This is a genomic window from Streptomyces sp. NPDC027189 (assembly GCF_055566975.1).
Map to the genome: position 1 here is coordinate 1 of NZ_JBVHRI010000030.1, position 56,315 is coordinate 56,315.

General features: G+C 68.5%; 50 protein-coding genes and 9 pseudogenes (1 of these 59 running past the window's edge). 36 read left to right on the plus strand and 23 right to left on the minus strand.

Annotated elements, in window-relative coordinates; all coding sequences use genetic code 11:
* Positions 1-160 precede the first annotated feature (160 nt).
* The 4 genes from ACZ4RZ_RS42150 to ACZ4RZ_RS42165 form a co-directional block, all read right to left on the minus strand.
* Positions 161-637: a nuclear transport factor 2 family protein gene (locus tag ACZ4RZ_RS42150; protein WP_467752860.1), complete on the minus strand. Its 477-nt coding sequence runs from the start codon at positions 635-637 to the stop codon at positions 161-163.
* 164 nt (positions 638-801) lie between these two features.
* Complete coding sequence (locus ACZ4RZ_RS42155; RefSeq protein WP_467752861.1) at positions 802-1,764, minus strand: GNAT family N-acetyltransferase; 963 nt, start codon at positions 1,762-1,764, stop codon at positions 802-804.
* Positions 1,765-1,798: 34 nt separating this feature from the next.
* Positions 1,799-3,883 carry a P-loop NTPase family protein gene (locus tag ACZ4RZ_RS42160; RefSeq protein ID WP_467752862.1) on the minus strand — a complete coding sequence of 695 codons (2,085 nt, stop codon included), beginning with the start codon at positions 3,881-3,883 and terminating at the stop codon, positions 1,799-1,801.
* A 374-nt stretch (positions 3,884-4,257) separates the two neighbouring features.
* Positions 4,258-4,758, minus strand: coding sequence for a cupin domain-containing protein (locus ACZ4RZ_RS42165; RefSeq protein ID WP_467752863.1), 501 nt, complete (start codon positions 4,756-4,758; stop codon positions 4,258-4,260).
* Between the two features lie 142 nt (positions 4,759-4,900).
* Here ACZ4RZ_RS42165 and ACZ4RZ_RS42170 point away from each other — a divergent pair, with 142 nt between their 5' ends.
* Positions 4,901-5,884, plus strand: coding sequence for a helix-turn-helix domain-containing protein (locus tag ACZ4RZ_RS42170; RefSeq protein WP_467752864.1), 984 nt, complete (start codon positions 4,901-4,903; stop codon positions 5,882-5,884).
* Between the two features lie 59 nt (positions 5,885-5,943).
* Here the strand turns inward: ACZ4RZ_RS42170 and ACZ4RZ_RS42175 are convergent, their stop codons facing one another.
* Positions 5,944-6,447, minus strand: coding sequence for a MarR family winged helix-turn-helix transcriptional regulator (locus ACZ4RZ_RS42175; protein ID WP_467752865.1), 504 nt, complete (start codon positions 6,445-6,447; stop codon positions 5,944-5,946).
* A gap of 161 nt (positions 6,448-6,608) precedes the next feature.
* On the opposite strand from ACZ4RZ_RS42175, the gene ACZ4RZ_RS42180 reads away from it, so the two are divergent.
* The 6 genes and pseudogenes from ACZ4RZ_RS42180 (at position 6,609) to ACZ4RZ_RS42205 (ending at position 11,303) form a co-directional block, all read left to right on the plus strand.
* Entirely contained in the window at positions 6,609-7,076 is a 468-nt protein-coding gene (locus ACZ4RZ_RS42180) for a cupin domain-containing protein (protein WP_467752866.1), read from the plus strand.
* 40 nt (positions 7,077-7,116) lie between these two features.
* Positions 7,117-7,692 carry an NAD(P)H-dependent oxidoreductase gene (locus ACZ4RZ_RS42185; protein ID WP_467752867.1) on the plus strand — a complete coding sequence of 192 codons (576 nt, stop codon included), beginning with the start codon at positions 7,117-7,119 and terminating at the stop codon, positions 7,690-7,692.
* Between the two features lie 97 nt (positions 7,693-7,789).
* Positions 7,790-8,734, plus strand: coding sequence for an NADP-dependent oxidoreductase (locus tag ACZ4RZ_RS42190; protein ID WP_467752868.1), 945 nt, complete (start codon positions 7,790-7,792; stop codon positions 8,732-8,734).
* 386 nt (positions 8,735-9,120) lie between these two features.
* Positions 9,121-9,440 (plus strand): annotated as a pseudogene (locus ACZ4RZ_RS42195) (IS110 family transposase); the annotation flags it as partial.
* A 196-nt stretch (positions 9,441-9,636) separates the two neighbouring features.
* Positions 9,637-10,809, plus strand: a complete 1,173-nt coding sequence (locus tag ACZ4RZ_RS42200; protein WP_467752869.1) for a transposase domain-containing protein — start codon at positions 9,637-9,639, stop codon at positions 10,807-10,809.
* Positions 10,806-11,303 (plus strand): hypothetical protein, encoded by a 498-nt coding sequence (locus ACZ4RZ_RS42205; protein ID WP_467752870.1) that lies wholly within the window; start codon positions 10,806-10,808, stop codon positions 11,301-11,303. Before ACZ4RZ_RS42200 ends, ACZ4RZ_RS42205 begins: the two co-directional genes overlap by 4 nt.
* Before the next feature lie 232 nt (positions 11,304-11,535).
* Here ACZ4RZ_RS42205 and ACZ4RZ_RS42210 read toward each other — a convergent pair whose 3' ends face one another.
* The 9 genes and pseudogenes from ACZ4RZ_RS42210 to ACZ4RZ_RS42250 all read right to left on the minus strand — a co-directional run bounded on the left by ACZ4RZ_RS42210 (position 11,536) and on the right by ACZ4RZ_RS42250 (position 19,492).
* Positions 11,536-12,210 (minus strand): response regulator, encoded by a 675-nt coding sequence (locus ACZ4RZ_RS42210; RefSeq protein WP_467752871.1) that lies wholly within the window; start codon positions 12,208-12,210, stop codon positions 11,536-11,538.
* Between the two features lie 59 nt (positions 12,211-12,269).
* Positions 12,270-13,637 (minus strand): sensor histidine kinase, encoded by a 1,368-nt coding sequence (locus ACZ4RZ_RS42215; RefSeq protein WP_467752872.1) that lies wholly within the window; start codon positions 13,635-13,637, stop codon positions 12,270-12,272.
* Between the two features lie 68 nt (positions 13,638-13,705).
* Entirely contained in the window at positions 13,706-14,926 is a 1,221-nt protein-coding gene (locus ACZ4RZ_RS42220) for an acyltransferase family protein (RefSeq protein WP_467752873.1), read from the minus strand.
* Positions 14,919-16,010, minus strand: a complete 1,092-nt coding sequence (locus tag ACZ4RZ_RS42225) for an alpha/beta hydrolase (RefSeq protein WP_467752874.1) — start codon at positions 16,008-16,010, stop codon at positions 14,919-14,921. Before ACZ4RZ_RS42225 ends, ACZ4RZ_RS42220 begins: the two co-directional genes overlap by 8 nt.
* Positions 16,011-16,190: 180 nt before the next feature.
* A pseudogene (locus ACZ4RZ_RS42230) lies at positions 16,191-16,649 on the minus strand (alpha/beta hydrolase family protein); the annotation flags it as partial.
* 348 nt (positions 16,650-16,997) lie between these two features.
* The gene (locus ACZ4RZ_RS42235) at positions 16,998-17,984 is read right to left on the minus strand and encodes a helix-turn-helix domain-containing protein (protein WP_467752875.1); all 987 of its coding nucleotides are present in this window, start codon (positions 17,982-17,984) and stop codon (positions 16,998-17,000) included.
* 173 nt (positions 17,985-18,157) lie between these two features.
* Complete coding sequence (locus tag ACZ4RZ_RS42240; RefSeq protein WP_467752876.1) at positions 18,158-18,697, minus strand: Rossmann-fold NAD(P)-binding domain-containing protein; 540 nt, start codon at positions 18,695-18,697, stop codon at positions 18,158-18,160.
* Between the two features lie 188 nt (positions 18,698-18,885).
* Positions 18,886-19,059, minus strand: a pseudogene (locus ACZ4RZ_RS42245) (NAD-binding protein); the annotation flags it as partial.
* Positions 19,060-19,087: 28 nt separating this feature from the next.
* A complete protein-coding gene (locus ACZ4RZ_RS42250) occupies positions 19,088-19,492 on the minus strand; it encodes a Dabb family protein (protein WP_467752877.1) in 405 nt (134 codons plus the stop codon).
* A 123-nt stretch (positions 19,493-19,615) separates the two neighbouring features.
* On the opposite strand from ACZ4RZ_RS42250, the gene ACZ4RZ_RS42255 reads away from it, so the two are divergent.
* The gene (locus ACZ4RZ_RS42255) at positions 19,616-20,233 is read left to right on the plus strand and encodes a TetR/AcrR family transcriptional regulator (RefSeq protein ID WP_467752878.1); all 618 of its coding nucleotides are present in this window, start codon (positions 19,616-19,618) and stop codon (positions 20,231-20,233) included.
* A 163-nt stretch (positions 20,234-20,396) separates the two neighbouring features.
* Here ACZ4RZ_RS42255 and ACZ4RZ_RS42260 read toward each other — a convergent pair whose 3' ends face one another.
* Entirely contained in the window at positions 20,397-21,260 is an 864-nt protein-coding gene (locus tag ACZ4RZ_RS42260; protein WP_467752879.1) for a LysR family transcriptional regulator, read from the minus strand.
* A 93-nt stretch (positions 21,261-21,353) separates the two neighbouring features.
* Here ACZ4RZ_RS42260 and ACZ4RZ_RS42265 point away from each other — a divergent pair, with 93 nt between their 5' ends.
* The 4 genes from ACZ4RZ_RS42265 to ACZ4RZ_RS42280 all read left to right on the plus strand — a co-directional run bounded on the left by ACZ4RZ_RS42265 (position 21,354) and on the right by ACZ4RZ_RS42280 (position 24,674).
* On the plus strand, positions 21,354-22,238 hold the full coding sequence (locus ACZ4RZ_RS42265) for an aldo/keto reductase family oxidoreductase (RefSeq protein ID WP_467752880.1): 885 nt from the start codon (positions 21,354-21,356) through the stop codon (positions 22,236-22,238).
* A 571-nt stretch (positions 22,239-22,809) separates the two neighbouring features.
* On the plus strand, positions 22,810-23,853 hold the full coding sequence (locus tag ACZ4RZ_RS42270; protein ID WP_467752881.1) for an alpha/beta hydrolase: 1,044 nt from the start codon (positions 22,810-22,812) through the stop codon (positions 23,851-23,853).
* Positions 23,854-24,193: 340 nt separating this feature from the next.
* The gene (locus tag ACZ4RZ_RS42275) at positions 24,194-24,409 is read left to right on the plus strand and encodes a helix-turn-helix domain-containing protein (RefSeq protein ID WP_467752938.1); all 216 of its coding nucleotides are present in this window, start codon (positions 24,194-24,196) and stop codon (positions 24,407-24,409) included.
* Positions 24,402-24,674 carry a hypothetical protein gene (locus ACZ4RZ_RS42280; protein WP_467752882.1) on the plus strand — a complete coding sequence of 91 codons (273 nt, stop codon included), beginning with the start codon at positions 24,402-24,404 and terminating at the stop codon, positions 24,672-24,674. The genes ACZ4RZ_RS42275 and ACZ4RZ_RS42280 overlap by 8 nt, the downstream gene beginning before the upstream one ends.
* Before the next feature lie 13 nt (positions 24,675-24,687).
* Here the strand turns inward: ACZ4RZ_RS42280 and ACZ4RZ_RS42285 are convergent.
* Positions 24,688-26,223: pseudogene (locus ACZ4RZ_RS42285) on the minus strand (ISL3 family transposase).
* Between the two features lie 84 nt (positions 26,224-26,307).
* Positions 26,308-26,520: pseudogene (locus ACZ4RZ_RS42290) on the minus strand (transposase); the annotation flags it as partial.
* Positions 26,521-27,043: 523 nt separating this feature from the next.
* Between ACZ4RZ_RS42290 and ACZ4RZ_RS42295 the strand changes: the two are divergent.
* Positions 27,044-27,868, plus strand: coding sequence for a helix-turn-helix domain-containing protein (locus tag ACZ4RZ_RS42295; protein ID WP_467752883.1), 825 nt, complete (start codon positions 27,044-27,046; stop codon positions 27,866-27,868).
* Positions 27,869-27,881: 13 nt separating this feature from the next.
* On the opposite strand, the pseudogene ACZ4RZ_RS42300 reads toward ACZ4RZ_RS42295, so the two are convergent.
* A pseudogene (locus ACZ4RZ_RS42300) lies at positions 27,882-28,058 on the minus strand (ISAzo13 family transposase); the annotation flags it as partial.
* A gap of 1 nt (position 28,059) precedes the next feature.
* On the opposite strand from ACZ4RZ_RS42300, the pseudogene ACZ4RZ_RS42305 reads away from it, so the two are divergent.
* From ACZ4RZ_RS42305 to ACZ4RZ_RS42315, 3 genes and pseudogenes are all read left to right on the plus strand, one after another.
* Positions 28,060-28,551 (plus strand): annotated as a pseudogene (locus ACZ4RZ_RS42305) (molybdopterin cofactor-binding domain-containing protein); the annotation flags it as partial.
* Positions 28,544-29,704 carry an XdhC family protein gene (locus ACZ4RZ_RS42310; protein WP_467752884.1) on the plus strand — a complete coding sequence of 387 codons (1,161 nt, stop codon included), beginning with the start codon at positions 28,544-28,546 and terminating at the stop codon, positions 29,702-29,704. The pseudogene ACZ4RZ_RS42305 and the gene ACZ4RZ_RS42310, both read left to right, overlap by 8 nt.
* A 267-nt stretch (positions 29,705-29,971) precedes the next feature.
* Entirely contained in the window at positions 29,972-31,708 is a 1,737-nt protein-coding gene (locus tag ACZ4RZ_RS42315; RefSeq protein WP_467752885.1) for an ABC transporter substrate-binding protein, read from the plus strand.
* A 602-nt stretch (positions 31,709-32,310) separates the two neighbouring features.
* Here ACZ4RZ_RS42315 and ACZ4RZ_RS42320 read toward each other — a convergent pair.
* Positions 32,311-32,439 (minus strand): hypothetical protein, encoded by a 129-nt coding sequence (locus ACZ4RZ_RS42320; RefSeq protein ID WP_467752886.1) that lies wholly within the window; start codon positions 32,437-32,439, stop codon positions 32,311-32,313.
* A gap of 44 nt (positions 32,440-32,483) precedes the next feature.
* Between ACZ4RZ_RS42320 and ACZ4RZ_RS42325 the strand changes: the two genes are divergently transcribed.
* The 3 genes from ACZ4RZ_RS42325 to ACZ4RZ_RS42335 are packed head-to-tail and all read left to right on the plus strand — an operon-like array spanning position 32,484 to position 35,500.
* Positions 32,484-33,425, plus strand: a complete 942-nt coding sequence (locus ACZ4RZ_RS42325; protein WP_467752887.1) for an alpha/beta hydrolase — start codon at positions 32,484-32,486, stop codon at positions 33,423-33,425.
* 42 nt (positions 33,426-33,467) lie between these two features.
* A complete protein-coding gene (locus tag ACZ4RZ_RS42330) occupies positions 33,468-34,532 on the plus strand; it encodes an alkene reductase (RefSeq protein WP_356950873.1) in 1,065 nt (354 codons plus the stop codon).
* 26 nt (positions 34,533-34,558) lie between these two features.
* Positions 34,559-35,500, plus strand: coding sequence for an NmrA/HSCARG family protein (locus ACZ4RZ_RS42335; protein ID WP_467752888.1), 942 nt, complete (start codon positions 34,559-34,561; stop codon positions 35,498-35,500).
* A 77-nt stretch (positions 35,501-35,577) separates the two neighbouring features.
* Here ACZ4RZ_RS42335 and ACZ4RZ_RS42340 read toward each other — a convergent pair whose 3' ends face one another.
* Complete coding sequence (locus ACZ4RZ_RS42340) at positions 35,578-35,784, minus strand: hypothetical protein (RefSeq protein ID WP_467752889.1); 207 nt, start codon at positions 35,782-35,784, stop codon at positions 35,578-35,580.
* 505 nt (positions 35,785-36,289) lie between these two features.
* On the opposite strand from ACZ4RZ_RS42340, the gene ACZ4RZ_RS42345 reads away from it, so the two are divergent.
* Positions 36,290-37,195: an alpha/beta fold hydrolase gene (locus ACZ4RZ_RS42345; RefSeq protein ID WP_467752890.1), complete on the plus strand. Its 906-nt coding sequence runs from the start codon at positions 36,290-36,292 to the stop codon at positions 37,193-37,195.
* A gap of 61 nt (positions 37,196-37,256) precedes the next feature.
* Here the strand turns inward: ACZ4RZ_RS42345 and ACZ4RZ_RS42350 are convergent.
* A pseudogene (locus ACZ4RZ_RS42350) lies at positions 37,257-37,513 on the minus strand (IS982 family transposase); the annotation flags it as partial.
* A gap of 59 nt (positions 37,514-37,572) precedes the next feature.
* Entirely contained in the window at positions 37,573-37,734 is a 162-nt protein-coding gene (locus tag ACZ4RZ_RS42355) for a hypothetical protein (RefSeq protein WP_467752891.1), read from the minus strand.
* A gap of 218 nt (positions 37,735-37,952) precedes the next feature.
* Between ACZ4RZ_RS42355 and ACZ4RZ_RS42360 the strand changes: the two genes are divergently transcribed.
* Positions 37,953-38,162, plus strand: coding sequence for a hypothetical protein (locus tag ACZ4RZ_RS42360; protein WP_467752892.1), 210 nt, complete (start codon positions 37,953-37,955; stop codon positions 38,160-38,162).
* A gap of 493 nt (positions 38,163-38,655) precedes the next feature.
* Here the strand turns inward: ACZ4RZ_RS42360 and ACZ4RZ_RS42365 are convergent.
* Positions 38,656-39,120: pseudogene (locus ACZ4RZ_RS42365) on the minus strand (NADP-dependent oxidoreductase); the annotation flags it as partial.
* 472 nt (positions 39,121-39,592) lie between these two features.
* On the opposite strand from ACZ4RZ_RS42365, the gene ACZ4RZ_RS42370 reads away from it, so the two are divergent.
* From ACZ4RZ_RS42370 to ACZ4RZ_RS42440, 15 genes are all read left to right on the plus strand, one after another.
* Positions 39,593-39,967, plus strand: a complete 375-nt coding sequence (locus tag ACZ4RZ_RS42370) for a transposase (protein ID WP_467752939.1) — start codon at positions 39,593-39,595, stop codon at positions 39,965-39,967.
* Positions 39,968-40,029: 62 nt separating this feature from the next.
* Positions 40,030-40,854 (plus strand): helix-turn-helix domain-containing protein, encoded by an 825-nt coding sequence (locus ACZ4RZ_RS42375; RefSeq protein WP_467752940.1) that lies wholly within the window; start codon positions 40,030-40,032, stop codon positions 40,852-40,854.
* Positions 40,855-41,098: 244 nt separating this feature from the next.
* Positions 41,099-42,013, plus strand: coding sequence for an NADP-dependent oxidoreductase (locus tag ACZ4RZ_RS42380; protein WP_467752893.1), 915 nt, complete (start codon positions 41,099-41,101; stop codon positions 42,011-42,013).
* Positions 42,014-42,531: 518 nt separating this feature from the next.
* Positions 42,532-43,176, plus strand: a complete 645-nt coding sequence (locus ACZ4RZ_RS42385) for an isochorismatase family protein (RefSeq protein WP_356950993.1) — start codon at positions 42,532-42,534, stop codon at positions 43,174-43,176.
* 84 nt (positions 43,177-43,260) lie between these two features.
* Positions 43,261-44,013: an SDR family NAD(P)-dependent oxidoreductase gene (locus ACZ4RZ_RS42390; RefSeq protein ID WP_467752894.1), complete on the plus strand. Its 753-nt coding sequence runs from the start codon at positions 43,261-43,263 to the stop codon at positions 44,011-44,013.
* Between the two features lie 48 nt (positions 44,014-44,061).
* Positions 44,062-45,411 (plus strand): FAD-binding oxidoreductase, encoded by a 1,350-nt coding sequence (locus ACZ4RZ_RS42395; protein ID WP_467752895.1) that lies wholly within the window; start codon positions 44,062-44,064, stop codon positions 45,409-45,411.
* Positions 45,412-45,432: 21 nt separating this feature from the next.
* Positions 45,433-46,527 carry a hypothetical protein gene (locus tag ACZ4RZ_RS42400; protein ID WP_467752896.1) on the plus strand — a complete coding sequence of 365 codons (1,095 nt, stop codon included), beginning with the start codon at positions 45,433-45,435 and terminating at the stop codon, positions 46,525-46,527.
* A 50-nt stretch (positions 46,528-46,577) separates the two neighbouring features.
* Positions 46,578-47,750 carry a DUF5624 domain-containing protein gene (locus ACZ4RZ_RS42405; RefSeq protein WP_467752897.1) on the plus strand — a complete coding sequence of 391 codons (1,173 nt, stop codon included), beginning with the start codon at positions 46,578-46,580 and terminating at the stop codon, positions 47,748-47,750.
* Between the two features lie 61 nt (positions 47,751-47,811).
* Complete coding sequence (locus tag ACZ4RZ_RS42410) at positions 47,812-48,672, plus strand: alpha/beta fold hydrolase (RefSeq protein WP_467752898.1); 861 nt, start codon at positions 47,812-47,814, stop codon at positions 48,670-48,672.
* Between the two features lie 249 nt (positions 48,673-48,921).
* Positions 48,922-49,452, plus strand: coding sequence for a cupin domain-containing protein (locus ACZ4RZ_RS42415; protein ID WP_467752899.1), 531 nt, complete (start codon positions 48,922-48,924; stop codon positions 49,450-49,452).
* Between the two features lie 160 nt (positions 49,453-49,612).
* Entirely contained in the window at positions 49,613-50,491 is an 879-nt protein-coding gene (locus ACZ4RZ_RS42420; RefSeq protein ID WP_467752900.1) for an LLM class flavin-dependent oxidoreductase, read from the plus strand.
* Between the two features lie 643 nt (positions 50,492-51,134).
* Positions 51,135-51,776 carry a (2Fe-2S)-binding protein gene (locus tag ACZ4RZ_RS42425; protein WP_356951089.1) on the plus strand — a complete coding sequence of 214 codons (642 nt, stop codon included), beginning with the start codon at positions 51,135-51,137 and terminating at the stop codon, positions 51,774-51,776.
* 8 nt (positions 51,777-51,784) lie between these two features.
* Entirely contained in the window at positions 51,785-52,768 is a 984-nt protein-coding gene (locus ACZ4RZ_RS42430; protein WP_467752901.1) for an FAD binding domain-containing protein, read from the plus strand.
* Entirely contained in the window at positions 52,765-54,957 is a 2,193-nt protein-coding gene (locus ACZ4RZ_RS42435; protein ID WP_467752902.1) for a xanthine dehydrogenase family protein molybdopterin-binding subunit, read from the plus strand. Before ACZ4RZ_RS42430 ends, ACZ4RZ_RS42435 begins: the two co-directional genes overlap by 4 nt.
* A 946-nt stretch (positions 54,958-55,903) precedes the next feature.
* A protein-coding gene (locus tag ACZ4RZ_RS42440) for an NADP-dependent oxidoreductase (protein WP_467752903.1) crosses the window boundary here: on the plus strand, positions 55,904-56,315 show its beginning. Its footprint extends 533 nt past the window's final position; only the first 412 of its 945 coding nucleotides appear in the window; its start codon is at positions 55,904-55,906; its stop codon lies off the right edge, out of view.

Genomic DNA, 56,315 nt, shown 5'->3' on the forward strand with positions numbered 1-56,315 from the left:
CACCGTCCGCTTCGACTCCATCGAAGCACCCTGACACCCACCAGCGTCACAGCACCCGCTCGACCCGCACCTCACCCATTATTTTCGGACCAGAGTCACGGCATTGCGTCTAAACCCCAGTAGTTGCTGCGGCCTTCCGCGCCGGGGATTGCGCTCCCCTTCAGGCTTGGGGTCGGCGCGCCTGCTCAGCGGCTTGGGCGAGGCTCGCCAGCTGTGGATTTTCCTGGTGGGTCACGGTGAGTTTGAATCGGCTGATGCGCCATCCCTTCGGCGTACGGACCGCCTCGGTATCGTAGAAACCCACCACCAGCCAGCGGTCGGGTCCGTCACCGACGAGTTCCACCGGAAGCCAGTGCTCGGCACGCACGTGCGCATGAATCGTCGCACTGTCGCCGTCGATGGTGACGACGTGACCAGTGATCGCGTGGTGGGTCGCAGCGAAGGGCGCCAAGGTTGTGCGGAGGAGCTCGACGCAGTCACGCAGCGAAGCAGTTACCGCCGGCATGCCGGTAACTGCTTCGAAATCCACCGTCAGTGGATCGGTGCAAATGCGACTGGGCAGGTGGGTGAACTCCTTCATGTCCGCAATATCGGCATATCGGCTCAGCAGCTCGGCGAGAGCAATACGGTCGTCCATAACGTCCCTTTGCTTGATGGACTTTGTTGCCTGACCAGACGGGGATCGGGGCTTTGCCGTTGAACCGGGGGAAGGCGGCCGGGGCAGACCGGTCCGCTCGGTGATGAGGTGGATCTTCGACCTGTACTTGCCCCGGTCGACAGACATCCGATGCAGTTGATCTGTCAAGTCAGGTAGTGGGTCGGCAGTTGCGTCGTGCTGTGGTGATTCGTGTGAGGCCGCGGAGCGGGAAGGTCGATGAAGCGGTTTTCCTCCATGACTTGGTAGCCGGCGCTCGTGTACAGGTTCATTGCCGCCTCGTTGCCGCCCCACACAGTGAACATCAGCGCCGAGTCGCCGGCTGCGAGCGTTGCCTGTTCGCCGGCCGCCATGGCGGCCCGACCGTACCCTTTGCGGCGGTGCTGCTCCTGGATGTACAGCGAGTAGCCGTAGGTGACTCCCGGGAGGTACCCGTGCTTCAACCAGCCAGTGCCGATCTGCCCGCCGGCCGCCTCGAGCACCAGGAACGTGTTGTCGGGCGTCGCCAGGCCCTCGGGAATCAGCTTCGCAAAGTCGCGATCGGACTTACGTACGGCCTCCTTGGGGCTCAGGGCTCCCGCCCGGACGATGTCGCCGACGTAGGCGGCCTTCTCGGAGGCGAGCCACTCGGGATATTCGGCTTGTGTCATCGGCCGTGCGGTGACGCCATCGAGTGGTTCCGGTGGGGAACTGATCAGCCGCGTCCTGAGCTGGCCGCGGACGCGGTAATCGTCGAACAGTTCGCCGGCGGGCTCGGTGAGCCGTATGTCCAGCCGGTGTGCGCCGCGCTGCGCGCACCATGCCTCTGCCCAGTCTCGGGCGGCCTGCTCGTGCCCCCGGCCAGCGTGGAGCGCGTCGACGCGGAGGTCGCCGATACGGCCCGCGAGTGTGCCGTTGTCGTCAGCCACGACCACGGCGACGTATCCCACTCGGGTCCCGGCGTCCGTGATCTCGGCGACGGTCCAGTCGCTGATGCTGGCGCGTACGTCCTCGAGCATGTGCTCAGCCGCGGCCGCACCTGGCCCGGCCGCCGTGTACGAGGCGTGTAGCCGCCGCTCGAAGTCCTTCTGCCATTCCGTCTTGTCACCCAGGAGGTTGAATTCTGTCATCTGATCTCACTAGCCACGTTGGAGAGTGCAAAGTTCACTGGATAGACCCCACACAGGCTGGTGTGGCGGAGCTTTCGTGAGTGTGCGGGGTCAGGGTGATTGTTGTGGTTGGTTGTCGCAGCAGTTGTTCGATGAGGCGTTCCTTGGCCAGGGTGAGGTGGCGCCGGTAGGTGCCATAGGGCACCCCGAGTCGTCGGGCGGCGGCCTTGTGGGTGCGGGAGGCCGTGATGTAGGTGGCGGTGAGAGCCTCGTGGGCTTTGACGCCCGCGGGGTCGGTCTGTATCGCGTCGAGGGCGGTGGTGATGGCGCTGCGCAGGTCCGCGGCCGGGTCGGGTGAGCCCGGCGGCACGAGATGGGAGTGCAGCAGGACGCTGGTCGCGAATTCGCGGGGGGTGTGCCAGGTGCCCAGCGCCTCGAGCACGCCTTCCTCAAACGCGGCGCGCGGTAACTGGTTGCCCGGGCCACTCGTGGCGGCGGTTGCGGGCCATGTCGCTACGGGCGTGACCGCTGCGCGAGCCCGGTGTTGCACCCACTGTTCCACTGTTTGCCGTCGCCAGTCCCGGCCGAAGACGTGCTGTTGCCTCCCGTCGACGTCCACGGCCGCGACCTCCGGCATCCCGGCCTCGGCGAGGTAGCGCCCCCACCGGTCGGCGTCTTCGAAGACGGTGAAGGTCACCGCGCGTCCGTAGGTCCTCATCTCCTCGCCGATGGTGCGCCGGCTGGTGAGCTCCATCAGGGGCGAGGGCCGCTGGTGCCCGCCGGGTTGCACCGCGAAGCGGCGGATGCCCAGGTGCTCGCCCGGCCTCAGGGGAGCGGCCGCCTCCACAAGGTCCCAGACTGCTGCGATCACCGGGTCCTCGGCGCGGTCCTCAGGCAGTGGTGCGTCCAGCCGCAGAATGGCCATGAATGACGCGGGTGCGGAGGAGCCCGCATAGCGATGGACGCGGAAGGCCTCCGGTTGGCGGCGCACCCAGTGCGCGACCGCTGCCGCTGATGCCGGGCCCTCCGCTTCCTCGGCCATGCGCAGCACGCCTGGCACGTCTTCGGCCCGGAGCGGAGTGTCTTCGATGTGCGGGTGTGTCCGGTAGTTATATAGATCATCCGGTCCGCCCTGGTTACGGAAGAGGAACATCCACTCCGCGACCCGCAGCAGTGCGTCCCCCTCGGCGGCGCCGCGCACGGCCCGGAGGCCCGCGAGCGATATGCGGGCGCGGACGTCGTCGTAGCGCTCGGGGTCCCGCCAGCGCAGGTCGGCCTCGAGAGTCGCCCGCACTGCGTCGTGCGGGTGCAGCCCTTCGGGTGTGGCCTCGATGTAGGGCAGCTGGCGCAGCCAGGAGAACACCGTGTCGGTGTCCTCGTCACCCAGCACTGCGCGCAGCAAGGGCTCGCGGGTGACGTAGGCCTGCGCGACCACCTCGAGGGCACGCCGGTGGACGGCGCCGGGCAGGTCGCCCACCAGCCGCTCGACCAGGGTCGTCAGGACGTCGCCGGTCGGCTCCCACGGTGCGCCGGGTGCGGCCGGGGGGACGGAGGCGGCCAGTGAGAGGGCGAGCGGGCTGCCTCCGGCGAAGGCGACGAAGGCGCCGCGCTGCTCGGCGGGGACACCTCGGGCAGCGAGCAGCGCGTGGGACTGGGCGGTGTCGAGCGGTCGCACGGCCAGTGCGGTGAACAGCTGCGCCCACCCAGGGTCCAGCGACCATTCGTCGTCGGGGGAGACCCTGCTGGCTACCACCACGATCGCGTGGTCGGCGAGCCGCAGCAGGAAGGTCTCGCGCAGCCATGCCTCGAGTGGCTGGCACTGCTCGAAGGTGTCGATGAGCAGCACGGCACCGGGTTCGGCACACGCCGGGGCCGCGAGCTCCTCGAACCGGCGCGGGTCAGCGTCGAGGAACCGTCCGTCCACGTGCACCACGCGGCGGCCGGTGAACTCGGCCTGCCGGGCGGCGTAGCGCACCAGCGAGGACTTGCCGATGCCGCCGGGACCGTGCATGTACGCCACGAGCGGAGCATCCGCCGCGCCCGACAGCATCCGCTCGAGCACCGCCCGCTCCGGCTCCCTGCCCACCAGCGCACCGGCTCGAGCCTGCGCCAGCCGGCCCGCCAGGCCCGCCGCTTCCAATCCGCGCTCTTTTCTGGTTTTGTCCTGCCTCCACGGTCGGACAGGAGACGGATGGTCCCGGAGAACCATTTTCGTGGAGATAACCAGTCCAGTGCCAGGAGAGGCAATCGCCTCTCCTGGCACGCTCAGCGGCATGGCGACCACAGAACTCGGCGCGGCCGGGCGTCACTGGCGCGATCACACCTCGCCAAGGCTGTCGGCATGTCCGCAGTTGCGCCGCTGGGCTGCTCATCATGGTCACACCGTTCAGCCCGGCTACATCCGTGACCGGAGCGGGACCGGGCCCGGCCGAGTCCTGGATGACGTCGAGCTGTCGAAGGCCGCCCAGGCTCGGTGAGCTTCGGCCGACGACCGGGCTTGTCGGCCCCTGCGGGCTACAGGAACTCGCTTCGGTAGGTCAAGGCCAGCTCGGCCGCGCGGCGGCGGCGTTCCGCGAGTTCGTCCTCCGATAGCTGCGGCGGCGGTGCGTCCTTGCCCGCGACGACATCACCGATGCGCAGGAAGTACTCGTCCTGGCCGGCGGGGGTGCACATGCACAGCATGCGGGCCGGCGCACCCGAAGCGTTGCGGAAGTTGTGCGGCGCGTTGGCCGGGATGTTGATCGTGGACCCGGCCCCTACGGTGTGCTTCTCGCCGCGGAAAGTGAACTCGATCTCGCCTTCGAGGATCGTGAACATCTCCTCGAAGTCGTGCCGGTGCGGCGGTGGGCCGCCGCCGTCGGGGATGTGCATGTCGATCAGGCAATATTGGCCGTTGGTCTGCTCGCCGGTGACCAGCATGGCGTACGTGTCGCCCACCAGCGAGATGTACGTCGTGCCGGGGTCGTCGGGGTTCGCGACGGTCAGCGAGCGGGACGGATCGTCGTCGGGGATCATCGCGGTCGTCTCCTCGATCGGCAGGCCGTAGATCGTTTCGGTTCGAGCGCCGCCAAGAATACGAACGGCCGTGCGTAGAAGGCGTGTACGTTTGCGACTTCAGATGGTATTCCGGCGACATCTTTATCGGCGCGGAGGACACATGAGGAGCAGACCGCGTTTCCTTGGGCCGGGCGACAAGACGGGCACGTTCGCCGTCGACGCCGACTCCACAGGAACGGGCCGGGGGACGTGGGAGCCGTTCATCGACACCTGGAACGACCGGATGGGAGACCTGTACCCCCTTCCGGAGTTCAGCGCCTCCACGATCGACGGCTTCCGGGGAACGATGCGCTCGGTCACCCTTCAGGACACCGCCGTCAACGAACTCTGGGGCTCCTCACCCGTGAGGACCCGGGCCGTCGGGAAACACGAGCACGACGAGATCAGGCTGTATGTCGGACTGCGCGGCGCGGTGGGCCTGCAGGACCCGCACGACCAGGGCGGTGACGCGTACGTCTCGGCAGGCACCTACTTCATGCACCACGTCGTGACGGAGAACCACTTCCACACCACGCCCGAGATCGGCACCCGCATCTTCATCTTTCCCGGCGACGCCCTACGGTCCCTGGTCGCCGGGAAACCGCGCGTCGGCCGGGCCACCTCCCCCGCGGCGCAGATCCTCATGGCGCACACCAGCATGGTCCAGCGCACCGTGGGCGGCCTCAGCCCGGCGGCTGCCCACGCGTCCCGCAACGCCATGCTGGAACTGGCCAAGGGACTGGTCCTCGACCACTTCGACGACCGCGAGCCCACCTTCACCCCGGCGCTGGCGCAGGCGGCCAAGGACCTGGCTGACGCCCGGCTCACCGACGCCGATCTCTCTCCGACCGCGATCGCCGCGCACCTGCACGTCTCGGTCCGCACGCTGCAGCGGGCGTTCGCGAGCCTGGACGAGCCGTTCAGCGCCTACATCCGCCGTCGGCGCCTGGAGGAAGCGGCCGCGGCGCTCACCGCTCCCGGTTCACGCCTGACCGTCTCCGAGGCCGCGGGGCGCTGGCACTTCACCGACAGCAGCCACTTCATCCGCGCTTTCACGAAGCAGTACCAGGCAACACCAGCCCAGTTCGCCCGCCGGCGGGCCTGACGACTCAGCCTCCGCCGGGGACTGTCGTCGTCCGTTGCGCGCGGCCCCGCGTCACGTCCTCAGGCACTGCCTTTGCGGCGGCGAGACGTGGCCGAGCGGGGCGGTGTCGAGCGCATGTGGTCGCGCACCGGCGCCAGCAGGCCGGCGAGCGCCTTGACGTCGTCGCGCGAAAGCGGCTCGAACAGAAGGCCGTTGACCACCTCGATGTGTCCCGGCAGCACCCTTCCGAGCAGCGCGCGCCCGGCGTCGGTGAGGGTGACGGTGATGCTCCGCTCGTCGTCCGGCGACGGAGCGCGGACGACCAGGCCCTCCTTTTCGAGCAGACTTACCTGGTACGTCAGGCCGCTGCGACTGTAGACGACGCCGTCGGCCAGGTCGGTCATGCGGTGGCTGCCCGTGGGTGAGTCGCCCAGGCGGGCCAGGAGCTGGAACTGCACGTAACTGAGATCGCCGCTCTCGCGCAACTGCTGCTCGACCGCATGCCGGAGCAGGCTGGTCACTTCGATGAGGTCGAAGTAGGCGCCGAGTTGTACGGGGTCGAGCGACGGCGGCGAATCAGGCATGACCGAAGTCTACTGCTTCGAATTCGAAGAGTATGGAACATCCGGTGTGGGCAGCGTTGGACCCGACTGAGCACCGCGGAACATGGAGATCGGGCAGTGGTGTGGTGCAGGGTTGCGGAAGGGAGGACGGCGCCGCCGCCCACGGATCCCGAGGACCGGCCATGAGCATCCCCCATCTCGCGCAACGTGAGGACCAGCAGCAGCTCGAGTGGATCGGCGGGAGTGTCTTCAGCGTCCTGCTCGACGCCGAGGCGACCGGTGGGCAGTTGACCGTCGGCCGGTTCGACGTCAGCAAGGGCGAGGCGCCGCCGTTCCACGTGCACAACAACCAGGATGAGGTCTTCCTGCTGCTGTCCGGTTCGGCGCTGGTGTGGGCCGACGAGGAGGAGCACGAGTTACTGGAGGGCGGCATCGTCTTCCTGCCCCGGCGCATTCCGCACGGCTACCGCATCACTTCAGAGAAGGCGGATCTGCTGCTCATCTCGACCCCCGGAGGGCTGGAGAAGATGTTCCGCCGAGCGGGCCGTGACCTTCGTGAGCCGCGCCCGGAGGGCTTCGAGATCCCCGCTCAGCTGCTCGCCGAAGCCGCGGAACTGTCCGGCAACGTCGTCCTCCGCCCTCCCCGGTGACGGCACCACAGCCCGGCCGCGGGGAAGAAGCGATGCCGGGATGAGCACCGCTGCGTGGAGTCCGGTGTCCTTGGCTGTGGTGAGCGCCGGTGCCGGCTATCCGCGTCCGACTCGCCGACTCGCGGACTGGGTGGCGGAGGCTGTGTGCCGGTCACTGGCGGCCGGAGGTGCGCGCGCCGAGGTGGAGGTGCTGGAGCTGCACCGGCTGGCGCCCGACCTCGCTCAGCACTTTGCCCAGCGCCGCGCCAGCCTCGACCTGCGGGAGGCGATCGCGGCGGTCGTGGCGGCCGTCGGGCTCGTGGTGGCGACCCCGGTGCTCGCCGCATCCCCGAGCGAGGTGTTCGACTCGTTCTTCGCCGTCCTCGGGGACGGAGTCCTCTCCGGCATGCCGGTGCTGCTGGCGCTGAGCAGCGGCTCCCGCCGGCAGCCGCCCGACCTCACGCAGGTGATGCGCAGACGCCTGACCGGCGTGCACGCCGACCCTGTGCCCACGGTCGTTGTCGCCGGCCCCGCCGACTGGCAGGCCACGGCTCAAAGCGACGAGGGGCGGCTGCACACCTGCATCGACCAGGCCGCCGCCGAACTCGCCGCGGCGATGCGCTCGCACCGGCAGTGACCGACAGCACTTGCTTCGAATTCGAAGCAGGGGTATCGTCATCAACAGTTGCTTCGAATTCGAAGCAGCTTCGATCGCGGTGAAGGTGAGAACCGAAATGAAGGCAGTGCGTTTCCACGAGTACGGCGACCCGAGCGTCCTGCGCTACGAGGACGTGGAGCAGCCCGTCCCCGGGGCCGGTGAGGTCCGGATCCGGGTCGCCGCGACGTCGTTCAACTCCGTCGACGGCAACATCCGCGGCGGCTTCATGCAGGGCCCCATCCCGGTGGTGCTGCCGCACACTCCCGGCATCGACGTCGCCGGCAAGGTCGACGCGCTGGGCGAGGGCGTCGACGGCATCGCGGTCGGCGACCAGGTTGTCGGCTTCCTGCCGATGGACAAGCCCGGCGCCGCAGCGCAGTACGTCATCGCCCCGGCCGAGATCCTCGCGACGGCGCCGAAGAGCGTCCCGCTGGCCGACGCCGCAGCGCTGCCACTGGTGGGCCTGACCGCCTGGCAGGCGCTGTTCGACCACGGCAAGCTGACGGCCGGGCAGCGCGTGCTGATCAACGGCGCCGGCGGCGCGGTCGGCGGCTACGCCGTGCAACTGGCCAAGAATGCCGGTGCCCACGTCATCGCCACGGCCAGCCGGCGCAGCAGCGAGGCGGTCACATCGGCCGGCGCCGACGATGTCATCGACCACACCACCACCAGCGTGACCGCGGCAGTGACCGAACCGGTCGATCTCGCACTCAACCTCGCACCGGTCGACCCGGCCGAACTCGCCGCGCTCGTCACGCTGATCCGTCCGGGCGGAGTCCTGGTCAACACCACGGTGTGGATGCCCGCGCCTTCCGACGAGGAGCGCGGCGTGCGGGGCATCGACCTGTTCGTCCGCAGCGACGCCGAGCAGCTGGCGCAGCTGGTGGCGCTGGTCGACCGCGGCGAGCTGCGCGTCGACGTCGCCGAGCGGGTACCGCTGGCCGAGCTGCCGGCGCTGCACGCCCGCGCGGCTGAGGGCGCGGTGCACGGCAAGGCCATCGTCGTCCCGTCCACCGTCTAATGGGAGATACGGAGCCGGGGAATGCTCGATTCCGTAGCTGTCAGCAGGTGAGCACTATCGCCGCCGGAAGCTCTGACTTCTCGGGTCAGCGATCCAGCGCACCTTCGGTGCGCGCCGGGGCGTGGTAAATGCCGTGGCGTGCGCCGAGGTGCTTCTTGTGTGCCCTGAGGTGGGCTGATGTCGGTCCGGGACGCTGGTGGGTTCGTTCCGGCCGAAACCGATGCCTCTGTGATGCCGGTGAGCTCGCAGGTCAGCGTGGTGCTGGGGACCGTCCACGGGAACCGTGGAGTGTCGCTGTGAAGCGCGTGCGTCAGAATTCCTGATCCACCCTGGTCCTCCCGGAACGGCGTACCGCTTAGCCGTTCGCAGAGGGAGGGAGCAAGACCGTGGACGTGCTGCACGAACGCTGTGCCGGCCTCGACATCAGCAAGAAGGACGCCAAGGTCTGCATCCGCACCCCGAGTACGAAACGGTGGGGGTCCTTCACGACCGAGACCACGACGTGGGGATCGACGACGAACGCGGTCCTGGATCTGCGGGACCATCTGCTTGCCGCACAGGTGACACTGATAGTGCTCGAGGCGACCTCGGACTACTGGAAGCCCTTCCACTACGTGCTGTCCGAGGGCCTGAACGTGATCCTGGTCAAGCCCGGCAGGTCAAGAACCTGCCCGGCCGCAAGACGGACGTCTCCGACGCGGCCTGGCGCACCTGAAGAACTGGCGGGTCCTCGGCAAGGTCCGCACCGACCCGAAGTGGGCGACCGCCCTGGTGAGGGCTCTGCTGGTCCTGACGAACCGCGAAGCAATGCCGGAAAGTTATGTGAAGTTGCCGCTTGTCAAGCACCCGACGGCAGTGTGTCGAGGTGGCGGGCCGGGAGAACAGAACGGGACCCCTGGAAGTTGAGTCGTCGACCAACCTTCGAATTGGTCGACGATGTCCTTGACCAGCCGGGCCGCCGGACGCGGACGGTGCCGGCGCGGGTGGCGGTGTACTTCGTGCTGGCGCTGGCCCTGTTCCCAGGCGCTTCCTACGGCCGAGTGTGGGACACCCTGGCCGGAGCGTTGCGGCAGGCAGGACGCGTCGTGGCGTCGGTGACCGCGGCGGGTCTGGCCTGTGTGCGTCGGCGGGTGGGACCAGACCCGTTGCGGGAGCTGTTCGAGGTTGTGGCAGGTCCGCTGGGGCGCCCGTGCACGAGGGGCGTGTCCTGGCGGGGTCTGCGCACGGTCGCGTTCGACGGCTGCCGGTCCACCCGCGTCCCCGAGACCGGCGACAACGTGGCCTGGCTGGGCAGGTACAAAGTCGCCGCCGGGGTGGCCGCCGACCCGCTGCTGGCGGTGATGGCCCTGGCGGAGACGGGAACACGGGCCCTGCTCGGCGCGGTCGTCGGCCCGTATCGCGGCGAGGTGGAGGCTGCCCTGCAACTGGTCGGCCACCTGCGGCAGGACATGCTGGTGCTCGCCGACCGCGGGTTCGACGCGAACGCCTTCATCCGCGCCGTGCACGCCTCGAAGGCGGCGCTGCTGCTGCGGATCTGCTCCTCGCGCAGGCCCGCCGTGCTGCAGGTCCTGGCCGACGGTTCCTTCCTGTCGGTCATCGCCGGAGTCCCGGTCCGTGTCATCGCCGCGACCGTCACCGTCACCTGCGCGGACGGCAGCACCCATCGAGGCGAGTACCGGCTGGTGACCATGCTGACCGACGTGCGCCGCCACCCGGCCGAAGACCTGCTGGTCCTCTACCATGAGCGGTGGGAGATCGAGGTGGCGTTCCTGGCGATCCGTCACACCATGCTCAAGGGCCGCGTACTGCGCTCGGGCGACCCTCAGAGCCTGCGCCAGGAAATGTGGGCACTGCTGACGGTCCACCAGATTTTGCGGAAGGCGATGCTGGACGCCACCGATGCCGTGCCCGGATGCGATCCGGACCGGGCCTGCTTCACCGCGGCCCTGGTCGCCGCCCGCGACAGCGTCACCCGTGGCGCCGCCATCGTGTCCCTCAGCAGGACACTCCCGTTCCCGCACCGACAGCAGCTCCGCCCGGCCGGAACCCGGCCCCGCAGCAGGACCCGCCCGTGACGGCTCAGACGCTGCTGCCGCCCGCGGTCCCTATGCACACCAGCAGGCTCGAGGATGTGCTCGCCGCGATGGGCACCGCTCCGGAGCGTGAGTGGCGGGCCATCAAACTGGCCACCCTGCTACGGCTGGACCGCGGCGAGCTGACCGGCGAGCTGATCCGGTGGTCCAGGCGCCAGATCCTCACTCAGTCTGGCGCGGCCACCTTCAAGATCCCGGACGGACCGCCGCAGCCCTCCAAGCTCGCCGTCCACCCTGAAGACGTCCTCACGGTCATGGCCACCGATCCTCACCGCCCCTGGCACGCCCGTGAGATCACCGCCGCGCTGAACACCATCAAACACAGCACCCTCGCACAACACCTCAGCGCCTGGGCACTCAAGAACCTGCTGGTCAAGACCGCACCCGCAACCTACCGGCTACCCGACCAGCCAGTGTCGGCCGCCCCCGCAAAGCCGCTCGCCGCCACGAACACGCCGACCCGCAGGACTGTTTGACAAACCAGAATGAACCATAACTTTCCGGCATTGAACCGGGAAGTCGCCCGCTGACGAATGACCTTGTCGGTGGACTGCCGCCCCGGACCTGCCCGAGCCTCCCGACGCCTACGCACACCAGGCCGTCTGACGTGCAGTTTTCACGATGCACCCTGCTCAGTGAGAGGGGTCCTTCGGCATCCCTCTCAGGTACTACGGGCACCGGCCGGTCCACCGACGGGGGCGGCGCAGGTCAGTAGCCGGTGGGCCGGACCAACCCCGACTCGTACGCGAACACCGCCGCCTGGGTGCGGTCCCGCAGGCCCAACTTCACCAGGATGCGGCCCACGTGGGTCTTCACCGTCTGCTCGGCGACTACCAGCCGCTTGGCGATCTCCGCGTTCGACAGGCCCTGAGCGATCAGCGCCAGTACCTCCGTCTCGCGTTCGGTCAGACCGCTGACGCGTTCCTTGAGCGGAGCGCGGGGACGGTCGTCGAGGCGGGAGAACTCGGCGATCAGCCGCCGGGTGATGCCCGGCGCGAGCAGCGCGTCACCGGCCGCCACCACCCGTACCGCCTCGGCGAGCTTGTCCGCGGAGGCGTCCTTCAGCAGAAACCCGGACGCCCCGGCTCTGAGCGCCTCGTACACGTACTCGTCGAGGTCGAAGGTGGTGAGCACCAGCACCTTGATGTCGGGACGCTCGCCGGTGATGCGGCGGGTGGCCTCGATGCCGCCGAGTTCGGGCATGCGGATATCCATCAGGACCACGTCCGGGGCGAGTTCGGCGACCTTGACGATCGCGTCCGCACCGTCCACCGCCTGACCGATCACGTCGATGTCCGGCTGGGTGTTGAGCAGCACGGTGAAGCCCTGCCGGACCATCTGCTGGTCGTCGGCGATCAGTACCCGAATGGTGCCGCTCGTCATGGAACCTCTTTTCCGGTCGGGGTGTCGGGGATGTCTGGGTGTCGGGGTCGTCTGGAACGTCAGGGGAGCTGGGGACGGCGGGGGTGTGGGGGCGTCTGGGGTGAGCCGTCGTCCGGGCCGCCCCCCGGCACACCGTCCTCCGGCACACCGTCCTCCCGCACACCGTCCTCCCGCACACCGTCCTTCGGGAGGAACGCCGTGACTGCGAACCCGCCCTGCAGTGTTCCGGCCGCGGTGACGTACCCGCCCAGCATCGTGGCGCGCTCCCGCATGCCGAGCAGACCGTGGCCCGCGCCGGGGGAGGGCGGGACGGGATGCCGGGGACGGGAGTTGAGGACCGAGATGTACAGCCCGCCGGGGATGTGGTGGATGTCGACGCGCACCGTCGAACCGGGGGCGTGCCGCAGCGCGTTGCTGAGTGCCTCCTGGACGATCCGGTACGCCGACAGCTCCACCCCGGGCGCATAGGCGGGCGTGTCCCCCTCGATGTCGAGGACGACCTCCAGCCCGGCGGCCCGGGTGTTGTCGATCAGCGCGTCGAGGCGGGCCAGCGTGGGCTGCGGGGAGTCGGGGGTCGATCCGGGGCCCGCCTCGCCGAGGCCGTACGGATCGTCGGGGTTCTCCGACCGCAACACCCCGAGCACCCGGCGCAGTTCGGTGAGCGCCTCCAGGGCGTTCTCCCGGATGCCGGCGAGGTTCTCCTCCAGCTCCTCCGACGGGTTCTCCACCAGATGCGGGGCGACCTGGGCCTGTATGGAGATCACCGACATGTGGTGGGCGACCACGTCGTGCAGTTCGCGGGCGATACGACTGCGCTCCTCCAGGAGCGTGCGGCGGGCCCGTTCCTCCGCGGTGATCGTGGTCTGCCGGCCGAGTTCCGCGCGGGCCTCGCGGCGGCCGCGCAGCGCGACGCCGAGCACCACGACCACCACGGACAGGCAGACCGCGACCACCGAGGTGGACTGGTAGTGGGACGCGCCCCACACCCCTTCAACGACGTAGGTGACCAGCATGGTCACGGCCAGCGCCTCGGCGGACACCCGGGTGCGCACCCGCAGCGCCAACAGCAGCAGCACGAGCAGGTGCGCGATGATCCCGGCCGCGGTCCAGGGCCAGGTGAAGACGTACGCCGCCTCCGCGCCCAGCCGGCCCTGGACGGCGACCGCCCCCGTCACCGTGGCCGCCGTCGACAGCCACCACGCCGGGACGGGCCGCCACAGGGCGAGCACGACCGCACCGCCATGGACGCTGGCGATCAGGAAGGCGTCACCGTCGTTGCCCAGGTATCCGTTGCCGGAGAGCTGTGCCGTGCCGCCGAGCGTGATGCCGAACGCGGCCAGGCACACCACGCCGTGGGGCAGCCAGCGCAGCCAGACCGAGGGGGGCAGCGGATCCGCTCGCACCGTGCACAAGTCGCCGCGCAGCACCCGCAGTCCGTGGCGGACGCGGCCGGCGAAGCGCGTGCCGGGTCCCCGATACCGTCACGCCGCTTACCCTAGGCACCGCGCGCCGCCTTCGCGTGAGAGTCTCGGTGGACGCGGACCACGTGGGAGCGGCGGCCGGGGACGCGGCGGGGACCCTGTTCGTAGGCGCGGAAGGCCGCCCAGCACACGGACAGGGCCAGGGCGAAGACCGGGAGCCAGAGCAGGCGGGCGGCCACCCAGGTCATTCCGTCGGGCACGGTGTGCAGGCCGGGGAGCCGGCCCGCCAGGAGACCGGTGGCCGTGGTGGCCATCAGGGCCGTCTGGTGCCAGAGGAAGATCGTCATCGCGGAGAGGTTGACCAGCGCCACCGCCGCCCACGACAGCGGACACCGCATGGTCCGGCGCAGTCGGTCACGCAGGAGCAGGGCCAGCCCGCACTGGGCCAGGCCGAAGGTGACCGCGGCCAGCGTCGGCGGGTTCAGGTTGGAGACCGCGGCGCCGGGCACGCCGACCATCGACGCCGGGTAGCCGGCGAACGCGACCAGCAGTGCCGTCGTCACCGCGCCGCCCGTCAGCAGCAGCCACCCCGCGCGACGGCTGTCCAGCTCGCCCCGGGTCCAGGCCGCGCCCAGGGTGAACGGCACCAGCCAGCCCGCCGCCAGATTCACCCAGCCGAGCCAGGACGGGCCGCCCAGGCCGAAACGCAGAAGATCCACGTGGAGTACGACGGCCAGCGGCCAGAGGAGGTTGAGCCGGAGCAGAAGAGGCGTCGCCGCCGTCAGGGCGGCGAAGACCAGCAGGAACCACAGCGGGGACAGTGCCAGTTTGACCAGCGTGTGCACCGTCGCGAAGTCGGCGCCCGTCAGGAGCAGCGCGGTCGCCGCCACCGCCCAGAGGACCAGAACGGCCGCCACCGGTTTGAACAGGCGCGACAGGCGGGCCGACAGCCACTGGCCGTACGTCGTGCCGCGGGCGCGGGCCGAGGTGTAGCCGCGGGTCGCCACATGACCGCCCACCAGGAAGAACACGGCGAGCGTCTGGAAGGCCCAGGAGATGGGCGCCAGCCAGGGCATGCGCTGGAGCGGGCTCGCGGTGTGCAGCGCGCCGCCGTCCGCGACTAGGGCGGTCACCAGCCAGTGGCCGAGGACCACACCGAGGATCGCGAAGGCGCGCAGCGCGTCGACCGCGCGGTCCCGCTCGGCGGGCGTGGCGGCGTCGACCCGGTCGGCACCCCGTCGTATGCCCTGTCGTATGCCCTGCCAGGCGCGACGCAGGGTAGTCGTCTCAGGCATGGGTGACCTCCGAGGTCTCACCGAGGACGATCCGGGCCAGGTTGGTCAGGGAGACCGAGCCCGGTGCGAAGTAGTCGCTGTGGCCGCCGTCGCCGGCGGCGAAGACCCGGGCCCCGAACGCCGGGGAGACCGGGTCGGTGCCGAAGCCGACGGTTACGCCGAGCAGATCGGCTTTGACGTGCGGGACCTCCCCGACCCAGTCGTCGGACCCGCGAGCCGCCCACACGTGGGCCCGGGTGCGCAGGCCGTCGGCGGAGTCGACGCCCGCGCCGGGGCTGCCGACCAGGGCGATGTCGTTCACGTCCAGGCCGGGAGCGGCACGGCCGCAGACGACCGAGCCGTAGGAGTGGCACAGCAGGGAGAGGCGGGCCCCGGGGCCGACGATGCCGCGCAGCAGCCGTATGAACTCCCGCAGCTGCGGGGCCGCTCGCTCAGCGCGGCCGGTCGTGGTGACCGTCGTACTGATCGTGCCCGGCGTCTCGTAGCCCAGCCAGGCCACGACAGCGGCGGGGCGTGGCTCGGTGGGGTGCGTGGGCCCGGGCGCCGACTGCCGGGTCAGTTCCGTGCGCAGGTGGGTTGCCGTGGCGCGGAAGCGGTCGTAGGTGTCGAGGGAGGTGTCCGAGCCGGGGACCAGGACCGCTATGTGGTCGGCATGGGCCAGGTCACCGAGGACCTCCGCGGAACGACCGGAACCGCGGCCGTCGAAGGCGAGGAGGTTCCGGGAAGGGGCGGCCATCGCACGGTCCGCCGCGGCGCGCGCCCGGTCGCCGTGGGCGGCGGCCATCCGGGACGCCTCCTCGGCGTTGGCCCGGTTCGCCGCGTACGTCTCATCCAGCGTGGCCGCCGTCACGCTGCCCAGCGCGGCGGGGGCCGGCGCGGGGATCTCCGGCCGGGTGGCGGCGGAGAGCGGGACCACGACGGCGGCGGCGACGAGAGCGGCGAGAATACCTCGGCGCCAGCTGTGCGTACGGTGCCGCCCGGCGTGCGTGCCGGTATCCGCACCGGCGCCGGTAACGGTATCCGTACCGACGTCCGTACGCCCATGTTCCACAGCCGCCGCGCGTGTTGTCGGCTCAAGCCCCACGGTCGTCCCCCTCCAGTCCGCCCGGCCATCGGGCTTGCCTGGAAGGGAAGTTACGGATCCGCGCTCGTCGTCCGCGTCACGCCAGAGAGCTCATCTGCGCCCTAGCTCTCAGGTACTACGGGTACGACCGGGAAGTTGGGGGCCATGGGGATGATGTGAGGTGCCCAACTGGAGCCACCCTCACCACGCCAATTGCGCGATCTCCTCCCCCACCACCGCACACGCGTCCGCCACCGGGTCGATCAGCGGGGAGTGGCCGACGTCCTCCAGGAGCGTCAGGCCCACCACCTCGCCCGCCTTCGCCGCCGCGTCCGCGTAGGACTCGGCGACCGCCTGCGGGACGACCAGGTCGGCGCGGCACTGGACGAGGGTCGTCGCGATGCCCGTGGGGAGCAGGAGGGCCGGGTCGGCGTACGGCCGGTGTTCGGTGAACCCCTCGTCCCCGTCCAGCAGTTGCCGACAGCCACCCGCGCACACGTCCAGCTTGTCCGCCACCGCGAAGTCGGCGATCGGGGCGAGGGCGACCACGCCCCGCAGCGGCGCCGGACGGTCGATGCGCCACGGGGCGTCGGCGGGCAGCAGGTGCCTGGCCGCCGCCCACAACGCGAGGTGTCCCCCGGCGGAGTGACCCGTGACCACGATGCACAGTGCTCATTGGGCTGGGACGCGTCGCGAACGCCAAGTCTCAAACTGGCGTAGAGGCGACAGCTTTGAGTCCGTGCTCGATTTCATCGTCGCTGAAGTTGTGTTGCACAGCCAGCGGACGGGAGCGGTCTCGTTGACTCATGGTGACCATGATGGCAAAGCCGCTCCGTAGTACTTTGACTGTCCGAAGAAGCGGGCGGGGTTTTCGTCCATGATCGTCTTCGAGTGTGCTGGTCTTTAACTCGTGGTGTTCTGCGGAGTGGTGAAATTTGGTAAATACAGTGCGGTCAACTTCCCGGCGTCATCGGTCAGTTCATGCGTCAGGCCCTGCTTCAGGTCGGTTCAGCGTGCGGCCGATCCGGTCGAGCGGGCATATTCGGTCGGCGTTTGGCCGTAGTGCTTCTTGAAGGCGCGGATGAAGTGGCTGCTGTCGACGAAGTGCCAGCGGGCGGCCAGTTCCGAGACGCTCCACCGGCCGGATGGCGATGTGAGGGCGAGCCGGGCTTCTTCCAGCCGCCGGTGGCGGATGTAGGCGGTCACCGACTCTCCTACCGTGGCGAACGCCCGCTGCAGGGTGCGTACGGAGACGTTGAGCTCGCGCGCCAGCATCGTCGGGGACAGCTCGGGATCGGCGAGGTGGCTGTTGGCGAGGTCCTTCGCGGCCCGGGTGAGTGCGGGAGCCAGCTGTGGTTCCACGTCGTCGAAGCGGCGCACCGCCACGGCCTTGGCCAGTTCGATCAGGGTGCTGTGGGCGGCGTGCACACCGGCCGGGCCGAGGTCGGTGGCCGTCTTCTGGATCATGTTCGTGTGGGCCATCAGCAGGCGCATCTCGGCCGAGTCCGCCGGCCCGATGACAGTCCGGTTCCCGAGTAGGCGTCTGAGCGTCGCGGAGGGCAGGAAAAGGAACTGCGCCGTGGTGTGCGGCGCCGTCTCGAAGGGCATCTGCCGTCCGAAGTGCCGGAGGAGGAACTGCCCGGCCGATACGGTGTGCTCGTAGCGCTCGGGCAGGCCGCCCAACGTCCATGCGCCGCGCCGCAATACGTGGATCTCCACCAGGTCCCGATCGCCGCCCGCAGGGTCCGCAATCCGGGTGGCCGACGCCATGTGGAGATCAGCGATCACCACATCGCGCACCCTGGCGACGCGTCCCTTGAGCCGGAAGTCGGCGATCGTGGCCGGGCTGAAGGCCGGCAGGGGGAAGACATCGCCGATCTGCGTCTGCCATCCACGACGGAAGGCATCGAATCCTCGCGGTGCGGCACCCGGGACCCTGGAATCCACGGCGAACGCCCCGGGCGCCAGGTCGGTCTGCGAGCCAGTGCTGTTCATCTCCGGTGATCCACCTCTTGTTCGATGTTCCGACGCCTCCTTGTGGCGTACATGTTCTGTCCCGACGCCGCTGCGGTTCAAGTGCCTGCCGTGCCGAGTCCCTCATGCCGTGACCGCGAACGTTCACGGTGTCGGCGGCCATGCCGTCGGCCTGCCGGTGTGGCGGTGGGAGTTCAGCCGACCTCGTTGCGGACGGCGGTGTCGAGGTCGGTGGCGGTCAGGCGGAAGGTGTCGGCTGTCTCCGTCGCGTCCATGTGGAACGGCGCGTACCACTGGTAGTCCATCTCGGCCATCTCGCGGGCGATCGGCACGATCAGCCCGGCCGTACGCATCACGAAGCGCGGCATCTGGATCAGATTGACCGGTGGCCGGCCCGCCGCGACGGCGTAGCGCCGCGCCAGCTCGCGGATGGTGACGGCCGGCGGAGACGGCACGTGCCAGGGCCGGCCCCACGCGCGTTCTTCCGAGGCCAGCGTGACGAGGGCCTGTGCCATGTCGCCGTTGAAGGTGAAGGTGTGCGGCATGTCAAGGTGGCCGGGGATCCAGGCCGCGTTCCCCTTCGTCAGGGCCGGCTCGATGAGCAGGGAGTAGATGCCGTTGGCGCCCTTGCCGATGTAGTCGGAGCCGCGGACCTCGACGGTGCGGATGCCCGCGGCGAGGGCCTGTTCCCACATGCGTCTGCGCAGGCGGCCCTTGTGCCCGACGGCGGCCATGGGGAGTGTTCGTTCATCCGGCCACCGGGCTGCGGGCCGTAGGCGTAAAGGCTGCCGGTCAGCGCGAGGACGGCGTCGTTCGCCGTGGCGGCGGTGATGGCCGCCGTCTGCAGGGGCGGCAACAGGCACTCCCACATCGTGTACGAGGGTGGATTGGCGCAGTGGTAGATCACTTCCGCGCCGCGGGACAGCTCGGTCAGGCGGGACGGGTCGGACGCGTCCGCAGCGACCCGGTCGATCAGCCGGTGCTCGGGGCCGGGACCGCTGCGGGTGACGATCCGGACGCTCTCGCCTCGCTCGGCGAGCAGACGGGCGGCGTTGGTACCGATGGAACCGGCGCCGATGACGACGTGCTTGCCCATGACGGTTTCTCCTTCTCCGGGGTCTCGGTCAGTCGTCCACGCCGGAGCCGATGTAGGTGGGCACGTCGGCGAGCATGCCGGCGATCTGCGGGTTGAGCTCGTTGCGGCGCCGGTGCAGTTCCTGGATCTTGGCGTTCAGGTCAGGGTCGTCGTCGTCACTGACGTCGAAGATTTCCAGCCGTTCGACCAGGTTCAGCCCCAGGCGGTCGGTCTGATAGGTGGTCGGGTGCGTCAGATAGGCGAAAAGCCCGTCGAGATCCTCGACGACGAACACCGAGCTGTACGTGTAGTCGCCGCCGTGGTCGCGGCCGACGATGAAGGACTTGATGGCAGGGTTCGACCGACCCTGGTTGCGCCAGCTCTCCAGCGCCGTCTCGATCTGCTCGGGCGTCGCGGTGGCCTTCATCGTGACCCGGTTGATGTGGTAAATCATGACCTGCTCCTCGTTGTTAACGTCGTTAGGTTTCTTAACGTCGTTAACTGTGGTGCGCGTTGTCGGCGCGGTCAAGCGCAGTGACTACTGTTCGAGGACACCATCGACACGAAGTGACGGACCATGTCGATCAGCACGAGACGGGCCCGCGAACGGGCGAACACCCGGGAGCGGATCATCGAGGCCGCGCTGCACGTCCTCGAGACCGAGGGCGTCGCGGCTCTGACGATCCGGCGCATCGCCACCGACGTCGAATATTCCGCACCCGTCGTCTACCAGCACTTCGCCAACAAGGACGCGCTCGTACTGGAGCTGGTCGCGCACGGCCACCGCCTGATGCTGACCGAGTTTCGCCAAGCAGCGCAGGAGCCCGACACGGACCGGCGCATGATGCGCATCGCGTCGGAGTACGTCCGGTTCGCCGGCGAGCACCCCCACCTCTACCAGGTCATGAACGACCCGGTCGTCGACGCGGACGAACGCCGGCGCGTCGCGGAACCGGCCATCGACGTCCTCAAGGAGTTGCTCACCACCTGGTCGGCTGCACACGACGTGGTCCTGGCCGATCCGGACCAGGCCTGCGAGATCCTCTGGGGCACGCTGTACGGCATCGCGTCGCTCAGTTACCTCGGCAACGTAGGCAACGATCGCGCCCGCCGCCTCGCCGAACAGGCGCTCCGCGCGATCCTTCTCGGCTGGCGAACCGAGGCGTCGGCGAACGGTCGACAGGCGAGCAGCTAATGCCAGACCCTAGGCGGAGACGTCACGCCGTTTCGCACGGTTCGGCAAGGCGTCCACTGCCTGGTGCGCTGCCGACTGCCGAACAGGGCCATTGAATTTTCACAGTCCCATGAAAGCAAATGGGGGACGCTGTGATGAGTCATCCGAGCGTCTCCGAGGCCGGTCATAGCCGGGTGGCTGTGCGGATCAGCCCCGCGAGGGCGAGGGAGCGGCTGTGCGCGGGCCAGGCGAGGTGTGTGACGACGGGGGGCGCGTCGGTCAGGGGGACGGCGGTGTGCTCGGCCCACAACCAGGAGCGGGCGGAGTCGGGGAAGACGGCCACGGTGCGACCGAGGGCGATCAACTGGGCCAGCTGCGTCTGGTCGTGGATCTCGGGGCCCGGGCCGGGTGGGTAGGCACCGTCGTGGGCCCAGCGGGCGAGCGGAAGATCGGGGATGTCGCTGATGTCGGCGAGGGACAGTGTCCTGTGCGTGGCGAGGGGGTGCCCGGCGGGCAGGATGGCGATCTGCCCTTCGGTCGTCAGTTCCTCGCTGTCGAACCCGGTGAGGGAGTTGAACGGCGCGTGCATGAGCGCCACATCGGCGCGGCCGTCACGCAGCATCTCGCCCTGTTCGCACGTACCGCTCGGCAGTACCTCGATCTCGGCGGCGTCGGGCTCGACCGCGTAGGCGTCGAGGAGCTTGTGCAACAGTTCGTGGGATGAGCCGGCCTTCACCGCCAGTACCAGGCGGTTGCGGGAGCTGCCCGGACGGTCGGCGCCGCCGGCGCGGCGGGTGCGGCGGGCGGCGGCGGTGGTCGCGTCGAGGGCCGCGCGGCCCTCGTGCAGCAGCATCTCTCCGGCGTCGGTCAGGGAGACGCCGCGGCGGTTGCGTTGCAGTAGGGCGACGCCGAGGCGCCGCTCGAGCTGCTGAATCGCCCGGGACAGCGGTGGCTGCGCCATGCCGAGGCGCTTGGCGGCACGGCCGAAGTGCAGTTCCTCGGCGACGGCCAGAAAGTACCTCAGCTCGCGGGTCTCCAAGGTGTCCATGACCCCAGCATACCTCGGTGATACCCACTGGGTATGACAGGGCACCGTATCGGTATTGGATGCGACGCCTGTCCGGGAGTGACCATCGACGGCATGAGCGAGACCACGAACACACCCTCCCCGTCACTGCCCGGCGGCACCTGGACCCTGGGCGACCTGACCGTTAACCGCTTCGGGTACGGCGCTATGCAGCTCGCCGGCCCCGGCGTCATGGGCATGCCCGCCGATCACGACGGCGCGCTCGCGGTCCTGCGTGAGGCCGCCGCCCTGGGCATCACCCACATCGACACCTCCGGCGCCTACGGACCACGCGTCACCAACCAGCTGATCCGTGAAGCGCTGCACCCCTATGCCGCATCGCTGCACATCGTGACGAAGGTCGGCGCGGTCCGCGATGAGCAGGGCGGCTGGCCCCCTGCCCGGCGGCCCGAGGATCTGCGCCGCGCCGTTCACCAGAACCTTGAGGACCTCGGAGTCGACGCTCTCGACGTGGTCAATCTCCGGCTCGGCGACGCCCAGGGCCCCCGGCCCGGCTCACTCGCCGAGCCCTTCGAGACCCTCGTCGAACTCCAGCAGGAGGGCCTGATCCAGCACCTGGGAGTGAGCAACACGACGGCGGAGCAGGTCGCCGAGGCGCAGGCGATCGCGCCGATCGTGTGCGTGCAGAACATATACAACCTCGCCTACCGTCAGGATGACGAACTGATCGACGACCTTGCCGCCAAGGGCATCGCCTACGTTCCGTTCTTCCCGCTCGGCGGCTTCACCCCGCTGCAGTCCGCGGCGCTGACCGCGGTCTCCGCCCGGCTGGATGCGACGCCGATGTCGGTCGCCCTGGCCTGGCTGCTGCAGCGGTCACCGAACATCCTGCTCATTCCCGGCACCTCGTCGGTGGCCCACCTGCGCGAGAACGTCACCGGCGCGGGACTCTCGCTCTCCGAGGAGGAACTCGCCGAGCTGGACAAGATCGGCCGCTGAACCTGCCCGGGGCGAATCCGCCCGGTGAGGTCGAGCCGCGGATCCAGAGCGGGAGCCGCGAAACGCCACGCCGGCCGGGACGGCAGTGACTTCGTTGCGCGTCCCGGCCGGCATGGTCGGCGCCCGCCACCACCCGGCCCTCTCCACGCGTGGTTTGGACCTTCTCGACCGTCTTCTTGAGGCAGATGAGGGCACCGGCGTCCACGAGCATGCCGACGGCCCAGTGGTGAGCCCAGGCCACGGAACAGTCCAGGATGACCAGCGCTGACGTCGGCCCGCTCGCGTGCTGGGGCCGCGATACCACGCCCCCCGTCAACGAAGACAGATCGTGTCATTGCAGAAGCTGGTGGCCAGCCATCGCCCCAGGCACCGAGATCAGCGCACGCGGTCCGCAAGTACCGGTACGTGACCGCCGCCCACCCCTTCCAGGCCGCTCCCGCGGCCGCTCCGATGACAGGCCGACCTGCCTACCGGTAGCTACGGCTCGACCAACAACCCACTCGCCATCAGCCGCGACGCCTGCTGAGGCCTCATCCGAGACCGCGCTCGGCCAAGACAGCAAGGATTCTCCATGTCCTCGACCAAGCCCCGAAACCCAGTGGCCCTTCTCACCGTGGGCGCGGCGCCCCCCCCGCTGCTCGTCACCGCCGTCACGGTCGCGCCCCAAAACGCGTCGGCCGCCTCCGAGCGTGCATCGGGCGTCACCCGCCACACGATCACCGAAAAGGTCTCGCTCACCGGCAGCGGACCGGCTGACCAGACGGTGAGTGCCGTGGAATACCGGCCGACCCGCGCCCGCGTGCGGGGCATCCAGGTGATGATCCCGGGCGTCACCTATGACCACAGGTATTTCGATCTCATGACAGACCGCGGCAGGATCTCGCAGGCCCGCGAGGCGGCTGAGGACGGCTGGATCACCGTCGCCGTGGACCGCCTGGGAACCGGCAAGTCCAGCAGACCGGCCGCGGACGAGCTGAACGGCACGACTCACTCCGCCACCATCCACCAACTGGTCACCAAGCTGAAGGCCGCCCATGAGGGGCTGCCGGTCGCACTGGTCGGCCACTCCATGGGCAGCGTGGTCGCCATCCAGGAAGCCGGGACCTACAAAGACGTCGACGCTGTCGTCGTCACGGGATTCATGCACCACGCCGGCGCCGGTCAGCTGCTGTTCAATGCTGCGATGCACCCCGCCGCCGAAGACGCCGCCTTCACCGACCGTGCGCTACCGGACGGCTCCCTCACCACCCGGGACGGCATGCGCCAGCTGCTCTACTGGCCGTTCAACGCCGACCTGAGCACCGTCAAGGCCGACGATGCGGCCAAGCAGACCGCCACCATCGGGGAATTCACTTCCTTCGGAGACGAGCAGAGCAACGACGTGTACGGCAAAAGCGTCGACGTTCCCCTCCTGTCGCTCGTGGGCCAGCACGATGGCCTGTACTTCGACCCCTCTGACCTGGACAAGACCCTCAAAGCGGAGACCGCCGCCTACCCGGCCAGCCCTGACGTCGACGTGAAGGCCATTCCCGGAGCCGGCCACGACCTGGCCCTCCAGCGCAACGCGGACAGCACCACCAACACTATCGACACATGGTTGTCCCGCAAGCTCTGACAGGACGTGGCACGGCTCCCGGCAAGACTGGGTAACAGGAGTTCGCCCACCGTCCACTTCTGCGTCGGCTGTGTCGACAAGGACAGCAGCGTAAGCGGGCGGTCGAGGGGCGCTGACCTCGCAGAAACTGACAACCAGTCAGGTCAGGTAACTGCGTTGCCCATGCGCGTTGGGTGAGCAGGACCCACCGGTGCCCCTGATACACCGTCCGAGGCCGACACGACGCCGAAATTGAGCGTTTTCGGCCAACCGGAGTCAGGAGACGATCTTCACGAGCGGTTCTACCCCCAAACCCCGACAGGGGTCACCCCGCCGGCTGGTGCGCTACTTCACCGTCGTGGTGGCGACGCGCCAGCACTTCGGCCGGGCCGCCGCCGACCTGCACGTGGCCCAGCCGGCGCTGAGCCGCCAGATCCAACGGCTCGAGAAGCATCTCGGCACACGACTGCTGGACCGCACGCCCAGGGCACCCGGCTCACTCCGGCCGACCAGACATTGCTCCCCGGGCCCACGCCCTGCTGCAGGCCGCCGGCCAGGCCGAGCTGGCCGTGCGTGAACAAGCCCAGCCCGAACGAATCGTCATCGGCGACGTCGAAGACCTGGTGATCACCGCCGCCGTACGGGAACTGCGCCGCCGTTACCCGGACGCCCAGATCGCCACCCGGCATCTGAGCTGCCGCGACGTCGGGGCACTGTCCGACAAGCGCGTCGACGCCCTGATCGCGCGGGCCCCGCTGCTGCTCGCCGCCGACGACGTGTCCACCACCCCGCTGTACGACGGGTCTGTCAAACGAGCGGCTCTGTTCCGTAGTCGGTGGTGACGGTGCGTTCTCCTCATTGCAGGAGGATGCGGTGACGGAGGAGGTCGAATCCTGCTCGGCCGTGCATCTGCCGCATGATCTTCTTGGTTCAGGTATTGACGCCCTCGGTCCGGCCGTTGTGGTGGGGCAGGGTGAGGCCGGCGTTCACGGCGGCGCGGTCGAGCTCGAGGCCGTTGCAGAAGCTGTGCAGGTGGGGCAGGCCAGCGGTGCGGACTGTGGCGATCCACTGGGTGAGCTTGTCGTCGTTGGCCTGGGCCGGGGTCAGGAACGCGGCGAACTCGCCGGTGAGTCGGGCGAGTTCGGTCATCTCCGGGCACACCGCGGTGAGGAGGCCGAGCAGGTCGGTGTCCTTGGTCCACAGGTGCTCGGGGTGGGTGAGCAGGAGCCGGGCGACGCGGCGGGGGGTTGTCACGGGGCGGTCGCCTTCTGCGCGGCCCTGATTGAGGTAGCGGACCAGCAGGTTGGCACTGCCGGTATAGCCCAGTTCCCTGATCTCGTGCAGGAGGTGCGTGACGGGAACGGCCGGGTTGTCGGACCGGCGTCGGCGCAGGTGGTCGCGGTAGGGGTCGACAAGGGTGGGCCGGTAGCGGGGGGCGATGCGATCCGCGGGCGGTTCAGGGATGCGGGCGTAGCGCTTGACGGTATTCAGGGCGAGGTTCAGTCTGCGGGAGCAGTCGAGCAGGCCGACGCCGGAGTCGAGGAGGGCGTGGACTTTGTGCCAGCGCTCGCGGGTGGTCTGCTCGCGGACGCCGCCGGGCCGGGGCGGGTTGACGGTGGCCCAGCAGGGGGCGTGGGCGCGGACCTCGGCCAGGACTTTGTCGCACAGGTTCCGCCACAGATGCCAGCGGTCGCTGACCTGCACCGCGTCGGGCAGGGCCCGGCGGATTGCCTCGGCGTAGGTGGCCGAGCCGTCCCGGCACACGACTTCGATCCCTTTCTTCCCGCGCAGCCAAGTCTCCAATGTGGCGGCTTCGCGGTCGGGCAGGACATCGACGCGTTCTCCGGTCTCGGCATCGATGATGATCGTGGCGTAGCGGTGACGGCGGCGCAGGGCGAAGTCATCGACCCCGATCACCCTCGGGATCCGCAGCGTCGGCGGGGGGATTCCCCGCAGCACCCGCAGGGCGGTGGCGAACGATACGGGCACGGCCAGTAACCGGGTGAGCCGGGCAGCCGCCCGGCCGCATAACTCTTTAACCACGCCCGAGACCTGGCTGGTCAGACGCGTGGTGCGGCGCTGAAGGCGCTCGATCAGCCCAGGGACTTGCTCGCGGAAGGTCTGCCGCCGACAGCCCAGGACCGGGCAGACCAGACGTCGTACCCGGACGTTGACCACGACCCGGCGGCCATCGACCGGCACATCCGCAACGGTCCGGACGTGGTATCCGTGCACCTTCCCCGTCGGGACCCCGCACATCGGGCAGGGAAACGGAACATCCCGGGTCCGGGCCAAGACCCGGATCATCTCGCCGTCGTCCGCCACATCCTCGATGACCAGCGCCGAGAGCCCTGAAAACACCGTTGCCACAAGGGAGTTGATATCTCGCATACAACGTCAACGACGCCCGTCACCAGCCGTCACCACCGACTACGGAACAGAGCCAAACGAGCGGTGTAACTGGGGTAGTTGGGGTTACTGACGGGCGGCTGAGAGGCGGCCATCGAAGGTGATGTCGAAGGCGTTCAGTGCGGTCTTCCAGCGCATGGTCCAGCGGGCCTGATCTTGGCCGGTGGGATCGAGCGACATGATCGCCATGTAGACGCACTTCAACGCGGCCTGCTCGTTGGGGAAGTGCCCGCGGGCCTTGACCGCCCGGCGGATCCGCGCGTTCACCGACTCGAAGCTCTCTTGTCAAGGTCGGTGCGCGCGGGCGGTTGGGCAGGTCGCTGTTCAGGGTGACCGAGCGTACTTTTCCCTGGAAGCCGTCAACCGTGGAAGCGCTGAACTCCGGCAGGGGGTAGAGGTCTCCCATGCGGTCGTTCCAGGTGTCGATGAACGGCTCCCACGTTCCCCGGCCGGTTCCGGTGGAGTCGGTCTCGGCGGTGAACGTGCCCACCTGGTCGCTCGGTCCGAGGAAACGCGGCCTGCTGCTCATGTGTCCTCCGCGCCGATGAAGATGTCGCCGGAATCCCATCTGGTGTCGCAAATGTACAAGCCTTCCTCGCACGGCCGTTCCTACTGTTGGCTGTACTTCAACTGTCTACGATCAACCGCCTGCGGGTGCACCCGGCGCCACAGAGACCATGCCTTGCTCCGCATGCGGGGCAAGGCCACCGCGACCTCTCGGGCGAAAGCAGAAAAGACACATGAAGGCAGTGCGTTTCCATCAGTACGGCGACCTGGATGCGTCTCCTTCGCGGAGGTTGAGATGGACCGGGCATTGCTGGCCGACTTTCTCCGGGCACGCCGGGAGGTGTTGCAACCGGAGGATGTCGGGCTTCCCCGCGGCTCGCGGCGTCGTACCGGCGGGCTGAGGCGTGAGGAGGTGGCAGCGCTGGCCGGCATGTCGGTTGATTACTACAGTCGGATCGAGCAGCAGCGTGGCCCGATGCCGTCCGAGCTTGTGCTCGCCGCGCTCGCCCGGGGGCTGCATCTCAGCCTGAGTGAGCGGGACTACCTCTTCGACCTCGCCGGGCACCCCGCGCCGCGGCGGGTCCTGCGCGAGGATCACGTCAGCCCCACCATGATGCGCATCGTGGAACGGCTCTCGGACACACCCGCGTTGGTGATGTCCCGCTTCGGTGAGACGCTGCTGCAGACCCGCCCGGCAGTCGCTCTGCTGGGCGATTACACCCGGTTCAACGGACTGTCCCGCTACCTGGTCTATCGCTGGTTCACCGACCCGGCGCAACGCGATCTCTATCCCGTCGAGGATCACGCCCTGCGGGCCAGGGTCTTCACCGTGGAAATCCGGGTGGCGTACACGGCTGACCCTCAGGGCAGGGCCGGCGACATCGTCGCGGCACTGCTGGAGGTCAGCCCCGAGTTCGCCGAACTCTGGCGGTTGCACGAGGTCGACGTCACCCACCATCAGGACCTGAAGCGCTACCGGCATGCGGAGCTGGGCGAGATGGAGCTGTACTGCCAGCGACTGGTGGACCCCGACCAGGCCCAGGAACTGCTGGTCTTCTCCGCCGTACCCGGCTCACCGGACTACGAAAAACTCCAACTCCTGGCAGCCGTAGGCGCTTAAGGCTTGCCGGGAATCAACACGCTGGTTTGATCTTGGTGTTGTCTGAGTCCAGGAAGGCGATGTCGACTGGTGTGCGAAAACGAGCAGTTGAGGAAGGAATGCACATGCCGTGTGCTTCGACGAGCGGGCGGACGTCCTTGACCCCACGGCTGATGGTCATGGCGGTGGTGTTGAAGAGCTGCCAAAAAAGCCGCTCGAGCACCGCCGAGGCTATCGGCAGGCTGACGAGCAAGGAGCGGTACTCCTTCGGCGCGCAGTTCGCCGAGGTCGCCGTGGACGTCACCACCGGCGAGGTCCGTGTACGGCGGATGCTCGGGATGTTCGCCGCGGGCCGGATCGTCAACCCGCTGACCGCGCGAAGCCAGTTCGTCGACGGCATGGTCTGGGGCCTGTCCATGGCGCTCCACGAGGAGGCGGCCAGGGACCGGGCTGCGGGTGGACACGTCGGCGCGGACCTCGCGGGCTACCACTTCGCCGCGAACGCGGACGTCCCCGTCATCGAGGCGGACTGGGTGGACGACCCGGACCCGGACGACCCGGTCGGGATCAAGGGCATCGGCGAGATCGGGATCGTGGGAGCCGCGGCGGCGATCGCCAACGCGGTCTGGCACGCGACCGGCGTACGCCACCGGCACCTGCCCATCCGGCCCGACCGTGTACTGATGGCCGGCCGAGATGCTTGACATCGCAACCGAACTGCTCCGGTGGGTGGCGGAGGGCCGTGACTTCGCCGTGGCCACGGTTGTGACCGTCGGCGGCAGCGCTCCCCGCCCGCCGGGCGCGGCGCTCGCCGTCGACGCCGACGGCACGGCCGTCGGCTCGGTCTCCGGCGGCTGTGTGGAGGGCGCTGTGTACGACCTGTGCGTCCAAGCGCTCCAGGACGGCCGCGTAGTACGGGAACAGTTCGGCTACAGCGACGAGGACGCCTTCGCGGTAGGCCTGACCTGCGGCGGGGTGATCGACGTCCTGGTCACCCCGGTCCATGGGGACGCGCCGTACCGGCGGGTGTTCGAGGCGGCCCTCTCGGCCGCCGCCAGTGGGAAGACGGCCGCGGCCGCCCGCGTGGTCCGGGGCCCGGACGAACTGCTCGGCCGCGCACTGCTGGTCCGCGCCGACGGGGCGTACGAGGGCGGTCTCGGCGGCGATCCGCGGCTGGACCGGACCGCGGCCGCCGAGACCCGCGCGCTGCTGGACGCCGGTCGCACCGGCACGGTCGACGTCTCAGAGGACGGCTCACACTGCCCGGGCGGTGTGACGCTGTTCGTCGAGTCCATTGTTGAACCGCCCCGTATGATCGTCTTCGGGGCGATCGACTTCGCGGCGGCGCTCGTGCGGACGGGCAAGTTCCTCGGCTACCACGTGACCGTCTGCGACGCTCGCTCCGTCTTCGCCACCCGGGCCCGCTTCCCCGAGGCCGACGAGATCGTGGTCGACTGGCCGGACCGCTATCTGCGCAGCACCGGGACCGACGCCCGCACGGTTCTTTGCGTGCTCACCCATGACGCCAAGTTCGACGTCCCGCTGCTGGAGGAGGCGCTGCGGCTGCCGGTCGCGTTCGTCGGCGCGATGGGCTCGCGCCGCACCCACGAGGACCGCAACCGGCGGCTGCGCGAAGCGGGTGTCACCGAGGAGGAGCTGGCCCGGCTGCACTCCCCGATCGGCCTCGACCTGGGTGCCCGTACGCCGGAGGAGACCGCCCTGTCGATCGCGGCCGAGATCGTCGCGGCGCGCCGGGGCGGGTCCGGCACACCGCTGACCGGCGCACCCACCCCGATCCACCACGACCGCCCCGAAGGCCCAGGTCGGGTGACCGCACTGACGTCGGCAGCCGGATGACCTCCTTCTCGTAGCTCCTGCACCGCGGCCGAGCGGCGTCAGACGTACGCGGGACAGAAGGAGGGGCACCGGGGGAAGTCTCAAGTGCGGGTGCTGAGCTGGGCGTTGTCCTGGAGAAGACCCGGTGCGTGCAGCGCCGGTTTTTCCCGCTGAACTGCCGTACCCCCAGGGCCCGTCATCTGTCGACGGGCCGCTACACACACGGAGGATCCGAGTGATTACCCAACGCACCAAGGGCGGCGTAAGCAGGCTGCGGCCGCCGCAGCCGTGGTCGCTGCACTGCTGTCCACGGCGGCGTGCGGCAGCAGCAGCAACAACGACGACGGCTCGAAGAACGACGCGGCCGGCTTCAACGCCGCGAACAACAAGGTCGCTCAGGCCTCCCTCGCCAAGAAGGGCGGCACGCTGAAGTTCGCCGCGGCCCAGGACGCCGACTCGTGGGACACCACGCGCGGCTACTACGGCTTCATGTGGAACTTCTCCCGCTACTACAGCCGCACCCTGGTGACCGGCAAGGCGGAGCCCGGTGCCGCGGGCGCCGAGGCCACTGCTGACCTCGCCACCAGCACGGCGAAGATCACCGACGACGGCAAGACGTACACGTACACGCTGCGTGACGGGATCACCTGGGAGGATGGCAAGCCCATCACCTCCAAGGACGTCAAGTACGGCATAGAGCGCCAGTGGGCGCAGGACGTGCTGTCCGGCGGTCCGGTCTACCTGAAGGACGTCCTCGACCCCAAGGGCGAGTACAAGGGCCCGTACAAGGACAAGTCCGCGGACAAGCTGGGTCTGAAGGCCATCAAGACCCCGGACGACAAGACCATCATCTTCAAGCTCCCCCAGGCCAACTCGGACTTCGAGGACATGCTCGCCATGACCTCGGCGGCCCCGGTGCGCCAGGACAAGGACACGAAGTCGAAGTACGGCCTGAAGCCGTTCTCGTCCGGCCCGTACAAGTTCCAGTCGTACACGCCGAACAAGTCGCTGACCCTGGTCCGCAACCCGAAGTGGAAGGCGTCCTCGGACAAGATCCGCAAGGCGTACCCGGACAAGATCACGCTGACCTTCTTCACCAACGCCAATGACATGGACCAGCGTCTGATCAACGGCGACTCCGACCTGGACGCCAACCAGACCGGCGGGCTGTCGCCGCAGGGCCGCACCACCGCCCTGAAGCAGCACAAGGCCAACCTGGACAACCCGGTCTCCGGCTACATCCGCTACGCGGTCTTCCCACAGAGCGTCAAGCCGTTCGACAACGTGCACTGCCGCAAGGCCGTGATCTACGGCGCCGACCACGAGTCGTTGCAGACCGCTCGTGGTGGCCCGGTCGCCGGTGGTGACATCGGTACCAACATGCTGCCGCCGTCGGTCCCGGGCGCCGAGGGCCAGAAGTACGACCCATACGAGATGGCCACGACGAACAAGAACGGCAACGTCGCCAAGGCCAAGGAAGAGCTGAAGGCCTGCGGTAAGCCGAACGGCTTCAAGACCACCATCGCGGTCCGTAACAACAAGCCTGTCGAGGTTGCCACCGCCGAGTCCCTCCAGGCCTCGCTGAAGAAGGTCGGCATCACCGTCGAGATCGACCAGTTCGACGGTGCGCAGAGCGCCGGCATCATCGGTAGCCCCTCGAACGTGAAGAAGAAGGGCTACGGCATCATCATCATGGGCTGGGGCCCGGACTTCCCGTCCGTCCAGGGCTACGGTCTGCCGCTGTGGAGCGGCAAGTACATCCTTGAGAGCGGCAACAACAACTTCGCCCTGATCAACGACAAGAAGATCGACGGCCTCTTCGACGATTACGTCAAGGAACTCGACGACGCGAAGAAGACCGAGATCTCCACGGAGATCAACCACAAGGTCATGGAGGGCGGTTACTACATGCCCTTCGTCTTCGAGAAGTTCATCACCTGGCGCTCCAACCGGCTCGCGAACGTCTACACGACCGACAACTACAGCGGTACGTACGACTTCGTGAACCTCGGCCTGAAGAAGTAACACCGACCGGCGCACCCGCCACACGGCACGAAAGGCAGGTGAAGGCCGGCGCGGCGGGGCCGAGAACAGTGCTCGCTTACCTCATCAGGCGGCTCTTCGCCGCCACAGTGATGCTGGTGGTCATGGCGGAATCAACTGGTCGTCGCAACACCTTGATCACGAAGGTATGGGATGGGACGAGACCAGAAGCAGAAGATGCCGGAGGCGCCTGCGGGAGCGCGACGGCAGTGGGCAGCGGATCGGGTAATGCGACCGCCAATGCGTTCACCGGCTCGGCCGGAGCCGTCTCGTGCAGTGCAGCGCCACTTTTGGCGGCGGATCGCGTCGGGAGTGACGAGGGCAGAGGCCGCGGTGGCTGTTGGCGTTTCTATTTCCTTGCGGAGTTGGGTCAGCTCGGTCCGGGGCCTTGCCCCAAGGCCGAACTCCAGCTCCTGACCGCCGTGCGGAAGTAGCCCGTCGGGCTTCCCGGATGCCGCGGCGCTGGGTGGTCCGCTGTCTCGCCGTCCACTGTCCATCTCTGCCGCATCGCATGTTTAACCACGGACAACTTGTCCGGGGTTAAGCAGGACCTTCATCCGGATTCCGGTCGACGACATGCTTGATCAGTCGAACGCGGCGACGCCGAGCAGCTGTCGCGGCTGGTGGCGCTGATCGACTCCGGTGAGCTGCGCGTTGATGTGGCGCAGCGAGTGCCGCTGGCGGAGATTGGCCCGCGACTGCTCGGCCACCATCAGCCCGTTCTGTCACTCACCCCACGCAGCGAAAGGCCGAGATCATGACACTCGAATTCGACCCGGAAGTAGCCGACGTCCTGGCCCAGATGGGCGGGCCTGACGCATTCCGGCCCCCGCGTGACGACGTCGAGGGGCGGCGAGCCTTTTGGGAGCCGATCCTCGCTGCCTCCAGCACCGCCCAGCCCTTCCCCGAAGACGTCCGGATGAGCGACAGCTACGCCACCGCAGACGACGGCGCCCGGATCCAGATGCGCTGGTACACCAAGGAGGGCGCGACCCCGGGTCCGGCGGTGGTGTACTTCCACGGTGGCGGATATTTCTTCGGCCACATCGGCCACTTCGACGGCACTCTCGCCCGCTACGTCTCCGCCAGCGGCGTGCCGATGCTGTCGGTCGAGTACCGCCGCGCCCCCGAGCACCCCTTCCCGACCCCGCTCGAAGACGGCTACGCGGCGCTGCGCTGGTTGCACGAGCACGCCGCGGAGCTCGGCGTCGACCCCGGCCGGATCGGCGTGATGGGTGACAGCGCCGGCGGCGGCCTGGCCGCGGCCGTGGCAATCCTGACGCGAGAGCGCGGCGGCCCGAAGATCGCCCGCCAGATCCTCATCATGCCGATGCTCGACGACCGCACCGGCGCCCCCGACCCCCATGCTGCGCCCTTCATCTACAACTACGGCGACCTTGTCACCGGATGGCGGACTTTCCTCGGCGACGCCGTCGGAGGGTCCGACGTCCCGGCCACGGCGGCCCCGGCCCGGCTCGAAGAAGCCACCGGCCTGCCGCCGGCCTACATCGAGGTCGGCCAGCTCGACCTGTTCCGCGACGAGGACACCGCCTACGCCACCAAGCTCAGCCGCGCCGGCGTACCCGTCGAATTCCACCTGCACCCCGGCGTCCCGCACGAGTTCGACTCCCTCGCCTTCACCTCCGACGTCGCTCGGCGTGCCATCGCCGACCGCGTCCGGGTGCTGAAGTCGATCTGAGCCGCGACCACCGAGCCATCCACTGCACGGAAAGAGAATGCAATGACTCTCTGGACCCCCATCACTGTCGGCGCCATCGAGCTGCCGCACCGCCTCGCCATGGCTCCGATGACGCGTGACCGCTCCCGCCCGGACGGCGTCCCCACCGACCTCAACCGCGCGTACTACCGTCAGCGCGCGTCGATGGCCCTCATCATCACCGAAGGCACCCAGCCCTCCGCCGACGGCCAGGGCTACCTGCTGACCCCCGGCATCTACACCGAGGCACACATCGCCGGCTGGCAGGAGATCACCAGCGCCGTGCACGCCGCCGGCGGGCGCATCGTCGTCCAGCTCATGCACACCGGCCGTATCTCCCACCCCGACAACACCCCCCACCACCGCCGGTCCGTCGCCCCTTCGGCCATCCAGCCCAAGGGCGCGATGTTCACCGCCTCCGGCCTGCAGGACATGCCCATCCCCCGGGCCCTGGCCACCGAGGAAGTCGCCGACGTGGTCGACGAATTCCGCCACGCGGCCTCGGCCGCCATCGCAGCCGGCTTCGATGGCGTCGAGATCCACGGTGCCAACGGCTACCTCGTCCACCAGTTCCTCGCCGGCAACACCAACCAGCGCACCGACCGCTACGGCGGCCCGCTCGAAAACCGCATCCGTTTCGCGGTCGAGGTCGCCTCCGCGGTGGCCGACGAGATCGGCGCCGAACGCACCGGTCTGCGCCTCTCCCCGGGCAACCCCTTCAACGACATCGCCGAACACGACACCGGCGACCTGTACCCGGCACTCGTCACGGCCCTGGCACCACTGAACCTCGCCTACCTCCACCTGATCCACGGCGGCGACGAGGAACTCCTGCGCGAGCTGCGCCAGCTGTGGCCGACGGCCCTGCTCCTCAACCGCGCGGGAACCGACATCGACACGCGCGTCGCCGACCTCGACGCCGGCCTGGCCGACGTCATCACGGTCGGCACCACGGCACTGGCCAACCCCGACCTCCCGGCCCGCATCCGCTCCGGCGCACCGCTCAACCAGGCCGACCCGGCCACCTTCTACGGCGGCGACCACCACGGCTACACCGACTACCCCACCCTCGCCGCGACGTTGGTCTGACAAGCACTTCCGACAGGAGAATTCCGATGTCCCACGACAACGTGGTCACGGTCCTCGGTGCGACCGGCACCCAGGGAGGTGCGGTCGCGCGTGCGCTGCTGGCCGACGGCGCCTTCACCGTACGGGCGGTGACGCGCGACGCCGCGTCGCCGAAGGCACAGATCCTGGCGGGCCTCGGCGCCCATGTGGTGGAGGCGAGCCTCACCGACGAGGGCAGCCTGCGCCGGGCGTTCGACGGGGCGTACGGCGCGTTCCTCGTCACGCCGTACTGGGAGCACCGTTCACCCGCGCGGGAACTGGCCGAGGTCGAGAACCTCATCAGCGCGGCCCAGGCAGCCGGTCTGCGGCATGTCATCTGGTCGTCGCTGGAGGACACGCGGGAGGCGATCGCGGCCGACGACGACCGGATGCCGTTCATCGGCGACGGTTACCGGGTGCCGCACTTCGACGTGAAGGGCGGGGCCGCCGACGCTCTGTTCGCCAAGTCGGGTCTGCCCACGACGTACCTGTTGCTGTCCTTCTTCTGGGACAACCTGCTCACCCTCGCCAGACCGCAACGCGACCCCGACGGAACGCTCGCCTTGCACCTCCCCCTCGGTGACACGGCCGTCGCGGGCATCGCCTCCGACGACATCGGCCAGGCGGTGCTGCGCGTGCTGCGGCGGCCGTCGGAGACGATCGGCGCCACCGTCCCCGTGGCCGGCGAGCACCTGACCGGCGAGCAGATGGCGGCAGCGCTGAGCACGGTGCTCGGTGAGCCGGTGGCCTACCGCCCGCCCAGCCACGACCAGTTCCGCGGCCTCGGCTTCCCCGGCGCCGACGAGCTGGGAAACATGTTCCAGTACTACGCCGAGTTCTCCGGGTCCTACCGCGGCCTGCGTGAGCGCGAAGCGACGCGCGTGTTCAACCCGGATCCGTTGAGCCTGACGGACTTCCTGGCCGCACATCGTGCCGAACTCGAAGCCTGACCGGCTGCTCGGCGACTCAGAGGAGTATTCACGACCAGCGACGGCAGCAGCCTGTTCAGTCCACCCGGAACCCCCGGCTACGCGGAAGCGGGCGCCTCCTTCCAGCTCGCGGCACCGGTCGATCCGGCCGGGGCGTTCACCGCCCGCTCGATCGACGACGTCGTCCGCGCCGCCGCACGCCGGGCGGGCCGGCCGCTGCTGCTGCTGCTGTTGCTGAACACCACCGGCCACGCGATGGGCCGGACTGCCGCGCTGAACGGCTCGCTGGTGCTGCGTCCGCTCATCAACGCACCCGTCCGCGCCGACCCGGAAACCCGGACGGCCCGCGTGCCCGCCGGCAAGACCCGGGGCGACATCCTGCCGTCGGGATGAACGGTTTCGTCATCTGGCCCGAACGAGACCACACCCGACAGATCAGCGCGTTTGCCGCCGAAGTCGTACCCGCAGTCCGCGAAGCCCTCGCACGCAAGACCTGACCACTGCGTGCGCTCGGGCCGGGCAGCACCCCCTGGCACAACGGCACCGGCTGTACCCGTCACGGTCCTTCCCTCCCCAGCGCAGCGTCTTGCTTCTCACCGGCCACAAGGGCGGCACGGTGAACTGCCCCTGCCCACCCCACCCTCCACAACGCCGACCACCCAACGATGCCCGCATCCGCCGCGTCGCCGCGCGCACGGAGCCCGCGTCACCTCCACCGACCAGGTACTGGCCCAGCTCGCCGCCGGCTCCGCCGGCCGTCACGGACAGACGTTCCTGGTCGTTCTCCTCGACCCAGCCCCAGGTGATCCCATGAGCGACGAAACGCCCCTCCCCGACGGATTCGAGAGCATCACCGTCACTGCGAACGGCACCCGGCTGCATGCCGTGGTCGGCGGGACCGGTGCACCCGTACTCCTTCTGCACGGCTGGCCCCAGACATGGCGGGCCTGGCGACACCTCATGCCGGCCCTCGCCGCGCACGGTTACCGCGTCGTCGCTCCCGACCTGCGCGGCATGGGTGCCTCCGACCGTCCCCCGAGCGGATACGACAAGGACACACAGGCAGAGGACATGCGCGAACTCCTCGCACAGCTCGGCATCCACGGCGGCGTACGCGTCGTCGGGCACGACATCGGTGGCATGGTGGCCTTCGCCTACGCCCGCCGCCACCCCGAGGAAGTCGAACACCTCGTCCTCGTCGAACTCGCCCTACCCGGCTTCGGCCTGGAGCAGGCGATGGACGTGGCCTCCGGCGGTCTGTTCCACTTCGGCCTCTTCATGACCGAAGAACTGCCCGAGCTGCTCCTCGAAGGTCGGGAGAGCGACTTCCTTACCTGGTGGTTCAACTGGTTGTCCGCGGTACCCGGAACCTTCCCGCCGGAAGAGGTCGACACCGTCGCCTCCTCCTACCGCGGATACGAGGCACTGCGCGCCGGCTTCGCGCACTACCGCACCCTCCTTGAGGACGGCCGCGTCAACCGGGCTTGGCGCGAAACCGGAGCAACCCTTCCCATGCCCGTACTCGCCGTCGGCGGCGAGCACAGCTCAGGCGCCCGACTCGCCGACAGCCTGGACACGGCCGCGCCGCACCTGACCGGTGCGGTGATCGCGGGCAGTGGCCACTTCGTGCCCGAGGAACGCCCCGAGGCCTTCGCCCGCGAGCTGCTCGCCTTCCTGGCTACCCCGCCCCGCCAGGCTGGCGGTGCTCACCGGTAGTCGGGCAGTCACTGCACAACGGCGAAGCTCCTGGTAGACGATTCTTTCGCTCACCTCCGCCACGAGCTTCGCGTGCAGGCTGCGGGGGCAAGTATGGGACAGATGCCGCAGGTGAGCGCGGGCGTGGCGGAGCCACTTCGCCTCGGAGGTGAACCCGAGCAGGGCCTGCATCACCGCGAGGGTGACCAGCTCGGCATCCGTGAGTTTGGGGGTGCTCCCGACAGCCGGTCACCCCGGCGCGAGATGCGGCGATGCCTTCAGAACGTCGTCGGTCTTCACGTACAGTGCGGTGGCGAGGGAATCCAAGTCTGGCGTCACAGCCGCACTTTGGGCTCCCTCGCCTCATGCGGCGCGGCCGATCCCTTGGGATCGATCATCTAGTCGAACGGTTCACACACGATCAGTTCCGGCCGGAAAGCGGTCGCCTCGCGCAGTGCCTCGTCGTAGGTGAGGTCAACCCTGGTGCCGGCGAACATCTCGACAGCAGCTGGCCTGGGCTGGCTGGGATGGAGCCCGGTACGCCGCTGGGTCTCCGCCATCTGTTCCTCCAGCGGCAAGGCAGCGCTAGTGGCCGAGATCGTGAGCGGGCGGGACGGCACGGAAGGCGGCGATTTTCCCGCAGACGAGACACCGGGAGACCTGCTGCGCCGCTTGATGTCCTATGTGACGCCGCCCGGCGTGTCCGCGGACCACGCACGCCTGGTCGTTCAGATCTGGGCCGAGGCGTCGACTTCCGGGAAAACTGGCGGCCGTTGCCGTGTCCCGACGCGCTTCGCTGCGCGACCAGCTGGCGGGCCTGTACGCGAGGGACCGCGAAGGGGCCCAGGGCGCGGAGCCGACTGCGGGGCACACGACCCGGGCCGAGGCGGCTCGGGCCGCGCTCATCGACTACGCAACTCTCGCCGCCGTCGACGCTCCTGCCGCTTTCGCGGCGCTCGGCCGGCAGATCGAGGCGGCGTTCGCCTGATCCCGACCTGTCTGAGGGATCCGCCCTTTCTGCCTCCGTGAGTCGGGAGCCCAGTGGCCATGCATCGGCGCCGGGGGCCCAGCCTTACTCGGAAAAGACTGGGCAATGGTCCATGGCGCCGGACGCGACGGGGCCCCGCTTCCTGTCCGTCCCTTCCGCCCGCCCCCCTGCCGTCCAGGCCTCCCAAAGCGCGGCCCTGATTGCCTCCTTCGACTCCTCCGGTTCAGTCTCTTCGTCCGGGATTGCCGCTCGCTCGTCCATGTCCGTCTCTCCGTCGGTCTGTTCTTCTCCGGGCATGAAGCCGCGCTTCAAGGAGCAGGGTGCCTGCCGGTCCGTTACGTGACGATCAGTCCGGGGGGTCGTTGCCGCGGACCGGTGACAATGGAGGCGACTGACATGAACGGGTTCGCCGCAGGCGAGTCGGCTGTCATGTCGGCTGTCATGCTCTCCAGATCAGCCAGTGTGCTCTCGTCCAGCCACGTGGATCCGACCTTCCGCCCGCACCGTTGATCAGCACGCGCTGCCCGGCCGTCAGCTTGCCGTGGTCGAACAGCGCCTGCCAGGCGGTCAGGCCCACCAGTGGCAGCGCTGCGGCGTCGGCCAGCGGGACGCTCTTCGGCGCCGTCGCGAGGATCTCGGCCGGTGCCAAGACGTACTCTGCGGCGGCGCCAGCCCTCGCCATTGGCAGGAAACCGACGACCTGGTCACCGACCTGGAAGCCAGTCACGCCCGCGCCGAGCGCGTCGACGGTTCCGGCGACGTCAATGCCGGGTGTATGGGGCAGCGTCACAGGGATGGCCTTCAGCATGAGGCCAGCGCGGATGTTGGCGTCAGCCGGGTTGAATGACGTTGCCGCGACACGGACCCGCACCTGCCCGGTGCCGGGAACCGGCTGATCCACATCCTCGTAACGCAGGACATCCGGGTCACCGTACTGATGGAAACGCACTGCCTTCATGTGTCTTTTCTGCTTTCGCCCGAGAGGTCGCGGTGGCCTTGCTCCGCATGCTGAGCAAGGCATGGTCTCTGTGGCGCCGGGTGCACCCGCAGGCGGTTGATCGTTGACAGTTGAAGTACAGCCAACAGTAGGAACGGCCGTGCGAGGAAGGCGTGTACATTTGCGACACCAGATGGGATTCCGGCGACACCTTCATCTTTGGTCGGGATAAACGGCCTGTACGGGGCCGGCGTTCTCGGGGTTCTGGTCGGGACCGTCAAGCACCTGGCGGGTCACAGCAGGGAGATTGCGGAGGCACTCCGGGAGGGTGGAGAGCTACCGCAGGTATCAGCGCGGTGTCTCTGGGAGACGACCGCGATCTCCCTTCCGCGTTCTTCCGCATCCACCAGGCCGGCGCGGCGCATCGGGAAAGGCCTTGCCCGCAGCCGGATCACCTTAACTTGATCTTTAATCTGTGCGGCGTGGTCGTGAGGTGGGCCTTGCTCCTTGCTCCTTGACATACGAGACACTGCATCCTGAGGATCCGAGGACGGACATCTCGTGGTCATCAAGAACAAACTACCCGCCGCAGTTCAAGGCGGACGCTGTCGCGCTGTACAGGTCGCGGCCCGAGGCGACGATCCGGCAGGTCACTGCCGATGTGGGAATCAACCCCGAGACCTTGCGGAAGTGGGTCCGGGCAACCGGCGCGAGCCGGCCGCGGGGACGCCGGGCGGAGGTACCGACCCAGCCGCCGACACCATTGGAGACGGAGAACGCCGCTCTGTGCAAGAAGACGTTGTGTGACGACAAGCCACTCAGCCCTCCCCATCGCGTGGTTTGCCACGGACAACTTGTCCGTGGATAAGTACGGCCTTCATCTGGGTTGTGGTTCACGCGATGCTTGATCTGTCGACACGGGAGGTTGAGATGGACCGGGCATTGTTGGCCGACTTTCTCCGGGCACGCCGGGAGGTGTTGCAACCGGAGGATGTCGGGCTTCCCCGCGGCTCGCGGCGTCGTACCGGCGGGCTGAGGCGTGAGGAGGTGGCAGCGCTGGCCGGCATGTCGGTTGATTACTACAGCCGGATCGAGCAGCAGCGTGGCCCGATGCCGTCCGAGCTTGTGCTCGCCGCACTCGCCCGGGGGCTGCATCTCAGCCTCAGTGAGCGGGACTACCTCTTCGACCTCGCCGGGCACCCTGCGCCGCGGCGGGTACTGCGCGAAGATCACGTGAGCCCGACCATGATGCGCATCGTGCAACGGCTTTCGGACACACCCGCTTTAGTGATGTCCCGCTTCGGTGGAACGCTGCTGCAGACCCGCCCGGCGGTTGCCCTGCTGGGCGATTACACCCGGTTCAGCGGACTGTCCCGCTACCTGGTCTACCGCTGGTTCACCGACCCAGCGCAACGCGAGCTCTATCCCGTCGAGGACCACGCCCTGCGGGGCAGGGTTTTCACCGTGGAGATCCGGGCGGCGTACACGGCGGACCCTCAGGGCAGGGCCGGCGAGATCGTCGCGGCACTGCTGGAGATCAGCCCGGAATTCGCCGACCTCTGGCAGTTGCACGAGGTGGACGTCACCCACCACAACGACCTCAAACGCTACCTGCATGGGGAGTTGGGTGAGCTGGAGCTGTACTGCCAGCGGCTGGTGGACCCCGACCAGGTTCAGGAGCTGCTGGTCTTCTCCGCCGTACCCGGCTCGACGGACTACGAAAAACTCCAACTCCTGGCAGCCGTAGGCGCTTAAGCCTCGTCGGCTGTCGGTCGGCGCACACATCCAAGGCACCGATTCTCATATACGGCAAATTATGACCTGAAGCTTCATCGAAGCCCGAGAGGCCCTCTCGGGCGGGCGGCCCGAGGCTCCGCAGATCCAGATCGGGCACGCGCCCATCCAGGCACTTGGCCAGCCATGTCATCGGTGCTGCGTTCTATGTGTCCAGCCACTCAACCAGTGCCACCAGCTCAACCCTTCGAAGGAGACAACAGTCATGAAGGCCATCGTTTTCGACACGTTCGGCGGCACCGAGGTCCTGCACGAGGCGGAGATCGAGGTGCCCCAGCCCGGGCCCGGTCAGGTCCGTGTCCGTGTCCGTGCCATAGGCGTCAACCCCGTCGACGGAAAGATCCGCTCCGGGATCATGGAGGCCATCTTCCCCACCACCCTGCCCGCCGTCCCCGGCGGGGAGATCGCCGGGGTCGTCGACGCCCTCGGCGAAGGCGTCGACCTGTTCAAGGTGGGCGACGAGGTGCTGGGCTGGTCCGACACCGGCGCCTACGCCCAGTACGCACTGGCCACCGCGGCCGTCCTCGCCCCCAAGCCGGCCGGCCTGGACTGGACGCACGCGGCCGCGCTGCCGGTGGCGAGCGACGGCGCCGAACGGGTCCTGGACCTGCTTGATGTCAAGGCGGGCGAGACCCTGCTGATCCACGGCGCGTCCGGCGCACTCGGCACCGTCGCCGTCCAACTCGCCGTCGCCCGCGGCGCCCGTGTCATCGGCACCGCCGGCCCGGCCAACCAGGAGTACGTGACCTCGCTCGGCGCCACCGCGCTGGTCTACGGAGAAGACCTGGTCGAGCGGGTCCGCGCAGCCGCCCCGAGCGGCGTGGACGCCGTGTTCGACGCTGCGGGCAAGGGCGCGCTGGAGGACTCCATCACCCTGCGCGGCGGCACCGACCGGATCGTCACGACCGCCGACTTCCGGGCCCGCGAACTCGGTGTCGTCTTCGCCGAGGGCCCGGCGCGGCGCTCGGCCGCCCGGCTGGCGGAACTCGCCCAGCAGGCCGCCGACGGCGCACTGGTGACCACGGTCGGCGCGACCTACCCGCTCGCCGACGCGGCCAAGGCCCAGCAGACCAGCGACGCCGGCCACAACCGCGGAAAGCTCGTCCTCACCGTCGACTGACCCCCTCTCCCACGAGCGTACAGGGCCTGACAGCGGGGCAGATCGACACGTTCACCACGACCACATACGCGATCAAGCAGTCGGTCAACAAACGCGGTCACCAGGTCCCGTCAGGCGAGTAGGCCTCTCGGCCCTGGCAAGGGGGCAGGTCGGGCGAGTCCCAGGGGCGGGCCGGTACATACCGAGCCGCGACCCGGGGCCCGGATCCGGTCGACACCGCCTGGGAAGGAGAACCGCTCCGTCTCAGCTTGCGCCGGCCCCTCGGCGAGCTTCCCGTACGCCTCGGCCTGAACACCAGGTGGGAACGCCCCGAGTGGAGAGTGGCTGGTCAGATAAAAGCTTACAAGTCGGCCGCTGTCTCCTTGAGTTTCCAGATTGAGTGATCGTCTGGGAATTGGACCCGGAGTCGGCGTCCCTTCGTTAGTGACCAAGCGGTCACCAGGGCGCCAAGGCACCTGCCCACCGCTGCGCGACCAACGCGCCGCTGTCCTTCTCTTCGATCAGAAAGAAGTTTCGTCATGACTCCTGAGCCCCTCATCCCCGCCAACACCACCGTCGTTCTCGTCGACTACGCAGTCGGTTTCGCGAACCTTCTGCGCTCCCACAACCTCGCTGAACACATCAACAACGTCGTGGGCCTGGCGAAGACGGCGAAGTGGTACGAAAGCGGTCTGGTCGTGACCAACGGTCAGTCGAGCAAGCCGTCCGGCCCGCTGTACCCGGAGCTGTTGGAGGCCATCGGTGACCAGCCGGTCATCGAGCGTGCCGTCGACTTCAACTCCTTTTTGGACGAGTCGTTCGCCCAGGCGGTCCGGGACGAAGGCCGGGAGAACCTGGTGGTCGGCGGCGTCGCCACGGACGGATGCGTGCTGCAGACGGTGCTGGGCGGCCTGCGCGAGGGCTACCGCGTGCACGTGGCCGTCGACGCCTCCGCCAGCCCCTCGCTCGAGGCACACAACGCGGCGGTGCAGCGCATGGTCCAGGCCGGCGCGGTACCGGTCACCTGGTTCTCCCTGGCCGCCGAGTTCCAGCTCGACCCCAAGTTCCACGACGCTCCGCACCGCATGCGGCTGATGCAGGAGAACGTGCCGTCCATGGGCATGAGTGCCCGGACCTTCTTTCACGCCCTCGAACTGGGCAAGCGTGCCGCCACGGCCGTCTGAACCCCTGGGGGGCGGGCTCCGGCCCGCCCCCACTCCCACCCTGCGGGGCCCGCCCCCCCGGCCTTCAGGAAAGGGATCTCGCCCGTGAACGACATACAGGGGAACTTGCTGCTGTCCGGCCGGACCGTCGTGGTGGCGGGCGCGACCGGCGGCATCGGAGAGGGAATGACTCTCGCGCTGCTGCGCCAGGGAGCCACCGTCGTAGCTACCGGCCGCAGCGAGGAACGACTGGCCGGCCTCGCGGTTTACGTCAAGGACGCCGGTGAGGGCACCTTGATCACCCACACGGTCGATGTCGGTGACGCGGACAGCGAGTCGGTGCGCGCCCAACTGTCCGCGTACGGTGCGCTGGACGGTGCCGTCATCGCTATCGGCGACTGGGGCAGCCCGGAGCGCACCGGCATCCTCGAGACATCCGACGCCGAGTGGCAGTCGATGATCGCGTCGAACCTGACGAGTCATTTTCACGCGTTGCGAGCGCTCACCCCGCTGCTGTCCCGGGGCGGTGCCCTGGTGCATCTGAGCGGGTTCAGCGCGGAGATCCCCTATCCGTTCGCTGCACTCGTGGGGGCGACCAACGCGGCGAAGAAGTCGCTGGTGAGCTCCCTCACGGCGGAACTGGGCGGCGCCGGTCCCCGTGTCCACGAGCTGATCATCGGGCCCATCCGCACCCGCCCGCGTGCCGCGATCGGAGCGGACAGCCCCGGTTGGTTCAGTGCCGAGGACCTCGGCCGGCACGCGGGCCGCCTCATCGCCGGCGACGGCTCACACACCAAAGACCCGCTCCAGTACCTGGTGACCCGCGCCCACGGTGTACGGACCACACCGCCGAAGTGACGGATGCACAAAAGCCCCTTCATGCACACGGACAACGCGGGAGCATCGATGCAGACCACCGCCGGCCCACCGCCTGCACCCAAGCACACATTTCCCGAGAGCCTTGCCACGGTCACCATCCGGCCCGGCGACCGTGACTACGACGCCGTACGGCACACCTACACCCGCCTCGGATCCCCAGCTGCCGTGATCCGCGTCCGCGACCACCAAGACATAGCGGACACGCTGGCTCATGCCCGCACCATCGGGGTTCCCGTGACCGCCCGTAGCGGCGGCCACGGCATCAGCGGCCGTTCCACCAACGACCAAGGCATGGTCATCGACCTCTCCCGGCTCAACACCGTGGAAATCCTTGACAGCCGGTCCGGCCTGGTACGCGTGGAAGCGGGAGCCCGTTGGGGAGACGTCGCCGCAGCACTCGCACCCCACGGCCTGGGGCTGTCCTCCGGAGACACAGGAGATGTCGGGGTCGGCGGACTGGCCACCGCCGGCGGTATCGGCCTCATGTCCCGTCTGCACGGTCTGACCATCGATCACATGCGTGCCGCCGAACTCGTCCTGGCCGATGGGTCTGTCATCCGCACCGACCCCGAACACCGCCCGGACCTCTTCTGGGCCGTGCGCGGGGCGGGAACCAACTTCGGGGTGGCGACGGCCTTCGAGTTCCAGGCTCAGCCGGTGCGCGATGTGATCGTCGCCATGACCGTCTACGACGCCGCCGACACCGCCGCGTTCCTCACCTGGTGGGCGGCAGCAGTGGAGGCGGCGCCCCGCTCGCTCACCAGTTTCCTGACGCTCGTCGCAGGTCCCGGCGGGAGAGCAGCTGCGGCCCAGGCGATGACCGTGTACGCCGGCACCGACGCGACGCAGGCCCGCGCGGCTCTCGCCCCCCTGTTGTCGGCCGGGCCGGTCCTGCGCAACCACGCAACCGTCACTCCCTACCAAAGGCTGCTGCCCGCCGGACACGAGCCGCAGCACGCGCAGCAACCGCTCACCGTGTCGCGCTCCGGACTCCTGGACCACATCACCCCGCCCGCCGCCGAGAGCATGGCAGCGCTCATGAAGGCGGCTGGCATGGTGCAGCTGCGCTCGGTCGGCGCAGCGGTCAACGACACACCGCCCACCGCCATGGCCTACTCGCATCGCACCCAGAACTTCTCCCTGATGGCCGCCACAGTGCCCGCACTGCGCGACGGCCTCGACGAGCACTGGGAACGGCTCCAGCCGCATGTGAACGGGCTCTACCTGAGCTTTGAAACCCGTACTGGGCGGAGACAACTGCAGGACGCCTTTCCCGGCCAGGTACTCGACCGGCTGGTCTCACTCAAGGCGCAGTACGACCCCGACCACGTCTTCGACAACAACTTTGCCCTGCCGTCGGTGCCGTTCCCGCACTGAAACCGAGGAGATGACCACCCGATGCCCAGCACACACCTGACCGAAATCCAGTCCGTCCCCACCTCCGGTGCACGAGCCGTCGAGCCCTTCGACCTGGACGGCATGCATCTGCTCGCCATACCGCAGCTCGCCTATGACATGCCGGACACCACGGCGAACATGAACGGAGGAGACAGCGACACGGATCTGCTGTTGCTCAAGCGAGGGGAGCGAGGATACGAGCCGTTCCAGCGCGTACCGGCGCCTGGCGGCGAGGACGCGGAGTTCTTCCGTATCGGCGACCGTGCCTTCCTGGCCGTGGCCAGCATCCGTACGGGCAACGGCCCGTACCGGTATGCCACCTCGTCCCATGTCCTCGAATGGGACGGCACATCCTTCGCCGAGTTCCAGTCCTTCGACAGTTTCGCCGCCAAGCAGTGGAGGCACTTCACGATCGAGGACCGGCACTTCCTGGCCCTCGCCCAAGGGGTCGTCCTTCCGGAACAGGAGGCAGACAACCGGCCTTCGCAGATCTTCCTCTGGGACGGTGAACGCTTCGCCCACTTCCAGGACATCGACTCACGGTGGGCCTACAACTGGCACGCCTTCACCGTCGACGGTCACCATTTCCTGGCGCACGCCGAGCACGTGGGCCCGTCGGTGCTCTACCGCTTCGACGGTGAGGAGTTCCGGCCCCACCAGGAGCTGGCCGACCGGCACGGCCGCGCGTTCGCACACTTCACCGCAGACGGCGAATTCTTCCTGCTGGTCGCCCGGCTGCAGAGCGACTCGCAGCTGCTGCGCTGGGACGGCACCCGTTTCGTCGTCCATCAGACGCTGCACGGACAGGGAGCACGTGAGTTCGTCGTCGTGCCAGGTCCGGACGGGACCGTGTACATCGTCCGCGTGAACTTCGTGCTGGGCACACCGGCAGAACCGACCACCGACCTCGACTCCGAGATCTATCAGTGGCGAGACGGGCAGCTGGTGCAGACGGAGACCTTCCCCACGACGGGTGCCACCGACGTCGCCACCCTGCACGACGACGAAGAGGGTCTGCTCATCGCCGTCTCCCACAGCCTCACCGCCGACGTGCGCTTCGCCGCCCGTACGGTCCTCTACCGCTTCACCCTCTGAGTTCTCCGATTCCTGTGTCCCGCTCCTCCACTCAGCGACAAGGAACGTCCATGACCGCCAACGAAAGCCCTGAGCTCGTTGACCTGTTCACCACCTACACGGCCGGTCCCACCAGCATCGGCTCCCACCTCACCCGTACCGCGGCCTCCGACACGGCCGACGCGCCACTGATCGTCGCCACCGGCACCGAATTCGCGCTCTACCCCGGCGGCGGCAAGCCCCCCACGGTCGAGGGCTTCCGCTTCTCCACCAAGGGCTTCAAGGAACTCGCCGGGATCTCCCACCTCGGCCCCGCCCTCGCCACCCTGGTGCAGCTGCGGAAGAAGTACGGCGCCCTCGGCTGGCGCGCGGACGCGGAGCGGCTTCTGGCCCAGGTGCGGCGCAGCCGGGAGGCGAACAGCGCCGAGCTGTGGCGCGACACCATTGCGGTCGAGACCTACCGCGGCCGTGAGCAGGCCATCGCCGACATGGCCGACTACACCTTCGCCGTCACCGACCGCTTCCTCAGCGCGGCTCTCGATGACGAGAGCCGTCTCGACGCCGCCACCCTGCGCGGCGAGTACCTGGAAAAGGGCAGTGCCGAAGGGCACGGAACCATCACTCACATGATGATCGCCACGTTCTTCCTCACCGGGTTGGACATCTCACACCGGATCATCAGCTGGTTCCGTGAGCAGGAGATCGACTGGAGTCGGGCCATGGCGGTCATCGCCGGCAAGCAGGGGCGTCCCACCGCCGGTGTCACCTGGAACACCTCCAGCGTCGCCACCATGCTCCTGGGCGCCTCCGGCTACCAACTGCCTCTCGAACGCCTCTACATGGCACCCCACGCGCCCACCTTCACCACGCCGCCCAACGGTGACCTGTCCGAGGTGGCAGCTTTGGAAGAGCCGCTGCGCCAGATCTGGTCCAACACCCGCGCCACCGTGGAACTCGGCGATCTGATGTTCCCCGGACTGCCCCGCTACACCCCCGGACAGCTCACCCTCCCAGACATCTCCGACCCGTCCGTCAACGAGATAAGCGAGATGCCCGTCATTCACGGCGCGAACGACTGGCGCGCCATGACCACCCGCCTGCGCATGGTGCTGGAGGACCCGAGGCAGCTGCTGTCCGGCTCGGTCACCGACTTCGCCGTCAGCCAGCTCGTCGCCGCCGACAACGATCCGGCCCAGGTGACCGTACCCGGCCTGGACAACGTCACCTACCCGACCGGCCTGTGATCACCGCAAGCGGAAGGTCCCGTGCCGCGGTACCTTCCGCCCGAAGCCAGGAGCACAACACATGCCCCCGTTGACCTTCGACCAAGCCCACCATCTCGACGTGGACGGCGGCCGGATCGCCTACTACGAGACGGGCACCGGCCACCACCCCGTCGTATGGGTGCACGGCCTGCCCCTGGACTCCCGCTCCTGGGCCGCCCAACAGGAGTTCTTCGACCCTCACGCCCACAACGTCTTCCTCGATCTACGCGGCTACGGGGCTTCCGACAAACTGCCCCCCGCCGTGGACAGCGTCACCGCGCTGTACACCGCCGACCTCGCCGCCCTCATCACCCACCTCGGCCTGCAGAGCCCCACAGTGATCGGTTTCGCCTCCGCAGGGCACGTCGCGCTGAGATTCGCCGCTCAACACCCCCAGCTGCTGGGCAAGCTGGCCGTCCTCAACGGCTCACCCAAGTTCCGTCGCGGCGACGACTGGCCGTACGGCTTCGACGACATCGGCATCGCCCACTTCACCGATGCCGCCCGTGACAACGGAATCGCGGGACTCACCGACGCAGTCCTCGACCCGGGCCTGGTCTTCGCCGATATCGGCCCTGACCGCGCCGCGGAGCTCGGCTCGTGGTTCCGGGACATGAGCTACAACGCGGGCGTTGCGACCCTGCTCGGCTTCTTCGACAACATCTCACTCGACGACGACCGTCACCTGCTGCCCGCCATCACGGTCCCCACCCTGGTGATGAGCAGCACGATCGGCCAGGAGGTACCTGCGAGCGTCTCCCTCTACCTCCGCCGGACCATCCCCCATGCGCGTCTGGCCGAGCTCCCCGGCGCCGACCACTTCGCCTTCGCCACGCGCCCTGACCTCGTCAACTCCCTACTGCTCTCCTTCATCGACGATCGCCCCGTACCCGGCCCGTGATCAGTGACCGCTGGTCCGCCTGCGGTCTTTGTCGAGGTCGGCTCCGCGCAGGCCTTCCGCAACGAGGATCTTGCCTCCCGTCTGTGGGCTTGCGGCGTGCATGCCGAACTCCACGTCCGGGCCGGCGGTTTCCACATCTTCGAGGCGCCCCCCGGCTGCTGCCCTCTCGGCACCGGATCTTGCCGTCGCCCGCTCCGTCTGGGGGCGCCGCACCCTGGGTGCCTGATTCCCGGACACTCGCCGATGCCCATGCCCGCCTACGAGTGGCGGGCCGGACCAGTATCCCCGCCGACCTCCAAGAACGGACTTCTCATGACGATGGCCTATCTGGCGCAGCCCGAGCAGCAGCAGAAGCTCGAATGGCTCGACGGGGGAACGTTCTCCGTGCTGCTCGACACGGAAGCCACCGAGGGCAAGCTGACTGTGGGCCGCTTCGACGTCGCCAAGGGCGAAGCCCCGCCGTTGCACCTGCACACCCGCGAGGACGAGGTGTTCATGCTGATCAAGGGCACGGCCCTGGTCTGGTCAGGGGAGGAGGAACACGAACTGCGCGAGGGCGGGATCGTGTACCTGCCCCGCAGCGTCCCGCACGCCTACCGCATCACCTCCGACCGCGCCGACCTCCTGATGATCGCCACACCCGGCGGCATCGAGGGCATGTTCCGCCACGCCGGACGCGACCTCGCCACCCCACGCCCCGAGGGCTTCGAGATCCCCAAGTCCCTTCTGGCGGAGGCATCCGAACTCTACGGCGGCGTCATCCTCGGCCCGCCACGCTGAACCGCTCACTGACCCGAGTGCCCGCGCCGGAACAGCGCCCCCCTGGCTGCCGCCCGGTCTCGAAGGCACTGCCTCCGAGGCGACGGCGGGCCCGTTTCCTTTCCCGCTTCCGACCACCGCGGCCGACGTCGAGCAAGCGCCGGTCGCTCAGGAGACTTTCATGCCCCTCCCTGTCCTGTTCGGCGCAAACGTAGAGCCAAGTGCCCTCCCCGTCGGCCGCTCCGGTGAGCAGGCACTACTCATCGACAGTCTCGGCCTCGACCTTCTCACCATCCAGGACCACCCGTACCAGGCGGCGTTCGACGACACCTGGACACTGCTCACCTTCCTGGCCGCGCGGACGCGACACGTCACGCTCGTCCCGACGGTCAGCTCCCTGCCGTTGCGTCCGCCGGCGGTGCTGGCGAAGGCTGCGGCGACCTTGGACAGACTGACCGGCTCCCGGGTCCAGCTCGGCCTGGGTGCCGGCGCTTTCTGGGAAGCCATCGAGGCCATGGGCGGCTCCCGTCGCACGCCCAGAGAGGCCGTCGACGCACTTGAGGAGGCGATCACCGTCATCCGGGCCATGTGGAGCGGCGAGCGCAGTGTGCGGACGCACGGCGAGCACTACTCGCTCGCCGGCGTCCATCCCGGTCCGGCGCCGAGCCCCGGTCTGGGGCTGTGGCTGGGCTCGTACGGGCCCCGCACGCTGGCGCTGACCGGTGAGAAGGCGGACGGCTGGCTTCCCTCGCATGCCTACCTCGGACTCGACGCACTGCCCACGGCTGTCCGCCGCATCGACGACGCAGCTCTGGCGGCGGGCCGCGATCCGGACACGATCCGCCGGGTCTACAACATCGCCGGTGTCATCCAGCCGGAGTCGGCCGGCCCGTTCCAGGGGCCCGCCGCCCAGTGGGCCGAGCACCTTGTCGCGCTCGTGCGCACCGTCGGGATGAATGGTTTCGTCATCTGGCCCGAACGAGACCACACCCGACAGATCCGCGCGTTTGCCGCCGAAGTCGTACCCGCAGTCCGCGAAGCCCTCGCACGCAAGACCTGACCACACCGTACGCTCGGGCCGGGCAGCACCCCTGACCCAACGGCACCGGCTGTACCCGTCCCAGCCCTTCCCTCCCCAGCGCAGCGTCTTGCTTCTCACCGGCCACCGCTCTTCGCCGAAAGCGTCGTGCGGCCGCTCGACGCTGCCCAGTCCGACGCCCTGCTCGCAGCGCGAGGCGTCGCCTCGGAGCACCGCAGCGCTCTGGATGACGTGGAACGAACATCCGGTGCTGTGTGACGACAGGCGGGTCATCTCTCCTGCACCGCATGGTTTGCCACGGACAACTTGTCCATGGATAAGTACGGCCTTCATCCGGATTCTGGTTCACGCGATGCTTGATCAGTCGAGCACAGGAGGACGTATGTGGGACCAGCCATCCGCCGCCGCGCCTGTCCAGTTAGCCGAGAACGTCGGCGTTATCGGTGTGAGCAGTGCTGAGCACGAGTGAACACTGCAAGACGCAAAGACCGGGCAGCGGTGCAAGGCAGGGTGGGAGGCAGGAGGACGGCACCGCCGCCCACCGACCTCGATGGACCAGCCATGACCATCCTGCAGCCCCCTCGAACCGAGGAACAGGCACGCCGCTCCCCGAGCCCTTACCGAAAAACCCACAGCTCTCACCCTGACGCGAAGGAGAGTGAGCGTGTCCGTCGAAAATCCCGAGCCTGACAGATCTGTCACTGCCGAGGCCACTTCGGCACCGTCTCGGCGCACGTTCATCACGACGGCCACGGCCGTGTCAGGGGCTGTCGTCGTCGGCGGACTGGTCACGGCGCCGGCTGCCCTCGGCGGCCCGGAGGCAGTGGCCGCCGAAGGGCCTCCTGGCGGCACCGTTCACCTGTCGATCAATGGCGTCCGGCACGCTGTCACCGTCGACAACCGCACCTCTCTGCTCGACCTGCTGCGCGAACACCTCGACCTGACCGGTTCAAAGAAAGGCTGCAATGCCGGAGCCTGCGGCGCCTGCACCGTCCTGGTCGATGGCCACCGCGTCAACTCATGTCTGACCCTGGCCGTCCGGCTGGACGGCGTCGAGGTCACCACCATCGAGGGACTGGCTGACGGCGACCAACTGCATCCGTTGCAGCAAGCGTTCATAGATCAGGACGCCTATCAGTGCGGCTTCTGCACCTCGGGCCAGATCGTGTCCGGTGTCGGCTGTATCAAGGAAGGCCACACCGGAACGTCCGACGAGATCCGGGAGTGGATGAGCGGGAACCTCTGCCGCTGTGGCTGTTACGTCAAGATCGTTCGCGCGGTCGAGCAGGCCGCGGGCCAGAACTGAGGTGGACGATGCACCCCTTCACCATCACCAAGGCATCCGACACCACGGAAGCCCTCGAGGCCGGTGGGCGCGGCGGCCGATACATAGCCGGCGGCACCACCCTCGTCGACTTGATGCGCGAAACCGTGGAGCGTCCTGATGTCCTGGTCGACATCACCGCTCTGCCGCTGCACGGTGTGGACCGTACCGAGGACGGCGGCCTACGCATCGGCGCCTTGGTCCGCATGGCGGAAGCCGCAGCACACCCCGCCATACGTGACAGCTACCCGGTCATCTCCCAGGCGCTGGAGCTGAGCGCCTCCGCCCAGCTGCGCAACATGGCCACCATCGGCGGGAACATGATGCAGCGCACCCGCTGCACGTACTTCCGGGACGTGACCGCCGACTGCAACAAACGCGAACCGGGTTCCGGCTGCGCCGCACTGAACGGCTTCAACCGCAGCCATGCGATCCTCGGCACCTCCGACCAATGCGTGGCCACACATCCGTCCGATCTGGCTGTCGCGCTCGCCGCGTTGGAGGCGAACGTCCACCTGATGGCTCCGGACAAGGGCAGGCGCACCATCCCCATCACGGACTTCCTGCTTCAGCCCGGCAACACACCTGACCGCGAACAGGCGCTTCAGCCAGGTGAGTTGATCACGTCGGTGGAGATTCCTGCCCTGCCCCGCCCGCTGAAGTCCGGGTACCTGAAGGTCCGCGACCGCCAGTCCTACGAGTTCGCGCTGACATCGGCAGCGGTGGCCCTCCACATCCGCGGCGGAAAGATCCTCGATGCGAAGGTCGCCGCCGGCGGTGTGGGCACGGTGCCCTGGAAGCTGCCGGCCGTCGAACAAGCCCTCATCGGCGAGCATCCCTCCGACCGGCTGTGGCACAAGGCCGCCGGCCATGCGGCCGAAGGCACGCACCCCCTCAGGCACAACGGCTTCAAGGTCGAGCTGCTCAAACGTACCGTCGAGCAGCAACTGCGCACCGTCGGAGGCACCTCATGAGCCAGCCACAAGCCGCCGTCGGCGCGTCCGTGGCCCGGGTGGACGCACGGCTGCGGGTCACCGGGAAAGCGAAATACGCCGGCGACAACAACCCCGACGGCGTCGTTCACGCAGTCATCGTCGACAGCAGCATCGGCCGCGGCCGCATCACCGGCATCGACGCAGGTCCCGCCCTCGCCCAGCCCGGTGTCCTTACCGTCATCAGCCACCTCAACGCTCCCAGGCTTCCGCCCGTCGAAAGTAACGGCTACCCACCAGGCGAGCCGCTGAGGGCCTTCCAGGACGACCAAGTGCGCTTCTTCGGACAGCCCGTCGCGGTCGTGGTGGCCACGACGCTCGAGATCGCCCAGCACGCCGCGAGCCTGATGCAGGTCACCTACCACGCCGAGCGCCCCTCGACCGACATGAGCGCGGCGCCTCCGGCCAACGACCCCGAGACCTATGCACGGGGCGACGCGGACCAGGCACTGAAATCCGCCGACGTCCAGCTCGACCTGGCGTACCGGATGGCCCGCCAGCACCACAACGCGATGGAACCAGCCGGCATCGTCGCCCGCTGGGACGGGGACAAGCTCACCCTCTGGGAGAAGACCCAGGCGGTCCAGTTCGCCACGTTCAACATGGCGGGCGAATTCGGGATACCGCCGGAGAACATTCATGTCATCTCGCCCGTGCTCGGCGGTGCCTTCGGCAACGCCTTCCGTACCTGGGTGCACTCCGTCATCGCGGTCATGGCCGCCCGCCAGGTGGACCGTCCCGTCAAACTCGTACTCACACGCAAGCAGTTGTACTTCGGGATCGGCTACCGGCCCGCGTACTCATATGGGCTTCGGATGGGCAGCGACCGGCGGGGCCGTCTGACCGCTGCCGTGCACGACGTCGACTCCGAGACATCCAGCTATGAAACGCACCTGGAGGACACTCTCGTCCCCGGGCGGATGCTCTACAGCACGCCGAACGTCAAGCAGGTCCACCGGTCCGTCCCCCTGGACGTCAACACACCGACGTGGATGCGTGGCCCGGGATACTCCAGCGGTGCCTACCCCCTGGAGTCGGCGATGGACGAACTCGCCCATGAACTGGGCATGGACCCGATCGAACTGCGTCTGCGCAACGAACCCGTGGACGACCAGTCCAACGGTCTTCAGTTCTCCACCCGCCGCCTGCGCGAGTGCTACACCACCGGCGCCCGCGAATTCGACTGGAAACGGCGGAGCTTGAAACCTGGCTCCAGGCGCGACGGCGACTGGCACCTCGGCATGGGCATGGCCGCTGGCGTATATGACACCCAGCGCGCCGCAGCCCAGGCTTCCGTGCGGCTGAATGCCGACGGCACCGCCCTGGTCCAGTCCGGGACCAGCGACATGGGGCCCGGCACCGCTACGTCCATGACACAGGTCGCCGCCGACGCCCTGGGCCTGACCATGCGCCGGGTGATCTTTCGGCTCGGTGACTCGACCCTGCCTCCGGCCCCGGGACACTTCGGATCGCAGACCATGGCGAGCGTCGGATCCGCCGTGCAGGACGGTTGCGACAAGCTGCGGAAAAAGGCCATCGCCCTCGCCGTCGGAGACGAGGGCTCTCCGCTGCACGGGGCCGACCCCGCCGATGTCCAGGTGCGCGGCGGCCGGCTGTACGTAAAGGACGCCCCGGGGCGGGGGGAGACGTACCAGCGCCTGCTGGCCCGCAACAACTCCGCCTACCTCGAAGTACTCGGCTCATGGGCTCCGCCGGAAGGACCCGCAAGGTACTCCCTGTACGCCTACGCGGCGACGTTCGCGGAGGTCGCCGTGCACGCCCGGCTCGGCCTGGTGCGGGTCCGGCGCATGCTGGGCGTCTACGATGCCGGTCGTATCATCAGTCCCGCGCTCGCCGACAGTCAGGCACTCGGCGCAATGATCGGCGGATTGGGCGCGGCCCTGCTCGAACACACGATCACCGACCATCGCGACGGCCGAATCGTCAACGCCAACTTCGCCGACTACCTCGTTCCGACGCATGCCGACATACCCGATATCAGGGCGATCTACCTGGCGGGCGGCGAGGACCGCATAGCCGACCCGATCGGTGTGAAGGGACTCGCCGAGATCGTCTGCGTCGGTGTCACGCCGGCCATCTCCAACGCCGTCTTCAACGCCACGGGCCGGCGCATCCGCCAGTTGCCCATCACCCCCGAGCTCCTGCTCTGACCCCCATCACCCTCTTGGTGGCCCCGCAACGGGGCGCCCGGCCTCCGGAGCTGGTACGACTTTCTCCCCTGCAGAAGGTATGGCAATGCCGTTGCTTTAACCTCCGCGTTTCACTTACTGCCGCGTCCGCATCTTGAGCGGAAACCCGAAAGTGCCTTCTGAGCTGGGATGATGAGGCTTGTCCAGGGCTTCTGTCACCACAGCAGGAAGGCACTTTCTGCGTGCGCCCTATCGAATCGCGTCCCAAGCCTGTCGTCTCGGCCGGCGGCCGCGGAGTGGTCAGCCACGCCGGATCCCGCTGCTGGCCGATTTGACAGAGCACCCCGGCCGTTACAGTAAGCGATGTTCGTGCCGGGACCGCAAGCACACTGCAGCTCACCGACGTCGAGTCCGACAACCTTCCTCGCGTGTACCGGACCGGTCGATGACGCGGAATGAACATCTGGTGCTCTGTGACGACAAGCGGATCATCTCTCCTGCATCGCATGGTTTGCCACGGACAACTTGTCCGTGGATAAGTACGGCCTTCATCCGGGTTCTGGCTCACGCGATGCTTGATGAGTCGAGCACGGGAGGACGAGATGAATCGGGTACTGCCGGCCGACTCTCTTCGGGTACGCCGGGAGGTGCTGCAGCCGGAGGACGTCGGACTTCCCCGCGGCCGGACCAAGCTGCTACCCGATCCGGCTGCAGTAATCGACCGACGTACCAGCCAGCTCGGCCACCTCCTCGAGTTCAAGTCGTACTGCTCAGCGGCTGGTGGACCCCGACCAGGCCCAGAAACTGTTGATCTTCTCCACCGTGCCCGGTTCACCGAGCCACGAAGAGCTGCGGTCCCTGGCACCCGCAGGCGTCTAGCCCCGCCGGCTGCCGGTCGGCTCACACATCGAAGTTGGTGCTTCGAAAAACGCAGCACTTCACGTACATAGAGAGACGAGGATTTCCCATGAAGGCAGTGCGTTTCCACGAGTACGGCGACCCGAGCGTCCTGCGTTACGAGGACGTCGAGCAGCCCGTTCCCGGCGTCGGGCAGGTTCTGGTGCGGGTCGCCGCGACATCGTTCAACGGCGTCGACGGCAACATCCGAGGGGGCTTCATGCAGGGCCCCATCCCGGTGACGCTGCCGCACACTCCCGGCATCGACGTCTCCGGTACGGTCGAAGCGCTGGGTGAGGGCGTGGCCGACCTCGAAGTCGACGACCGGGTCGTCGGCTTCCTGCCGATGGCAGGCGATGGCGCGGCCGCGGAGTACGTGGTGGCTCCGGCCGGGATTTTGACGTCGGCGCCTCGGAGCATTCCGCTGCCCGATGCCGCCGCGCTGCCGTTGGTGGGTCTCACCGCGTGGCAGGCGCTGTTCG

Coding starts and splice junctions, on each gene's coding strand:
- ACZ4RZ_RS42345 (WP_467752890.1), top strand. CDS start 36,290: ATGAGCGACGAAACGCCCCTCCCCGACGGATTCGAGAGCATCACCGTC.
- ACZ4RZ_RS42265 (WP_467752880.1), top strand. CDS start 21,354: ATGAGCGAGACCACGAACACACCCTCCCCGTCACTGCCCGGCGGCACC.
- ACZ4RZ_RS42150 (WP_467752860.1), bottom strand. CDS start 637: ATGGACGACCGTATTGCTCTCGCCGAGCTGCTGAGCCGATATGCCGAT.
- ACZ4RZ_RS42435 (WP_467752902.1), top strand. CDS start 52,765: ATGAGCCAGCCACAAGCCGCCGTCGGCGCGTCCGTGGCCCGGGTGGAC.
- ACZ4RZ_RS42430 (WP_467752901.1), top strand. CDS start 51,785: ATGCACCCCTTCACCATCACCAAGGCATCCGACACCACGGAAGCCCTC.
- ACZ4RZ_RS42260 (WP_467752879.1), bottom strand. CDS start 21,260: ATGGACACCTTGGAGACCCGCGAGCTGAGGTACTTTCTGGCCGTCGCC.
- ACZ4RZ_RS42310 (WP_467752884.1), top strand. CDS start 28,544: ATGCTTGACATCGCAACCGAACTGCTCCGGTGGGTGGCGGAGGGCCGT.
- ACZ4RZ_RS42185 (WP_467752867.1), top strand. CDS start 7,117: ATGAGCACCGCTGCGTGGAGTCCGGTGTCCTTGGCTGTGGTGAGCGCC.
- ACZ4RZ_RS42255 (WP_467752878.1), top strand. CDS start 19,616: ATGTCGATCAGCACGAGACGGGCCCGCGAACGGGCGAACACCCGGGAG.
- ACZ4RZ_RS42380 (WP_467752893.1), top strand. CDS start 41,099: ATGAAGGCCATCGTTTTCGACACGTTCGGCGGCACCGAGGTCCTGCAC.
- ACZ4RZ_RS42240 (WP_467752876.1), bottom strand. CDS start 18,697: ATGGCCGCCGTCGGGCACAAGGGCCGCCTGCGCAGACGCATGTGGGAA.
- ACZ4RZ_RS42155 (WP_467752861.1), bottom strand. CDS start 1,764: ATGACAGAATTCAACCTCCTGGGTGACAAGACGGAATGGCAGAAGGAC.
- ACZ4RZ_RS42295 (WP_467752883.1), top strand. CDS start 27,044: ATGGACCGGGCATTGCTGGCCGACTTTCTCCGGGCACGCCGGGAGGTG.
- ACZ4RZ_RS42235 (WP_467752875.1), bottom strand. CDS start 17,984: ATGAACAGCACTGGCTCGCAGACCGACCTGGCGCCCGGGGCGTTCGCC.
- ACZ4RZ_RS42340 (WP_467752889.1), bottom strand. CDS start 35,784: ATGAGCGGACGCAGCACCAGCGAGCCGTTCAGCGCGGCAGTCCGGCCC.
- ACZ4RZ_RS42400 (WP_467752896.1), top strand. CDS start 45,433: ATGCCCAGCACACACCTGACCGAAATCCAGTCCGTCCCCACCTCCGGT.
- ACZ4RZ_RS42355 (WP_467752891.1), bottom strand. CDS start 37,734: ATGGCGGAGACCCAGCGGCGTACCGGGCTCCATCCCAGCCAGCCCAGG.
- ACZ4RZ_RS42180 (WP_467752866.1), top strand. CDS start 6,609: ATGAGCATCCCCCATCTCGCGCAACGTGAGGACCAGCAGCAGCTCGAG.
- ACZ4RZ_RS42175 (WP_467752865.1), bottom strand. CDS start 6,447: ATGCCTGATTCGCCGCCGTCGCTCGACCCCGTACAACTCGGCGCCTAC.
- ACZ4RZ_RS42250 (WP_467752877.1), bottom strand. CDS start 19,492: ATGATTTACCACATCAACCGGGTCACGATGAAGGCCACCGCGACGCCC.
- ACZ4RZ_RS42395 (WP_467752895.1), top strand. CDS start 44,062: ATGCAGACCACCGCCGGCCCACCGCCTGCACCCAAGCACACATTTCCC.
- ACZ4RZ_RS42170 (WP_467752864.1), top strand. CDS start 4,901: ATGAGGAGCAGACCGCGTTTCCTTGGGCCGGGCGACAAGACGGGCACG.
- ACZ4RZ_RS42335 (WP_467752888.1), top strand. CDS start 34,559: ATGTCCCACGACAACGTGGTCACGGTCCTCGGTGCGACCGGCACCCAG.
- ACZ4RZ_RS42385 (WP_356950993.1), top strand. CDS start 42,532: ATGACTCCTGAGCCCCTCATCCCCGCCAACACCACCGTCGTTCTCGTC.
- ACZ4RZ_RS42420 (WP_467752900.1), top strand. CDS start 49,613: ATGCCCCTCCCTGTCCTGTTCGGCGCAAACGTAGAGCCAAGTGCCCTC.
- ACZ4RZ_RS42405 (WP_467752897.1), top strand. CDS start 46,578: ATGACCGCCAACGAAAGCCCTGAGCTCGTTGACCTGTTCACCACCTAC.
- ACZ4RZ_RS42325 (WP_467752887.1), top strand. CDS start 32,484: ATGACACTCGAATTCGACCCGGAAGTAGCCGACGTCCTGGCCCAGATG.
- ACZ4RZ_RS42330 (WP_356950873.1), top strand. CDS start 33,468: ATGACTCTCTGGACCCCCATCACTGTCGGCGCCATCGAGCTGCCGCAC.
- ACZ4RZ_RS42165 (WP_467752863.1), bottom strand. CDS start 4,758: ATGATCCCCGACGACGATCCGTCCCGCTCGCTGACCGTCGCGAACCCC.
- ACZ4RZ_RS42410 (WP_467752898.1), top strand. CDS start 47,812: ATGCCCCCGTTGACCTTCGACCAAGCCCACCATCTCGACGTGGACGGC.
- ACZ4RZ_RS42320 (WP_467752886.1), bottom strand. CDS start 32,439: ATGGTGGCCGAGCAGTCGCGGGCCAATCTCCGCCAGCGGCACTCGCTG.
- ACZ4RZ_RS42210 (WP_467752871.1), bottom strand. CDS start 12,210: ATGACGAGCGGCACCATTCGGGTACTGATCGCCGACGACCAGCAGATG.
- ACZ4RZ_RS42415 (WP_467752899.1), top strand. CDS start 48,922: ATGCCCGCCTACGAGTGGCGGGCCGGACCAGTATCCCCGCCGACCTCC.
- ACZ4RZ_RS42270 (WP_467752881.1), top strand. CDS start 22,810: ATGTCCTCGACCAAGCCCCGAAACCCAGTGGCCCTTCTCACCGTGGGC.
- ACZ4RZ_RS42220 (WP_467752873.1), bottom strand. CDS start 14,926: ATGCCTGAGACGACTACCCTGCGTCGCGCCTGGCAGGGCATACGACAG.
- ACZ4RZ_RS42190 (WP_467752868.1), top strand. CDS start 7,790: ATGAAGGCAGTGCGTTTCCACGAGTACGGCGACCCGAGCGTCCTGCGC.
- ACZ4RZ_RS42375 (WP_467752940.1), top strand. CDS start 40,030: ATGGACCGGGCATTGTTGGCCGACTTTCTCCGGGCACGCCGGGAGGTG.